We start from the raw sequence: 57,671 nt of genomic DNA on the forward strand, positions 1-57,671 counted from the left end.
GGGCAATACCGACGTGATGCGTCAGGCGCTGGAATGCTGTCATCGCGGCTGGGGTGAATCGATCATCATCGGCGTGGCCGAGGCCGGCAAGGAAATCGCCACGCGTCCATTCCAGCTCGTCACCGGTCGCGTCTGGAAGGGTTCTGCTTTCGGCGGCGCACGCGGCCGCACCGACGTGCCAAAGATCGTCGACTGGTACATGAACCGCAAGATCCGCATCGATGAGCTGATCACGCACACCATGCCGCTCGAGAAGATCAACGACGCGTTCGACCTGATGCACGAGGGCAAGTCGATCCGCAGCGTCGTGCTTTTCTAAGAGTTCACACGGAGGGCACGGAGAACACGGAGTGGGAAAGCCGGATTCCGCGAGGAAACGGCGTTATGCCCTCGTGAAGCTGTTCCCCTCAGAAACTCCGTGAACTCCGTGTGAACCTCCGATTCTCAGGAGTCTGAAATGCTCAAGACAATTTCCTCATGGCGTAGTTTCGGTGGCACGCTGCGGGTGTTCGATCACGATTCGACAGTGTGTCGCACCAGCATGCGATTCTCCGTCTATTCGCCTCCCCAACCCGGCAAGGCGCCGGTGCTCTGGTATCTGTCGGGACTCACGTGCACGTGGGAAAACGTGATGAGCAAGTCCGGGTTGCAGCGTGCAGCCGCAGAGCTGGGAATGGTCGTCATCGCGCCGGATACGTCGCCGCGCGGCGAAGGGGTGGCTGACGACCCGGAATACGACCTGGGCCAGGGCGCGGGGTTCTACCTGACGGCCACGCAGGCGCCGTGGTCCACGCACTTCCGCATGGATCAATACATCGTCCAGGAATTGCAGCAGCTCGTGGCGCGCAACTTCCCCAATGCCGACATGACGCGCCAGGGAATCACCGGGCATTCGATGGGCGGGCACGGCGCGCTGACGCTCCACCTGAAGCATCCGCAGCTGTACCGTTCCGTCTCGGCGTTTTCGCCGATCGTCGCGCCGACGCAGGTGCCATGGGGACAGAAGGCTTTCACGGCATATCTCGGCGACGACCGCGACACCTGGAGCGACTACGATGCCTGTGAACTGGTGAAGAGCCGGCCTTCGCAGGCGCACGTGCTCATCGATCAGGGCGGTGCCGATTCATTTCTCGAGCGCGAACTGCAGCCCGAGCGATTCGTTGCCGCCGCGAAGTCGGCCGGCCAGCAGGTCACGCTGCGCATGCAGGAAGGTTACGATCATTCGTACTATTTCATCGCGACGTTCATCGACGATCACCTGCGGTGGCATGCGCAGGCGCTAAGGTAGCAGTCTGCAGAGATTCGGAAAGAGTTTCCACGGGGAGCACGCGGGCGAGAAGGCTTCTGGTTCATTCCTTACCCCGTGTTCCCGTGTACCCCGTGGAGATCTTTTCTTCTGTCTCAGCTGGATGGCTCGCTGGGCGACACGACTTCCCCCGCGCACTCCCCGAACCCGATCCGCGCACGTCCCGGCGCTTCGGCATAGGCGGTCATCACCAGCCGATCGCCTTCCTGAAGGAACGTTCGTTGTTCGCCGCCCGGCAGTTCGATGGGCGTGCGACCGCCGCTCGAGATTTCCATCAAGCAGCCCAGGCTTGTGGCGTCCGGTCCGGATAACGTGCCCGTTCCCAGCAGATCTCCCGGGCGCAGGTTGCAGCCATTGCAGGTGTGATGCGCGACGAGTTGCGCGACGGTCCAGTACATCACGCTCATCGGGCCGCGACTCAGGCGCTGCGGTGCGATTCCTGCGGCGCGCATTTGAGCCGTCTGCAGATGAACCTCCATCGTGACCGCGTAGGCGCCAGTCGCCTGATTGGTCGCATCCAGCAGATAGGGCAGTGGCGCCGGATCGCCGTCCGGGCGCGGCGGCTGCGCGATGCGATACGGCGCGAGCGCCTCGCTCGTGACGATCCATGGCGAAACGGTCGTCAGGAAATTCTTGGCGAGAAACGGCCCGAGCGGCTGGTATTCCCAGGCCTGCACATCGCGGGCGGACCAGTCGTTGAGCAGGCAGAGGCCGGCGACGTAGTCCTCGGCGCGCGCGATGGCGATCGGTTCACCGCGCGGATTCTCGCCGCCGATCCAGATGCCGAGTTCGAGTTCGTAGTCGAGACGTTGCGTGGGCTGATAGCTCGGCGCCGCGTCGGCCGCCGCTTTGATCTGAGCCGTGGGTCGAATCACCCGTGTTCCCGACGCCACGATGGAGGAGCTGCGACCGTGGTAGCCGATCGGCACATATTTATAGTTGGGGAGCAGCGGGTTGTCGGGGCGAAACAGCCGTCCGATATTCGTCGCGTGATGAATGCCCGTGTAGAAGTCCGTGTAGTCGCCGACGTTGGCCGGGACATGCAACTCGCAGTCACTGGCGGGTGACAAGGCGGATGACACCTCGCTGGCGTATTGCCGATCCGTCAGCAGTTTGAAGATCGCCCGGCGCAGCGCACGCCGTGGCGCGGCGCCGAGTGCGAGCAAGGCGTTCAACGTGCCTGACTCGCACGACTGTGCGGCCCGTCGGGCATCTCCTTCGAGCAGCGGCGCGGTGCGGTCGAGCGCAAGAATGCGGTCGCCGATGGCGATACCCGCGCGGCGACGCGAATCGCGCGCCAGCGAAAACAGTCCGAGCGGCAGGTTCTGCACCGGGAAGTCCAGGTGATTCGCGGCGCTCTCCACCCAGCTCACTGCGCCGGGGTCATGGGTCTCGTCGAGTGCGGGATTCATATGCGGAAACCACGGAATGGATATGTGCACGACACTAACACCCCGGTGCCCGACACCCCAATTCCAGCAGGCGGCTCATCGCAGGATGCCCGGCTCGTCCATGTATCCATTGCGGCTAGATCGTTCCCGCGGCGGGTGGTGTAATCGCGACCCCCGTGGCTACCCGTTGCGGGAAGGCGCGTCGTGGCAAACGCCCGACAGAATGACAGCAAGCGACGGCAGCGCCGTCCAAGGCAGAGGTTGACGATGACCAGCATGACCGATCGGGCGGGATTGTCCGTCGCAGCGCAGCTCGCGACATTCATTGAAGAGAAAGCACTGCCGGGAACCGGTGTCGCGAAGGACGGCTTCTGGTCGGGCCTCGCCGGCGTTCTCGCGAAGTTTGCGCCGGAGAATCGCGCGCTACTCGCCGAGCGCGACCGTTTACAGGCGACGATCGATCGCTGGCATGTCGAGCGTCGCGGCCAGCCGCTCGACGCGCAGGCGTATCAGTCGTTCCTGCGCGAGATCGGTTACCTCGTCGCCGAACCTGCGCCGTTCAGGATCGAGAGCCGCAACGTGGATGCCGAAGTGGCCACCATGGCGGGTCCGCAGCTGGTCGTGCCCTCGCTCAACGATCGTTTCGTTCTCAACGCAGCGAATGCCCGCTGGGGCAGTCTCTACGATGCGCTCTATGGCACCGATGCGCTGCCTGGCAAAGCCAGGGCCGGCGGTTACGACGCCGAGCGCGGCGCGCAGGTGATTGCGCGCGCTAAAGCCTTTCTCGATTCAGCGCTGCCGCTCGCCAGCGGCTCGCATGCCGACGTCAATGCTTACAGCATCGTCGGCGGCACACTGTCGCCGGCGCTGCAGGATCCTGCCTTGCTGGTTGGCTATGTCGGCGATGCCGCCAATCCTTCCGGCGTGCTGTTCCGTCATCACGGTCTGGGTATCGAACTCGTCATCGACAGAACGCATCCGATCGGTCGCGACGATGCGGCAGGCGTTGCCGATGTCGTGATGGAAGCGGCGCTGACGACCATCGTCGACCTCGAAGATTCCGTGGCGGCGGTCGATGCCGAAGACAAGGTGGCGGCCTATTCGAACTGGCTGGGCCTGATGCGCGGCGATCTCGAAGCGACGTTCGACAAGGGCGGCCGCGCGATGACGCGCAAGCTCGACAGCGATCGCGTGTGGCGCTCGCCGCGCGATGGTGCGGAGTTCACGCTGCCCGGCCGCTCGCTGCTGTTCGTTCGCAACGTGGGACATCTCATGACGACGCCGGCCGTGCGTCTGCCGGATGGGTCCGAAGCGCCCGAAGGCATCATCGATGCGATGGTGACGTCATTGATCGGCATGCACGATCTGCAAGGTCTCGGTACGCATCGCAACAGCCGCGCCGGTTCGATCTACATCGTCAAGCCGAAGATGCATGGCCCGCAGGAAGCCGCGTTCGCCAATCGCCTGTTCGACGCGGTCGAAGACGCGCTGGGTCTGGGACGCCACACGATCAAGCTGGGGTTGATGGACGAGGAACGCCGCACGTCCGCCAATCTCGCCGCGTCGATCGAGGCGGTGAAAGGTCGCATCGTGTTCATCAACACCGGATTCCTGGATCGCACGGGCGACGAGATGCATACCTCGATGCAGGCGGGGCCGATGATCCGTAAGGGCGCGATGAAGGCGTCAATCTGGATCAAGGCGTACGAGGATCGCAACGTGAACATCGGCCTGGCATGCGGCTTTGCCGGCGTCGGTCAGATCGGCAAGGGGATGTGGGCCGCGCCCGATCGCATGGCCGACATGCTCGAGCAGAAAATTGGTCATCCAAAGGCAGGCGCCACGACCGCATGGGTTCCAAGTCCCACCGCAGCCACACTGCATGCGCTGCACTACCACCAGGTCGATGTGTTCGCGCAGCACGCGCAGATCGTGAAGCGTGCGACACCTGCGCTGGATCTGCTGCTGACCATTCCGTTGCACAGTGGTGCCACATGGTCCGAGGCTGAAATCGCCGAGGAGCTCGACAACAACGCCCAGGGAATTCTGGGCTATGTCGTGCGCTGGGTCGATCAGGGCATCGGCTGTTCCAAGGTTCCCGACATCCACGACGTCGGTCTGATGGAGGATCGCGCGACGCTGCGCATCTCCTCGCAGCACATTGCCAATTGGCTGCTGCACGAGATCTGCACGCCGCAGCAGGTGGATGCGGCGCTCACACGCATGGTCGCCAAGGTCGATGCGCAGAATGCGGGCGACAAGCTCTATCGTCCGATGGCGGCGAACCAGGCCAATAGCCTGGCATTTCAGGCTGCGCGCGCCCTGATCTTCGAAGGCGTCGCGCAGCCGAACGGTTACACCGAGCCGCTCCTTCACCGTTTCCGCGCGAGAGTCAAAGGTCTGAATTGACAGTCGGGAGCCTTCCGGCGCCCGGTTGCTCGACCGGGCGCGTTCGCATGCGTCGCTTGCAGCGCATGTCGTGCTTACGTTCCGCCAACAATCAAGAATCGACCGCGCAACGCGCGAGTCGTGAAGAAGGAGTCTCTGTCGATGAGCAATGAAGCGTGGATGAGCAAAATCCAGAACGACCCGCAGTTGATCGAAATGGTGCTGCCAGCCAGTCACGATGCCGGCGTCTATGGTGACAGCCTCACGCGCGTAGCATGTCCGAAGCGCTATGCGCGCACGCAGGGCTCCAACATCTACAACCAGGCCATGTCGGGATCACGCGTGTTCGACGTACGTGTCTTCCTGAAGCGCATCAAGGACGAGGCCGGCAACAGCGTCCTCGAGCCGACGATGGGGCATTTCGCTGCCGAGAAGTTCAAGTGGCCGAAGGTGGGCAAATCCACAGGTGCCTTCGGCGGATACGGCGGTTCGTTCATGACCGCGGTCAGGGACGCGGTGGCCTACGTCAAGACGTACGAGAGCGAGTTCCTGATCCTGCGCATCTCCCACACGTACTGCCCGGAAAATGTCCGCGCCGCGCTGAGCCAGTTCATGGCGACGGGCGACAATGCAAGCTACGTTTACAACCAGAACGGCAATATCGCCACCTGCTCGCTCGACGAACTGCGCGGCAAGGTCGTCATGGTCTTCGCCTCCGAGTTTCATCACGGCTTCAGCGCGCGCGATGGCTACCTGCCGATGTACAGGTATGAGACCGGCACACCCACCGTGAGCGGCCTGTGCTTCTGCGGCACCTATAAATCGAAGAAAGACATGAAGGATGTGCTACAGGTGGCGCAGACTGCGGCCGACGAGCACAGTGGCCATCCCAAGGATCACCTGCACTGGGTGTACTGGCAGCAGACCGGCGGCAATGTTTCCAGCAATACGCAGGGCAAGGGCGGCGCGCACGCCAGGCTCGGCGACTTCATTCAGGAGATCCAGATCAAGATGCGCAATGGCGGGCAGTGGAGCCTGCCGAACGTGATCGGTCATGACTTCGTCAATGAAGTGACCTGCAGGCAGATCATCGAGCTGAACCCTTCCTACCGCCGTTGATGCCGAATGCGGGGCAGGCGGTAGTGCCGTGGCCCCGCAGTCGCAGGCGAATAGCCGATGAATCGACTGCGACCGGCGTCATACCGTTGGTCGGCAGTGAAGTCCTGTCGATGCGGTAAATCAGGCGCCGCTGCAGTGGCGCCTGTCTGCTGACACCCGATATTTGGTGGCAATCTGCGCCGCAACAGCGCGATCACTGCGTGCGTTGTTTATTCATATTGCCGCCATGGCCGTAGCGTACGACTATCGGCCGCCTGTTCCGGCGTTCGCGTCGATTTCGGTAGAGGCAGGCGAATCATGACCACAGCGACCCCATTGACCCCCGATCTGTTGCAGAGCATGGATGCCTGGTGGCGGGCGGCAAACTATCTTTCGGTCGGGCAGATTTATCTGTACGACAATCCGCTACTGCAGGAGCCGCTGCGCAAGGAGCACGTCAAACCGCGCCTGGTCGGTCACTGGGGCACGACGCCGGGCCTCAACTTCCTCTACGTGCATCTGAATCGCGTCATCAAGCAACGCGATCTGGACATGATCTACATCATCGGTCCGGGTCATGGCGGACCCGCCATCGTGGCGAACACCTGGCTCGAGGGGACCTATAGCGAGGTCTATCCCGAGGTGTCGCAGGACCTCGCGGGAATGCAGCGGCTGTTCAAACAGTTCTCGTTTCCCGGCGGCATTCCCAGTCACGTCGCGCCGGAGACGCCCGGCTCGATTCACGAAGGTGGCGAACTCGGCTATGCGCTGAGCCATGCGTTCGGCGCCGCCTTCGACAATCCGGATCTCATCGTTGCCGCGGTGGTTGGCGACGGTGAAGCGGAGACCGGTCCGCTGGCGACGAGCTGGCACTCCAACAAATTCCTCAATCCCGCAACCGATGGCGCCGTGCTGCCGATCCTGCACCTGAATGGCTACAAGATCGCGAATCCGACCGTGCTCGCGCGCATCACGCACGAGGAACTCGACCAGTTGCTGCGCGGCTACGGCTACGCGCCGATCTATGTCGAAGGTCACGAGCCGCAGGCGATGCACGAGCGTATGGCGGCAGCACTCGATCAGGCGCTCGATGCCATCGGCCGGATCCAGCACGCAGCGCGCGGGGAGGGGAGTCAGGAACGTCCGCGCTGGCCCATGATCGTGCTGCGCTCGCCGAAGGGCTGGACCTGCCCGAAGGAAATCGATGGCAAACGCGCCGAGGATTCGTGGCGTGCACACCAGGTGCCGATGGGCGAGATGCATGAGAAGCCGGAGCACATTCAGATCCTCGAGCAATGGATGCGCAGCTACCGGCCGGAGGAACTGTTCGACGCCGAAGGACACTTCAGGGCGTCACTGGCGGCTCTTGCGCCGGCCGGCAAGCGCCGCATGAGCGCGAATCCGCATGCGAACGGCGGCGAACTGTTGCGTGCCCTGCGCCTGCCGGAATTCCGCTCCTACGCGGTCGATACGCCGCAGCCGGGCGCTGTCGATGCAGAAGCCACGCGCGTGATGGGCAAGTTCCTGCGCGATGTCATGAAGATGAATCTGCAGGCGAAGAACTTCCGCCTGTTCAGTCCCGACGAGAACAACTCGAATCGCTGGCAGGACGTGCTCGAAGTCACCGAGCGCGCGTGGATGGCCGAGAAGCTTCCCCACGACGACCACCTCGCCAACGATGGCCGCGTCATGGAGATGCTGAGCGAGCATCAATGTCAGGGGTGGCTGGAGGGGTACCTCCTGACGGGTCGACACGGTTTCTTCTCGTGCTACGAGGCCTTCATCCACATCATCGATTCGATGTTCAACCAGCACGCCAAGTGGCTCAAGGTGTGCAACGAGATTCCCTGGCGCCGCCCCATCGCCTCGCTCAACTACCTGCTGTCCTCGCACGTCTGGCGTCAGGATCACAACGGCTTTTCGCACCAGGATCCCGGGTTCATCGATCACGTCGTGAACAAGAAGGCGTCCATCGTGCGCGTCTACCTGCCGCCGGATGCGAATTGCCTGCTGTCGGTCACGGATCACTGCCTGCGCAGTCGCAACTACGTGAACGTGATCGTCGCGGGCAAGCAGCCCGCGCCGGTCTGGCTGACGATGGACGAGGCCGTGCGCCATTGCGCCGCCGGTATCGGCATCTGGGAATGGGCGAGCAACGATCGTGGCGGCGAGCCCGATGTCGTCATGGCGTGCTGCGGCGATGTCCCGACACTGGAAACCCTCGCCGCCGTCGATCTGCTGCGCCAGTACCTGCCTGCCATCAAGGTGCGCGTGATCAATGTCGTGAACCTGATGAAGCTGCAATCACCGCGCGAACATCCGCATGGCCTGAGCGATGCGGACTTCGACGATCTGTTCACGCGCGACAGGCCGGTGATTTTCGCGTTCCATGGCTATCCGTGGCTGATTCACCGCCTGACGTATCGGCGCACCAATCACGACAACCTCCACGTGCGTGGCTACAAGGAGGAGGGGACGACCACCACGCCGTTCGACATGTGCGTGCTCAACGATATCGATCGCTTCCACCTGGTGCAGGACGTGATCAACCGGCTGCCGCAGCTTGGCTCGCGTGCGGCGTATGCCAAGCAGGCGATCCGCGATGCGCTCATGGAACATCGCGAGTACATCGACAAGCATGGCGAGGATCACCCGCGCGTGCTTGGCTGGCGCTGGGGCCAGAAGAGCGCCGACACGGGAACTGCCCACAGTTCGACAGAGGGCGACAATGTCTGATGGAACAAGTCGATGGTTGAAAGTGGATAGCGCAAGACGTGGACAGGATTGCGCTATCCAGCTCTCAACTTCACTACAACAGTGAGGAAGTTGATAGCGAAAGAAGTGGATAGCATTCCGCTATCCAGCTATCAACCTCACTACATCCACTATCAACTTTCTTCAGAACGTCCGGCGCTTGCCGATCGCGTGGCTCAGTGCGTTATCGAGTTTCTTCAATGCCCCGTCGATGGCGAGTTGGATCGAGGATGCTTCATGCGACACCGCAACGGGTTGCAGGTGATCGAGTCGTGCTTCGAGTTTGCAGCGCTTGTCGGAATCGCCGTGCTTGGCGCCGTTGAGGTCGGCGAGATGCATGTCTACGCGCGTGATCTGATGTTTGTATTGGGTCAGTGAGTCTTCGACGGTCTGCGCCAGTCTGTCGGACGTGTCCTGGGCGATTCGCAGATGATTGTCATGATTTACGTGAATTTGCATCTCGACTCCAATTGCCGCGCCATGCGGCACTCGTTGATACGACTCTGCACAAGCGTGACTTGTTCCTCCGTCCGCGCAGCGGGATGCGATGGTCGATGTTCGCATGCGGCGCTTGATAGATCGAGTTGGGGAAGGTGCGCCGAATTCAAGGACGTCTGCTGTCATCGAATCCGCGATTGAGTTGGCGGCGTACATGCGCAAACGACCCGACCCGCTGCCTTTTGCGTCGCACCAAGCCTGCCACGCTGTGAGTACCTACCTGGATTCGGACCGATCGCTGGCGAGTCCGAGCCGGCGGATCAATGCGGGCAGTGTCAGCCCCTGTCCAACCAGAGTGACCAGGATCACACAGAACGTTATCAGGATGATGATGTTGCGTCCCGGAAAGGGCTTACCGTTGTCAAGCACATGGGGTAGTGAGATGGCCGCCGCCAGTGCGACGACCCCACGCATGCCGCTCCAGCCGATGACCAGCGTACCGCGCCAGGAGGGTGGCGTCTCGCGTTTGCGCAGAATGCGTGTATGGATTCCATAGACGAGCCAGGCACCGGGAAACACCCAGGCAACTCGCAGCGCGATCAGCGCCAGGCTGAAGAGCACACCCGCGACCAGCATGTCGCCGCGATCGGCAGGCGTGATGGAACGAAGTATCCAGGGCAGTTGCAGGCCGATCAGGACGAAGGCGAACCCGTTGAGAATGAACGTGAGCGTGTCCCACACGGCGGCTCGTGTCGCTTTGGCATCGGGAAAGAAACGCACGCCGTCGCGTTGGCGCAGATGCAGACCGCAGACAACGGTCGCCAGCACACCGGACGCCTGGATATTCTCGGCGGCGAGGTAGGTGAGATAGGGGGCTGCAATGCTCAGTGAGGTGGCGATCGACGGATCTTCGATCCGGCGCAGGAACAAATGCAGGACATGCCCCAGCAGCAGCCCCACGACGATAGCCGCCGCGATGAGATAGATCAGCGTCGCAGCACCTTCCGCGATCCCCGGGGTGCGGCCGGACACGATCAGGCCGACGGCAATATCCAGGGCCAGCAGCCCGGTCGCATCATTGACGAGGCTCTCGCCCTCGAGGATATCGACGATGGTTTTCGGCAAGCCGAGCTTCCGCGCAATGGCGGTCGCGGCGATCGCATCGGTGGTTGCCACGACTGCGCCAAGCACCAGTCCCATTCTCCAGTCGAATCCCGGCAGCATCAGGTGACCGACCGCGGCCGCACCGACGACGGTCATGGCGACGAGACCGATCGCGAGCAGGCTGATACTGAGCAGGTGTGCCCTGAAATTTTTCCACTGCGTTGCGTAGGCCGATGCAAACAGTAGGGGCGGCAGCACCACCAGGAACACGAGATCGGGATCGAGGACGACGGCAGGGGCGAGCGGGAAGAAACCCAGCAGCAGGCCACCGATTACCAGCAGCATGGGATAGGGGATGTCCAGGCGTCGCGCCAGCGCTGCCAGCGCAATGACCAGAACCAGCAACAGGAGTGCGACCAGTTCGAGGCTGAGAATCGAATGATCCAGCATGGTCGCCGCAGTCTCTCATGCGAAACGGCGACGCGGGAGCAGCGGGATCGAACGAAAGGATGAAGAACCTGTCATCCGCCTCCGTACGGTTATGCCGCCAGCTGTTCTGGCGCCTCTTCAGACGAGTCAGGACTCTCGACTTCATGCAATGACGCAGACGAGGTTGCGTTGACTGATCCACGTCCGCCAATGCTGAAGAATGCGACCGCTGCCAGCAGTTGCCGGGTCTGGTGATCCATCGACTTGGAGGCTGCGGCCGACTCTTCGACCAGCGCGGCATCGCTGTGTGACTTCGTCGATCTGCGCGATGGCGCGATTGACCTGATCGATACCGGAAGACTGTTCTTCACTGGCCGCGGAAATCTCTGCGACGATGTCGGTCACCTTCTTCACGCTGTCCATGATCTCGGCGATGGCGCGGCCCGATTCGTCGACGAGTGCAGTGCCCGCCTTGACCTTGTCCACCGATTCGCTGATCAACACCTTGATCTCGCGCGCGGCGCTGGCGCTGCGTTGTGCCAGGTTGCGGACTTCCGCGGCGACCACTGCAAATCCGCGACCCTGTTCGCCGGCGCGGGCCGCTTCCACCGCCGCGTTCAGCGCGAGCAGGTTGGTCTGGAAGGCGATCTCGTCGATCACGCCGATGATGTCGGAGATCTTGCGGCTGGAAGCATTGATTTCGTTCATGGCGCCGACGGCGCGTTCCACGACCGATCCGCCCTTGTCTGCCTGGCTGCGCGCGCCGGCGGCGAGGCGGTGGGCTTCGCGTGCATTATCCGCATTCTGCTTCACCGTCGCGGCCATCTCTTCCATGCTCGATGCCGTCTCTTCCAGGGCCGCCGCCTGTTCCTGCGTACGCTGGCTCAGGTCATCGTTACCCTGCGAAAGTTCACGTGCCGTCGTACCGACCTGTTCGGAACTGTCGTACACGGATTCGACGATCTCACTGAGCTCATGATCCATGCCCTGCAGCGTGCCCATGAGTTCACCCAGTTCGTCGCGGTTGGTGATGTTGATATCGCGTCCGAGTTCGCCGCGGGCGATCCGGTTGATCGTAGCCGCGAGCCGGCCGATGCCGCGTGCAATCGAACGAACCATCAGGAAGGAGCAGTGTGTGGCGGGTGAGAATGACGCTGTCCAGCGATTCATTCACCACGGACATGCCGTGACGACTGATGATTCCCAGGACCGCCATCAACATCACCATGAGTGCGACCAGGCCTAGCAGCCTGGACTTGATCGTCAGTTGCATAGACAGCGCTCCGCCGATGCGAGGCTTCGACTCTTTGCACGACTATCGGCCGGTCAGTCAAAAACTTGCTCAGAAGGCAGATAATCAGGGTGTCCCCTGGCGCGGCGGTGTTCAGTTGCGGTGCTGCGGATGATGAGTAGACAAGTCATCGGCGGCCATACCGGCCATTCCCATGGATCGCGTCTCATTCGCCATGTGCTGTCTCCTTGCTGCGTTCGCAGCCAGCGCGGAGAGTTCGGCGGAATGTGATGCATGCACGACTGCCGCGGCAGTGCAGCTTGATGCGATCTACATGGGTGAGGTGTGGCGCCAGCGCTCGGGCGGTATCGCGCGGGGGATCGCTTCGCAATCCCGGCAGGGATCCCGCGCTGAACTCGGGGTGGACGATGGGCTGCGCTTCGAACTCACGGGCCGGTCGGAGTGTCAGGCGCAATTGCCAGTTGATGGCAGCCCTCGCCACTCATTCGGCGGCTGTCGATCCCGCCACGATCCGTATCGTTGCGTCCCCGGCGCGGACCACTTGTCCCGCGCGGATCTTGCAGCGTTTGCGCGATTCAGGCTGACCGTCCACCTGCACGTGGCCGTCAGCAACCATTGCTTTCGCCTCGCCGCCGCTGCTGGCGATACCAGTGGTTTTCAGCAGCGCATCGAGTGGGATGAACTCACCTTTCAATTCGAAATTCATGTCGCGCATTTCTTGAGGCTCTATGGTCGTGGTGCATCGCGCTCCGCTTCAGGAGACGACGAATGACAGAATGATTGCCGACGGATGCGTCGACGAGTGATGAATGGATTGCGTGGCCGCAGGCAGCGCTGTGACGCCGGCAATCGGTTCGAGGCTACCGGAACCCGGCGCCATCCGGCATGCGTACTTTAGATTCGTATAGTTGGAGTATCGGGAGGTCCGGCGTGACACGCAAGTGGCGGGGCATCACTGCAATGCAAGGCCCCGTCATTGCTGCCGGGGCCTTGCGTCGATGCGAACCTTTGATGGATCCGTCGCTCCCGCGAAGGCGGGAGTCCATCTTGCTTGCCGATCAGGCGCCGTCCGGAATCTCCGCTTCGACCAGCTGTGCCAGCAGGGTCAGCGACTCCTGCCAGCCGAGGTAGCAGGCCTCCACCGGGATTACGGCGGGAATTCCTTCCTGCGTCACATTCAACTCGACACCGACAGACACAGGTGTGATCACTACGGTCGTGATCATTTCGCCCGGCAGGTTCTGGTCGTCGAAGCGATCCGTGTGACGAATCCGCTGATTGGGTACGAGCTCCAGGTATTTGCCGCCGAAGGAGTGCGAGCTGCCGGTAGAGAAGTTGGTGAACGACATCTTGTAGACGCCGCCGACCTTTGCGTCCAACTCATGCACCTTGCCGGTGAAGCCGTGCGGCGGCAGCCACTTCACCATGGCGTCGGCATCGAGGAAGGCGCGGTACACACGCTCGGGCGTAGCACGCAGCACGCGATGAAGCCGGACGGTACTTGTTGTCATTACTGTCATCTCCCAACGTTGAAGTCACGGGCCAAGGACGGCGCAGCAACGGCCAATCCGACATGCGATGGATACGACGGTATTTTATGCCGAGGGCAGGACGCCCGCCGCAAGTTGTGAGAATCGCGTGGTGAGGAGCGCGATAAAGTGAAGCCCCGTCGCGAAGGCGGGGCTTCGTGCCAGATCAGGTTCTCGTCTGAACGGATTCAGCTCGAGAGTGATCTGCGCCGGAAGCATTCCATTACAGTCGCTAATGCAGGCCCGTAGTACAGCCTGACTTCTGCAGACCCGTGATACAGGTCTGACTTCGTCATCGAGCCGTAATTTCGCTGCTTCCGTCAGTACGACGCAGCGCAGACCGCCGTGGTTCCCGCCGGCCTCATGGATTTTTCGTGGGAATTCTCCGTCGGATTCGCCGTATGGATTCTGCTGAATGTGCGCCATCGCAGGGTTCATTACAGCGTGGTTTTCGCCGCGCCAGGCTTCTTCAGGTCCGTTTCGGCGGCTGCTTGCGGGTCGGTTCTTCCACCGGTGCCTTGCGCCCCGGATCGTCGGGTGGCATGGGGACGCCGTCGTCGGGATCGGGGGGAGATTCCGGTGACTGAGGGTCACGTTCTTGAGTCCAGTGCATCATGCATGCCCAACATCCCGGCGGCGCGACGGGTTCCGGTGCCAGACAGGTGCCAGGCGCTAGGTGCTAGGCTCTAGTTGGAAACAGCTGAGAGAAGTGACTCTTCGTCCCTCTCCGTCTAGCGCCTGGCCCCTAGTCCCTAGTCCCTCCCTTTTCCAGTCCGGCAGCAACCTTCCTGACTTCCTCCGGCGACCGTTCGCCCGACAGGGCGCTTCCCGGAATCAGGTGCTTGCCCATGGCGAGCCCGCCGATCAGGACGGGCTCGTAGCCGATCTCGCGTATGAGTTGCGAGGCAATGTCGATCGCTTGTGCATCATCGCCGGCGATGGGCATGCCTATGCGTCCTGGCGCCTCGTGTGCGGCGCCCATGCGCGCGGCCCCCACCGCATTGAAGGCACGCACGATGCGCGTGCCGGGGAGCAATTCGGCGGAGGCGAGTCCCGCGCCTTTCTCACGCGCCCAGGTTGCGATCTCGCCGTCGCGACCCGGATAGGGATTGCAGGCATCGATGACTACCTTGCCCTGCATCGCCGCGGCCAGGCTCTTGCCCAGTTCGGGCAGCGCTCGATAGGGAACCGACATGACGATCACGTCCGCGAACATCGCAGCCTGCTGTGGCGTGCCGGCGCTGGCGTTGGCTCCGATTCGCGCGGCGAGCGCCTTGTCCTCGTCGAGATGTCGCGACGAGAACATCACCGGATGACCCGCTTTCGCCCATACGCTCCCCAGTGCGCTACCCACGTTGCCGGAACCGATGATGCCGATCCTGATCGGCTCCTTGCCGGGGTCAGCCGCGTGAGCCACAAGGGAAAGGTTGCTGGCCAGCAGCACTGCAGAGGCTGCTGCTGTCATGAATCGTCGGCGGCTTACCCGAGGCGCAGTCATGGCAGTCTCCGCGAACGGCAGGGGACCTGATTGTCGATGTGCCGGCGCATTCTTTCAATGCGAATCAAGGCGCCGCCACGCCGTCGGGTACACCAGTCAGACGCGTTCTACGAGCGCCGCATAGCAGCCTGGCTTGGCGAAATGCAGATGGACGTACGCCACCGCATCGCTGACGAGCATGGCATCCAGGCCGGCTTCGAGTTCCCGGCCGTCCACGATCTCTGCTGCACGCAACATTCCGTGCTCGTCGTAGCCGCGCAGCGAAAGCAGGCGCTTGCGCAGTTGCTCCGGCACCTCATCGATCGCATCGAACTGCGTTTCTCCTTCGCGCACATAGAGCGCGAAGTTGGACCGGAACGGCGAATCGGTGCGGTGATGCTGATGGTTCACGAGGATCACTGCGTCGCCCGGTCGGGCATCCGTCAGGCTGATACGGCAGGGATAGCCGCCATCCGTTGCGACCATGCGACGCGCGCCGTGGCGTTCGAGTTCGTCGTCGCTCATCGAGAATAAATGATTGAACTGCGCTGCTGGCAATCCGCGTAGGCGAAATCTGCGCATGAGGCCTCCTGCATTGCGGACACAGAATGCCGCTCCGTAACGTTCGCGGCTTCTCATTTCTTGCTGGCGAATCGCAAGACGGCTCGATGGAAATCACCGTAGTGCACACTCGAACGCCGGAAGGATGCTGATCCAGGCGCCGATGGACAGGAGTTCGCACAATGGATCGGAGGAACCAATCGCCGGATGCGACATTGAGTCGATGCGACCCTGAATCCATGGCCACCGTGGTCCCGATCCTGCGAGGTGAGCTTCCATGACGCGAACAGAAACCGACAGAGACGATCCTTCCGACGGCAAATCGGATGCGTCACCCTCGGCGCCGGGAACAGGGACGAAGAGCACGACCGTGCAGCGCGATCCCGATACTGATCCGGTGCGCAATGCCGGCAAGCTGCCACAGGCGAGTCCCGTGCCGGATGTCCTCCGGGCACTGAAGGATGCGAACAAGTAGTCCGGTGACGGCGCCTCAAGGCCCGACTCGTCGCGCCGACTCATCCCATGAACGCGAGGCAGAGCACGACGCCGCTACCGATGCCGATCCGTCAGCTTTTGTCCGTCACGGGGAGCGAGGCTGGAAGAATGCACCGTCGGGAATGAACTTCAGGATAGCCTCGTCCTCCTGACGGATCAGGTCCTTCGAGACTTCACCGGCGAGAAGGGCGCGCGCGTGCGTCGATAAGGATTGCCGCAGCAACCCGAGCATTCTCGGCGGTGCGATCAGCAGCAATTTGTCGAAGTCATTCTTGTTGCGGTCCGCATCGATGCGCTGGGCCACCGCTTTTGCGAACAACTCGACGTCATGGCGTTCCGTGCTTTTCTCGCCCGTGACGCCATGCGAATGGCCGTGCATCACGCCGGTCACCCCATTGTGACGGCGGCCGGGCCGATCGGTTTCGAGGTCGCTGTCTTTGAGGCCTGCTGCCCCATTCTGGATTGAACCGCGCCCGGTCAGAGGGCCCGTGAGTGTGGAGGTATCGAAGAAATTTGCTTCACGTTCATCTGACACGACAATGCGCAGGTTCATGATGTCACCTCGCTGTGCGCTGGGACGGATGCGATAGGGATGCAACGCCACACCTCACTGCGTTCCATCTCGCGTTCTGCATTGCGTCATTCCGTACCTGGAATGCTCTGTTGGAATGCATTGAGTACGAGGGTGTCAGCTTCCTCGCCTACGTCAATGCGCGATTTACGCGCTCAATTGTGATGCGGTGATGCGCCTCAGCCGGCGGCGGTCACCTCGGATTCGGAGCCGACGTGCCGCTGCGGATCGCAATTCAGGATCAGCGTATGACGCTCTGCAGGGGCCGCATCGTCGGCCGATTTATGGAAGGCGTAGGTCAGCAGCCATCGCCCGGATTGCCGCGAGCATTCGATGACGGCAAAGCCGTCGCCCGGCGCATCGATGCTCAGTGAGGCCGTGCACTGGTGTGTCGGGTCACTCGCCGGAAAGAGAAACGTATCGTGTTCGATCAGTTCTTCGCGAAAGCCGTTGGCAAAGACATACGGCGAGTAGAGGCCCGAGCTGTGAATCGAGTGAACGACCACTTCGCTGCCGGGGATTGCTGCACCGGTCGCGTCGATCTTACTGAGCGTGGCGCTGGCATGGCAGGAATGATGTTCGTCGCCGGACAGGAAGATCACGTTCTGAATTGGCCCGTCGACGATGTGTTGCAGCAGCGCATGCATCGATGCAGGAAATCCGTCCCAGGCATCCGACAGCAATGCCGATGCGCCGTGGTGCGGACCTGCGTGAGGGTCGTCGCACAGCGTGGTGAGTCGACGGGGAATCAGGATGGACGGCGAGACGATGAACTTGGGTGTGCAGCCTCGCTCCTTCTGGTTTTTATCCAGCCAGCGTGTGACCGCGGCCAGCTGCCGCTCATCAATGAGTGCGTCGCGATCCACAGAGGTCGCGGTCCGCGGCAAGCGCTCCGTGCGCGTGTCGACGAAGAAGAACGGGAACTTCCGCACGCAGAGTTCATACCACATGGGGTCGGACTGCGGTGACGGCTGCCATGGGGGTCCGGCGGTGCGCTGGAACTTCAGATAGGCGATCTTGGCGTTCTCGATGTCGTCCTGGCGCAGGCCGCGATGCCAGTTGTCGCGGATCTCGTGGTCGTCGAACATCGTCAGCACCGGTATGCGTCGCCACACCGAACGGACCGCGCGCGTACGCAGGAATTCCTCGTAGGGACGCTGGTAACGATCATCGCCCCTGGTCGCATCCATCAGGCCCGCGGTGGCATCCGTGTAGACCTGATCACCCGTCAGCACCATGAACTGCGGCGGCGCCGGTTCATTGAGCAGCGACTCGATCCTGCGATAGGAGCGCGAGGCGAGCGATGGATCCAGTGGGCCGGCGGGATACTGGCAACTGGCGAGAATGAACTTTACGTGCTCATCCGCGACGTTCGGCTGCTGTCGGATCAGCAGGACGGACGCCACGTCCACGGCGGGAGTGAAGCGCAGATAGTGTGCCGTCGCGTCGTACAGCCATTGCTGGATCTGCGGATCGGTACTCAGCGGCGCCGGCATGCCGAGTGCCGGCGGTTCGTCGTAAGCCAGGACGAGCAATAGCGGCTCGTCGAAATCGCGCAGCGTTTGCGGGATAGTCACCGTGTACATCGCCGTGCCATCGACCATGGCGGCCTGCATGCCCGCTCGCCGGTCGTGGATGGCATTGAGCACTGGCGTCTGCCAGTCGATGCTGGTGTGACTCGGGATCTGATAGCGCGTGCGATCGTCACTCAGTTCGACCGCGACGACGCCGATGCCATAGGGACGACCCAGTTTCTGATCGGCAGCGACCACGCACGACGTCGCTGCGGTGTGCAGACCGAGCACGGGTCCTGTCCACGGCGCCTGCACGGTGACCCGATCAGGCTCCCCGGGAGGGAACAGAAGTTCGCTGACGGCCGGTGGCGCCGTCGGTGATTGGTAGGCCTTGGGTGCATCCAGAAAGCGACGGATCTGCGGGAATACTTTGCCCGGCGCGTCCTGGCCAATGATGCAATCCTGATGGCCGAAGCCTTCCGCCGTGAACGACTGATAGGCGGGATTCACCGAGCGCATCAGCACATGCATGCGCGTCAGCGTCGCAATGTCCGCGAGGCGATTGTGATCGCCGTGAATGCTCAGGGTCGGCAGGCCGCGCCAGCGGTCGAGCTGTTCGCGACGGATGAATTCGTTGCGTCCGCCGCGCGTCGTGATCATGCCGGTGCGCGCGAAATGAATGGTCTGAAACGTCGTCTGCAGATTGATGTCGCCGAACATGTCGTCGATGTGTTCGAGCACGTCGGCAGCGACGTTTTTCAGTTTGAACACCTGGCCGAACCACGCATCCAGGCGATGCCGCGTACCGACATACGGCGTGCGCTTGCAGGGAGTGAGCGGATTCTCGATACGGAATTCGTCCGGCGGGTACTGCACCGTCGACAGCACACGATCCAGCAGCTGGCTGCGAGTCCCTCGCCCGGTCGCATTGCGAAATTGATGTTGCCGATGGCCTGCTCGACGAAGCTCACGACATAGGCGCGGAAGATATTCTCGGGCGAGAAGGTCATCGTCGGACCGATCTGCGACAGCACGACACTGTCGACACAGTCGCGCACCAGTTTGCCCACATGACGATCCAGCAGGGCCATGCTGAACATGGCGGCGCCCATGCACTGAGTGACTACGTCGGTCCTCTGTCCAGTCGTGCGTGCGATGTAGTCGAGGGCGATGGGAATGTCGGCCCGCGCGACGTCCTCGAACTTCCACGCGTAGCGGCGGCCCGGCATGCCGCTGCTCGTGCGCAGATCCAGCACCCACACATCGCGACCCGATTCCCACAGGTACTTCGCGAGACCGGGCTTGAGTGTGGGATGCGTGAACGACGTGCCGTTGGCGCTGAAGCCGTGGATCATTACGACCGGCTTGTGCGTGCCAGTGCGATGGCCGTAGCGGGTCAGCCGGATGTGCACGGCGCAATGATCGTCGGCGAAGCCGACGGGCAGTTCCACGATCGACGGTTCAGGCAGTCCCGGAATCCTGCCGGGCAGGCGCTGCGGAACTCGCGTAGGCGGGCGATCCGGTTTACGAAAGCTCCAGAAGTGCGTGAGGATCAACGCGCGGGTGATGGTCAGGACGAAGGAAGCGGTTTCGAACAGCGCCGTGGCGTGGTCGCGCTGCGATACCAGTTGCATCAGGTGCAGGCCCTGCCGGGCATAGAAACTGGTATCGAGTATCAGGACCGGTTGTGTCGACCGCGCGCTGCCGGGGAAAGCGCTCAGGCGAACCTGCGAGAGCTGTTGCCACAGATTCGCTTCACGCTGGTAGGCGAGGACTTTCTGGCCGACGATGCGCTCACCAACGAGCCTGTCGGCGTAGGCGCAGCGGCTCCTCGCTTCGGCGAGCGGCAATTGCCCACCGAGCGGTTGTCCGATGCGCAGGTCGTAGTCGAACAATCGGACGGTTCCCGCATGGCTTGCAGCGTCCCAGAATGTACGCATCTCGCGCCATGGGTTACTGGGTGGTGCGACGCCCCTGGCGAAATCGGCGGTTCGCAGGCGTTTGCGTTCCGCACGCTCCGTAATGTAGCGCTGCCATGCATCGCGCAACCCACGGTTGCAGAGGTATGCATACAGCGCGCTCAGACGGCGGGCGAGCGGCTGCGAAGAACGACGGTGCAGGAATTCCAGCCGCCCCGACACTGGTGCGATGAACTCTGCGGCCTCGTCGAACACGCCTTCGGTCGCGCCGGCGCGACTCAGTTCCCGCCAGCGTTGCGGCTCGAAGAGCCTGATGCGGCTCTTCGACGGATCGACGGCGAAGCTGCGTTTGGCATCGGTGGCGAGGGCGCGCAACTGCGCCGGTTCGAAGTGAAGCGTCAGTTCAACGTGAAAGTGACGCGGCTCGCCATCGAGATTCAGCTCGATGTTTTCTGCCAGGCGTTCGAGTACCGCGATCTCGGCCGGTTTGTCCGCAGCAAGCGGGGGTTGGCGAAAAACGGGCAGGGCACCGCGCACGCCGCGGGTTTCCTCCGCGTCAGTCAGTGACCAGATGCGGCACAGGTGCTTCACCGCGCGCAGCGTCACTGCAGCGATGGTCAGCGAAGGATTGATGCCCAGCGCGCAGGGAATGATCGAGCCGTCGAGCACGACCAGATCATCGTGCCGATCGTTGTCCGCGGTGAGATCGAACACGCGTCCGATGCCATCCACGACGCCGAGCGCCCACTCATCGGCCATGGGACAGCCGCCGAGCGGATGCACTGTCAGTGCGGGACCGAGCGGCACATCGATGATGGGGCGCAGCGAGTCCGGGAGCAGGCGCCAGATGGGATTCGGTAACACCACGCCGCCCTGGCCGGAATCGCTGACGAGTTGCTGCAGGGTCGCCATTTGCCGGTTGAACACCTGGCCCGCCGCACCTTCGCGCAAGGCAGGCCAGCGGACGCGGATGGCGCCTTCGCCTGCGGTGCTGCCCGGAACCAGCTCCATCGATCCGCCCGCGCCGTCATCGGCAATCATGCCGATGATTTGCGTACGTTCGATGGCGTGTGGATTCACTGCGCAGGGATCGACGTTGTCAGCCGGAGGATTGTGGGAGGTGTGGTCCGGTTCGCCCAGTGCATGAAACGTATGCGCGAACGTGAAGCACTCGGCGAACAGCCGTCGTAGCGCACCAGGAATCGCGAACTCCTGGAGGACGACACCGCGTTCCCGACGCAGATCGATCACGCCAGTGACCGAAGGGCCCACCTTGCGTTCCGCGAACGCTTGCGTCTCGACCGCGACGGCGTTGACACGCTGGGTCTGATCGTAGACGGCGGCCAGCAGATCGCCATTGCCGGAGAAGCGGGTGCCCAGGCTCGGTGAGAAGCGCAGCTGCTCGCTGCGCGAGCGCATCAGAATTTCGGTCGAGCCGTATGTGCCGGCGGCGAGGACTATGCGTCTCGCCGTGAGCGGGAATGGCTCGCCCTGTTGTTCGCGCAGATCCTGATCCGTCGGCACGACGTGGAGAACCCAGCCCGCGCGATCCGTGCGGCGCGCGATACGCAACACTGTGGCGCCGGTGAAGAGCTGCGCACCGCGTTGCGCAGCCAGCGCCAGACAGTTCTGATCGAGAGAATTCTTGGCCCGGTGATTGCAACCCGTGGCGCAATCGCCGCAGCGATTGCATTCCTCGAGCGCGACGCCCGCGTGGTTGGTGCTGCCGTCGATGGCGATCGAGAGCGGCGCTGCACTGGCGCCCGCCATGTGCAGTCGCTTCAGGGCATGAAGTTTCTGCGGAGCAAGCGCGGCACGATCGTCGTAAGAGCGGAACGCCGCGCCATTGGCGCTGAGGAGGGTTTCCGCTTCATCGTAGTACGGCCGCAGGGCGTCGGCGACTCGCAGCTCCTGCGGCCAGCGGGATGATTGCAGTACGTCGTCGGTCGGTCGGAGCATCACGCCCGCATTGATGAGCGAACCGCCGCCGAGGCCGTTGCCGATGAGCGCCGACACATCATTGCCGATGCGCAGATCGAGCAGCGCATCCATGCGCCCGCGCGCTTTGATGCTTTCCGGGGTGTTGAAACGGACGTGGCCAGGCAGCTCGCCTTCGCTGGTGGGGAACATGCCGGCGAGATACTCCCGGCCGCGCTCGAGGACGCAGACCCTGAGAGGGCGTTCGCCCAGGCGGGCGCCGGCGAGCTTCAATGCGGCGAGTGCGCCGCCATAACCACTGCCGACGATGACGACGTCGAAGTCGGGATCGTCCTTCGGGGTGCTGCGCGATCCCAGTTCCTGCAGCAGCGTCTCCAGGCCACGGGAAATCCAGCGGGCCGAGCGCTCAGCCGTGCGCGATGCCTGATCCCTCCTGAGCGTTTCTTTGTCCATCGCGCGTGCCGCCCCTGGTTGCCGAGATCTTCGAGATTTCACGCATCAACAATTGCGGCGCCACCGGCTTGTGCAGAACCGGGATGCCGGTGTCCAGAGCCTCCTTGAGCCGGTGCGGCGCCGTCTCGCCGGTCAGCAGCAAGGCGGGAAGATCCGGGCGCAACTCGCGCAGCGTGCGAATCGCGTGAATGCCGTTGTCCTCGCCGCGCAGGCGGAAGTCGGCGATCAGCACATCGATCCGGACACGCCGCAGCACCGCCAGCGCCTCAGTCGTGCCGGAAGCGAGTTCGACGTCGCAGCCATGTTCTTCCAGCAGTGCGCGCATGCCGCGCCGTACGCTTTCTTCATCGTCGAGCAGCAGCACGCGCAGTTCGTGTGCGTAGTCCATCCGGCGTCCGAGCTGCGCGACATGCACCTCCGAGGTCGGTTGCGCCGTGTGCAGCCACACGGTGAACGTCGTGCCGCGACCCGGCTCGGAGTCGAGCGACAAGGTCAGTCCGAGCAGATCGGCCAGGCGTCTCACGATCGACAGACCGAGACCCAGACCGCGGGCGCGGTCACGGCCGGGGTTGTCGAGCTGGTAGAACTCCTCGAAGACCCGCTCGTGCTCCGCCGCCGCAATGCCGCAGCCCGTATCCGCGATGGTGACGACGCAGCGTTCGTCGTCCGCGTCGGTGGTCGCCATCAGGGCAATGCTGCCGGCGTCGGTGTACTTGACCGCGTTCTCGACCAGGTTGCGTATCAGCCGCTCCAGCAGCTTTCTGTCGGTCAACACGAAAATATCGCTCTCGCAGCGCGAAAACAGTTGCAGCCCCTTGTTCCTGGCGGCAACTGTGAACGTCGATTCGATGCGCTCCAGCAGCGGCCGCAGCGCAAAGACGCCGGGCTCCGGCTGCACGACGCCGGCGTCGAGCTTCGACACGTCCAGCAGTGCGTCGAGTTCAGCCGTCAGGTCCTGCAACGCGGCGTTGAGATCGTTGGCGATGCCGCGACTGCGCTCGTCGAGCGGACGCAATGCGAGCGCTGCGGCAAACAGCGACAGCGTCTGCATCGGTTGTCGCAGATCATGACTGGCGGAGGCGAGAAAGCGCGTCTTGGCTCGATTTGCGGATTCCGCAACGTCGAGTGCGGCGCGCAGCTCCTTGTTGAGCGCCGTGCGTTCGAGACGTATCTCGTACGACTCGCGCAGCACCCGATATGTCTCGCGCGCGAGCCCATGGAGCACGAAGCCGAACAAAGCGATCAGCAGTGCCATGAGTCCCCGCACCCAACTGACACCGCTGAGCGTCGGATTCACGGCCCACAGGATCGACAGCGGCAGCAATGTCGGGATGACGTAGGCAAGGAATATCGGCGGATAGCCCGCGCCGGTCGCCACCGCTCCGGCGCTCATGCCCACCAGCATCATCGAGAGCACGGCCTGCTCGAACGGCGACATGCCCTGAAAGAAGAACAGCGACAGGCCATGTGTCGTACCGCTCAATGCCACCAGCACCACGGCGAGGCGCAGTCGCGATGAGGGCGCCAGCGCTCTGAGGATGCCGGGATCCTGCAGCACCAGCCGCGCCACCATCACGACGGTGGCAAAGGCGAGCCAGGTCAGCACCCATGGCAGTGCTGTCGTGCGTGCGGCCATGCCCGCGATGAGCAGCACCGACAACAACAGCGGTACGAGCATGCGCCGCGGCTGTCGCGCCAGCAGATGCACGAGCTGTTCCTCGAAGGAGTGGGGTCGCTCGGGCGTCTGCTGCGAGAACAGCATGGCGGGCGATCAGGTGGGTTGTTCGAATTGGTCGACCAGTCGCAACTCGTGCGCCTTGGCCATGGCCTGCAGGCGGGACGTCACACCCATCGCCTGGTAGATCGACCACAGATGCGCCTTGACCGTGCCTTCCGCGATCCTGAGGTCCCGCGCGATGACCTTGTTCGACTTGCCCTGCAACAGTCCCTGCAGCACTGCGATCTGGCGGCCGCTGAGACTGGGCGTGCCATTGCGCGGCAGGCTCGTCGTCGTCATCGCCGCGTTGCCGGGTAGTACGTCGGGTCGCAGTGCGCTGGGCGGCAGATACACGCCGCGGGCGAGCACCACCTGCAGCGCGTGAATCATCAATGACTGTTCGGTGTCTTTGGGGATGTATCCGGCGGCGCCCATATCGATGGCGCGCCAGACATAGTCGGAATCGTCATTGCCGGACACGATGACGATCGGCACGGCAGGCAGGGAGGAGCGCATGCGTACCAGGGCATCGAGATCCTTCATGCCGGGCAGCTTCAGGTCGAGCATCACCAGATCGATGTTCAGGCGGCCGCCGAGTTCCATGGCTTCCTCGATGCTGCGCGCGCCCGTCGTTGCCACGGCCGGGTTGAGTTCGCCGAGCAACGCCTGCACGCCCTTGATGAACAGCGGATGGTCGTCGACGATAAGTATGTGCATACGCGGCAAGCTACCTGTGGACGCCGATCATAGGCAGTCGTGCGCCGTCTTCCTGTAAACGAAAGTTTGGCCGGATAGCCAGTCGGAGGACGCAATCCCGGAACTTACGCTTGGACTTTCCGGGAGTGCCGCTGAGTATTTCCTGCGCCCAAAGTACGCCCGATGAATTCCGTGTCAATCGGGACGCGAGCGGGAGGGCGAATGGATACAGTAGTGGCGGACGTGCATCCAGGCAGGGTATCCAGGGGCGTTGCTTCCTCCACGGTGGTGATCGAACAGGTGCTGATCGAGCACTATCCGGGCCTCATCGGGCTGGTCGCCAGGCGTTGCCGGAGCAGGGCGGATGCCGCCGACCTGTTGCACGACGCGATCCGGATCTCCATCGAGCATCACGCGGACGGGCGCATCGCCGATGTATACCGGTTACCCGGTTATGTCTTTCGTACCGCGCTCAACCTGCTGCGCAATCACAACCGTGCGATCCGCAACCGCCCCGAGTGCCGGGCGAGCGAAAGCGAAGTCGAGTCGCTGTCCTGCCAGGACGGCCTGGCTGAACTCGATGGCGACGTGATCGTCCGGCAGGTGCGCGACGCCCTGACCGAACTGCGGACCGACCGCGATCGCCAGCTCCTGCAACGCTTCTACATCGAAGACGAACCCAAGGAGGAGATCTGCCGCGATCTGGGCATCTCTGCCGCGCACTTCGACAAGATCATCTTTCGTGCGCGGCGGCGCATGAAGGAGATCCTGACCGCGCATGCAGGCGAGGGGGAGGCAGCGTACGAAGTGTGAGTGCGCAGGACTTACCGCGGGCCGGCTGCATGGATCGATCGGCGCAGCGTATTTCTTCTATCCGCGGATCAAGCCGCAATCGCCTGTTGCAGGCCGAGCGAATCACTCCCGGTCGACGGCGTCGTAGAGAACCTCGTTCCCCAACGCTCGAGCTAGTCAACCCGCGGGTTGGATAACAGAGGTGACGGCCGACTGCTGCTCGCGGCCGTCACCGTTACTGCATTTCGTCTCAGAACGCATGCCCCGCACTGCGCACCGGCCGGATGATCATCTCGCTGACGTCCACATCGGCAGGCTGCGAAATGGCGTAAAGCACCGCGCGTGCGATGGCGTCCGGAGTCAGGGCAATGCTGCGCAGCTGCTTCACGGCGCTGGCGGTGCTGTCGACCGTGATGTCCGATCCCAGCTCAGACTCCGTCACTCCGGGAGAGATCAGCGTCACGCGGAGAGTGTCCATCTCCTGACGCAGTCCTTCCGTAATCACCCGCACCGCATACTTGCTGGCGCAATACACGCCGAACTGCGCGCCCACCGCATGAGCAGCGGTCGAGGCAGTGTTGATGATGTGACCGCTGCCTTGCGCTTCCATGACGGGCAGAACGGCGGCGATGCCATTCAGCACGCCCTTGATGTTGACGTCGATGATCCTGTCCCATTCCTGCGTCTTCAGCGCGTTCATGGGAGACACCGGCATGACGCCTGCGTTGTTGAAAATGACGTCGACGCGCCCGAATTTTTCCTGCGCGAATGCGACGAATGCTTTCACGTCGTCGCGGTTGACGACATCGAGGCTTCGGTACTCGGCGATGCCGCCGCGCTCGCGGATCTCGGCGGCGATTTTCTGCAGACGATCAGTGCGGCGTGCACCGAGAATAACCCTGGCGCCATTCTGGGCGAGCAACCGCGCCGTGGCTTCGCCGATGCCGCTACTGGCGCCAGTGATGAGAACGACGCGGTCGGCGACGGAGCCGGCGGTGGAGGGGGTGCTGGTGTTCGACATGATGCTTCTCCCATGAATCCGAAGGGGTGTTGGGTCGGGGGAGCAGTCTGTTGCCAGCGGCCTCGATCCTGGATACGCAGAGCTACGCAGTGATTGCCTATTCCTCCAGAAGATCGTGGCGGGGCGTTGAGTCCCGGTCCGGGTCGGGTGTATGTTCGCTACGAAATGACCGATGAAATCAACACGATAGAGGATGACCGGCGGCGGCAGCTCGCTGCACTCATCGATAAATACTCCAGCGCCGACGGTATCCATGCCACCCAGGTGGACGGGCTGTCCTGCATCCGGCTGTCCGCGCCCAACATGAGATTGCCCGCGGTTTATCAGCCGTCGATCTGTGTGATCGCGCAGGGAAGCAAGCAGGTGCTGCTCGACGAGGAGATCTACCACTATGCGCCACCACAGTTCCTCGCCGTGTCGGTGGACCTGCCCTTGCTGGGGCAGGTCGTCGAAGCCAGCGTGGAGCGGCCGTACCTGTGCCTGCAGATCCATATCGATCCACGTCAGATCGGCGAACTGATTGCGCACTCGGGCGATGCCGCCTGGACGCGTGGTGATACTGCGCGAGGTTTGTTTGTCGGCACGCTGGACGGTGCGACGCAGGAAGCGGTGCTGAGGCTCGCGCGGCTGCTGGAAACACCGAAAGATATTCCGATGCTGGCGCCGATGATGCTGCGTGAAATTCACTATCGCCTGCTGAGGGGCGATTACGGATCTGCGATAGCGCAGATGGCCATCGCAGGCAGCACCACGCACAAGATCGGCCAGGTCATCCGCAGGATCAGGACCAACCTCGCTGCGCCCATGCGTGTCGAGGAACTGGCCGCCATGGCGAACATGAGCCCCTCATCCTTCCACCAGCATTTCAAAGCCGTCACCGCGATGAGTCCGCTGCAGTATCACAAGCGTCTGCGCCTGACCGAGGCGCGGCACATCCTGTTGTCGGAGGATGTGGATGCAGCCAGCACGGCGTACCGGGTGGGCTATGAAAGCGTGTCGCAGTTCAGTCGCGAATACGCACGCATGTTCGGTGCGCCGCCGATACGCGACATCGCGGGAATCCGCAGCGCGTTGTGAGCGGTCCTTTACGGCTCTGCATTGCTACTGTGCTTCAGTGCGGGATGAGTGCGAAATCGATCGCTGCGCAGACCGCCGCCACCTGTGCGGCATTGCATTGTTGCGGAGTTGCACGCGGACTGTCCGGATAGACCTCGGTCGTCGTCGTGTAACGTGCGCCGGTAATGCCGGCGCACAGACCGAGTTGCGTCAGGGGATAGCGGATGATGCCCGGCGCCACCATGTCCGATCCGATGAGCTGGCCGTTCGCATCAGCGGGCGCGATGTGCGTGATCCTCGCGACTGCATCGATGATCGCCTGCTGGAATTGCGGCTGCGGATTCTCGGAATCATCCACGAGGTAGAAGCCGTCGGGAATTTCTCCCGGCTCGATCTCTTTACCGTCGCGTGCTGCCAGCGCGGGGCGAAATTCGCTTTCGTCGGTGTCCGTCGTCTCGTGCAGGTCGATATGCACCAGGAATTTCCCGTGCAGCGGAGCAATGAGTCGCAGCAGCGCCGCCGACTCGCCGGCGGGGCTGTTCTCGCGGAACGAGCGGTTGGGGTCGATGGCATGCGCATTCCAGCGATGAATGCGTTCGTACGCCCACGGGCTCACGCACGGTACGACCAGCAAGTTGACTCGATCCGCATAGTCTGCTGCGCGCTGATCGAGGAACTGCAGCGCGCCATGCACACCACTGGTCTCGTAGCCATGCACGCCGCCGGTGACCAGTATCACAGGCCGTTCATCCCGCCAGTTGCGGCTGCGAATCGCGAACAATCGGTAATGGTCGGGCGGATAGTCGAGCTGGCCGTATTCCGCGATGTCGAAGCGCACTGACAGTCGTTCGATCGCGCTGACTACCTCGCTGGCATAGCTGCGGTGCCGAGTCTGCCGGGACAACCACTGTGCGCGTTCGGCTTCGCCCCAGGGAGTCCCAGGGGTGCCGATGGGATAGGAGGAGGATGCTGAGGTCATGGAGATGCCTTCGATTCCGGAGGCCTGCACTGTAACAACGTGCAACGGACGGATCGAGCAGGTTTGGGTGAGGAGATCGGACGCAGTACGATGAGTACATGCGGATCATCGTCGCTCATCACAATCCTGCATCATGCGAACGCTGGCGCAATGCGCTGGCGCACGAGCTGCCGGATGCCGAAGTGTTCATCTGGAACGATGCAGAAACCCGGAAGGCCGACTACGCCATTGCGTGGGCTGCGCCATCCCAGGAATTCTTCGCACGACAGCCGCGCCTCAAGGCGTTCTTCTCCACCGGCGCCGGTGTCGAGAAATTGCTCGCCAGCTCCAACCTGCCCGTCGCGCTTCCTGTGATCCGGCTGGAGGACGCCGGCATGGGTGCGCAGATGGCGACGTATTGCGTCGGGACGGCATTGAACTGGATCCGCCAGCGGGATGAGTATGCGAAGCAGCAGCAGGCGAAGCGATGGCAACCATTGCCCGGCGAGGACATGGCGGATTGGCCGGTCGGTATCTTCGGTCTGGGTGTCCTGGGCCGCCAGGTGGCCGAGGCATTTGCGGCGCTGGGCTTCTCCGTGAACGGGTACTCACGTTCGATCCACTCATTTCCGGGAATGCGCTGTTTCGCGGAGTCGGGCGGCGCGGGTGACTTCAGCGCGTTTCTCGCGGCCACGCGGATTCTGGTGATCCTCGCGCCCCTCACGCCGCAGACGCGCGATCGTTTCGATCGCAGCGCGCTTGCGCAGCTCGTACCGAATTCCTATGTCATCAATGTGGCGCGCGGTGAATTGCTGGTGGATGACGCGCTGCTCGCTCTGTTGGACAGCGGGCATCTCGCTGGCGCGGCGCTCGATGTATTCCGCCAGGAGCCGCTGCCACCGGATCATCGCTTCTGGACGCATCCAGCGATTCGAATCACGCCGCACGTCTCGGCGATTACCGTCATTGGACCGTCCGCGCATCAGGTCGCCGCAAAGATCCGCAGCCTCGAGCAGGGTGCTGCCGTCAGTGGTGTCGTGGATCGATCGCGCGGTTACTGATCGTCGTGCCGCCGCTGATTGAACGTAAACACCGGGCGTTCGTTTCCCATCGCACCGACGGCGACGAACGCGCGGCGCATGAGAACTTCCCTTCACCGTCGGACGTGTAACGACCGGTGCCGTCGTTACACTCCCCTGGACATCCGGGAAGTCGGTCCGGGTATCTGCCGGATCAACACGCCGGTCTCGATCGGGCCCGGTCAGGACTTCAGTTTCAATCAATACCTGGTCGTCGATGACGAACCATTGCTGTTCCATACGGGACAGCGACAGCTCTTTTCGCTGGTGAAACAGGCCATCAGTACCGTCATACCCATCGGCAAGCTCAGGCATGTCGGGTTGTCGCATTTCGAGGCAGACGAAACGGGATCGTCGTCGCGTCCTTTCGAGGTCCCGAGGGCGCAGAACCGGACATGAGCCGCATGCTGTCGGGCCATCCGTGGACGCAAGATCCTTCCGCCCATGCCGATCCCATGTACAGGAACTTCACCGACGCAGATCTGGCGGCGATCTTCACTTACCTGCAGAGCATCCCGCCAATCAGTAATCATGTGCCGGATCCGCTGGCGCCGGTTGCGGTCGCAGCGACCGAGCGGGAGTGAGCGGAAAGCCGTCAAGCGATGCAGGTCAGGGGTCCGCCGGTGGTACATGCTTGCGCAGCAGCCGATCCAGGCTGTTTGCAAAGGCCTCGCGATCGCGTGGCCCCAGTGGCGCGGGACCGCCGGTGGCCACGCCACTGCCACGCAATTCATCCATGAAGTTGCGCATCGAGAGGCGTTCGCGAATGTTGTCCCTGGTGTACAGCTCGCCGCGCGGGTTCAACGCATGCGCGCCTTTTTCGATGGCGGCTGCCGCGAGCGGGATGTCGGCGGTGACGACGAGGTCATGCGCTTCCAGCTGTTCCGCGATGTGCCTGTCGGCGACGTCGAATCCGGACGGCACCTGTGTGAAACGAATGTAAGGGGAGGGCGGAATCCGCATGCTTTGATTCGCCACCAGCATTGTCTGCACGCGCATGCGATCAGCTGCACGAAACAGAATCTCCTTGATGACGCCCGGACAGGCATCCGCGTCGACCCAGATCTTCATCGGCTTCTCGAGTAGCTGCAGGCTACGGGATCAGTGCGGAGTGTTCTGTTCATCGCTTGCAGGTCGTGTCGGTGCATGAAGAGAAGATAGGCCCGGAGTCATCCCTGTCAAGCCACGGCGAACGGAGCCGACCTCGATCAGCCGGGAGGTCGACGATCAGTTGCGAGAGCATGTCTGCGGCGCGGTGCTCGATCCGCGTAACCACTGGCAGTCGACGAGACGGGTTACCATGCCCGGATGCATTCCAATATCGATCTCCCCGCTTCGCCCTACACGGTGATTACCTTCGGTGCCGGCGACGGGAGTGTCGTCACGTATCAGGGAACGATGAGCCTGGATGCAGCCGCGCAGCTCATGGCTGCGAGCCTCGAAGACTTCGACTGGTCAACGCTCGAGACGCGAGGCAATGAGCCTGCTCCGGTGAGCGCCAGTGGAGTCGCAGGATATGACGAGATGCTCGATATCGTCTCGCTCGTGGCGGAGATCAATCTCTATCTGTCGCGCGTCCTGTGGAGCATCAAGGTGCCGCCGACCATAGGATTGCCTCGCATGCTGGCGACGCCGAACGAGGCACACGAGTTGCGCTATCTCAGTACCCTCGCGACGCAGCGCGAACTGTCGGACGACGCACTCGCTTTGCACCTGCTCGAGCACGGTCATTTCATGTCGCAATGGGCGCAGGCGCGGCGTCAACTGGTTGCCAGATGACATTGCCGGACCACCTGGCATCGGTGATTTATCACCGCCAGACAGGGGTGACTGGTCACTGTTGATATCCCCGCGCTACTCTTCGCGCCCCTGCAACCCGACTCCGGGAGTCAAGAGAACCATGATTGCTCGCACCCCGATCTCCGCCGGGTCGATGCTGACGGTGGCTTGCCACTGATCCCGATCTCCTCGGGCCTCCGACCGAAGGCCTGAAGCAGCCGATCCATCGCGTCATACCCGGCGCCTTCGCGACTTTCCTGCGGGAAAGCCGCTCGTCTTCATTCGACCGGGGTTTTCATCATGTCTCATTCGTATTCGGTGACCCAACTCGGCTGGTCCGCCCTGTTCTCTCAACAACTCGCGCTCGAGGATCTGCAGGCGGCGCATCCCGCACGAGTCGTTGCAGTTCATCGCAGCCATGTGGATGTTCTCGGCGAGAACGACGCTGCGAACGTCGTCATCCCGCCCCATCTGTTCGTTCCGGAAGGTCAGGTTCCGCTGACCGTCGGTGACTGGGTGTTGATCGAGAATGTCGCACCTCGCGTACTCAAAGTGCTCGAGCGACGTTCACTCATCGCACGGATGGCGGCTGGAATCGAACAGCGTCGACAACTCATTGCGGCCAATGTCGATACGCTGCTGATCGTCACGAGTTGCAACCAGGACTTCAACCTGTCACGGCTGGAGCGCTACCTCGCGGTCGCGCCTGAAGGGCGTGTCGAACCGGTCGTGGTGCTGACCAAGGCAGATCTTTGCGCCAACAGTGGCGAGTTCGTGGCTGCAGCGCGATCGATATCCGGTAGTGCACAGGTCATCGCCCTGGATGCGACGTCAGGCGATGACGTGCCGTGTCTGGAGCCCTGGCTGACGTCGGGTCAGACGCTGGCACTCGCGGGCTCGTCAGGCGTCGGCAAGTCGACACTGACGAACACGCTGCTGGGCGCGGGAGAGCAAGTGACGCAGTCGATTCGCGAAGACGACGGTCGCGGCCGACACACGACCACATCGCGCCAGCTGTTTCGACTGCCCGGCGCTGCGTGGGTGATCGATACGCCGGGCATGCGCGAGCTGAAAGTCGGTTCGATCGACGCAGGGCTGCGTGCAACCTACCTGGATATCGAACAGCTCGCGGAGCAATGCCGCTTTCGCGATTGCGATCATCTGAACGCAGCCGGATGCGCGATCCTGGCAGCCGTCGATGCGGGCACGCTGGATCGACGTCGGCTCGATAATTATCGCAAGCTGCAGCGCGAGTCGGAACGTGCCTCGCGTACGCTGCGCGAGCAACGCGAACTGGAGCGCCGCTGGGGACGCCTGCATCGAAATGCGCAGCGTGTGCGGCGAAAGGATCGGGGGAGGTCATGAGGCCGCGTCATGCCGCGATCCGGGCCGGGATGTCGTTGGGGTCGACCTGTGCTTGCGGACACAGATCGACGGGACCCTGGCCGCGCACGCCCCGTCAGGCCCTGATTCGCGCCGGACCGGCAAAGCCCGGCTCAGTATAGGGAAACCCCTGCTACGGCCAGGGTTTACTATGCGGGCCGATTTAGGGCTGGAGCGATGCAGGCTGATGAATGATTTTTCAGGATTGGAGCTGAGTGAACCGTTGCGCCGGTCGCTCGACGAGGTGGGTTACGCGGAGATGACGCCCGTGCAGGCGGCGAGCCTGCCGCCGATCCTGGCGGGCCGGGATGTGGTTGCCCAGGCGCGAACCGGCAGCGGCAAAACGGCCGCTTTTGCGTTGGGACTGCTGTCGACGCTCGATGCGACCGTGGTGCAGCTGCAGGGGCTGGTGTTGTGCCCCACGCGCGAACTGGCGGATCAGGTGAGCCGGGAGATCCGCCGCCTCGCGCGCTGGATTCCGAACGTCAAAGTACTCACCTTGTGTGGCGGTGTGCCGCTGCGTCCGCACCTTGCGTCGCTCGCGCACGAGCCGCACATCGTCGTGGGCACGCCGGGCCGCGTGCTGGAGCTGATCGAGAAGGAGGCGCTGCCATTGCGGGCGGTGAAGACGCTCGTCCTCGATGAAGCAGACCGCATGCTGGACATGGGCTTCGCGGAGGCGATCAGCGCCATCATCGAGCATGCTCCGCGGCAGCGTCAGACGCTGATGTTCTCGGCCACGATCCCGGATTCCATTCGCACGATCAGCCGCCGCTTCCAGACCAATCCCGCCGACGTGACTGTCGACAGCGATGCCGATGAGAACCCGATCGAACAGATTTTTTTCGAGGTCGACCCGGACAGGAAGGTCGATGCGCTCGCCCAGCTGCTGCTGGAGTATCAGCCGGAGTCCGCGGTGGTGTTCTGCAATACCCGCCAGGACGTACGCATGGTCGCTGGCGAACTGGATGCGCGCGGGTTCTCGGTGCTGGCGTTGCACGGTGAGCTGGACCAACGCGATCGGGAAGAGATGCTGGTTCGGTTCGCGAACAAGAGCAGCAATATCCTGCTGGCGTCGGATGTGGCGGCGCGTGGCCTCGATATCCGCGAGCTGCCGATGGTCGTCAACTTCGATATCGCCTCGGACGCGGATACGCATCTGCATCGTATCGGACGAACCGGGCGGGCGGGTCACAGCGGCATGGCCATCAGCCTGTGCTCTCCGTCGGAAATCAAACGGGTCAATGCGATCGAGGATCGACAGGGGCAGCGGCTGCGCTGGAAAAAACTGCCGGCGCCGCAGGCGTCTCGTCAGCCATTGGTTCCGGCGTTCGTCACGCTCGCCGTGGACGCGGGTCGACAGGACAAACTGCGCCCCGGTGATCTGCTCGGTGGATTGACGGGAGAGGCAGGACTGCCGGGTACTGCCGTTGGCAAGATCGATGTGTTTCCGACGCGAACCTACGTTGCCATCGCGCGTGAATGGCATGAGAAGGCGATCCAGCGACTGCGTGCAGGAAAGATCAAAGGCCGTACCTTTCGGATTCGTCTTATCAGTCGATAGGGAGCACGGAGATTCCGGCGACGATTGGGAGTACGGAGTCTCTGTGAACTGCCGCCGTGGTGTCGTCGCGTGCATCACGTCATAGTCACCGCGCGCGCCTGCTCGAGCCGGAGCCAGCTGCTCACTTAGAGATCAACGAACTGATTATTCGATTAATTCCAATTGATCGAATCGCGGCGGCCGCCTACAACAGGCTGGTGACAATGGCGGAGGGCGCGACGTGATAGAGCCAGTGGAAGTGGAACGTGTCGAACGCGAGAAGGCGGAGGTCGTTCTCCTGCGCAGTGTGAAGCGTGGCGCGGAGCATCCGCTGGAGTTGTGCTGCTCGCATCGCAGCGAGGCTGATCAGCTCGCATTCGCGGTGCGCTCCATCGATTTGCTGCCCCGTAGGTTGGATTTCGCTCTTTCCGCAACGCAGGAGGGGCTCGTCGTACGCGGCGAAACAGAATCGGCGCTCGACAGTCCGGTGGAGATACTACGGTCAGTCTATGGCGATGCGGTTCGCATCGGCACGCCGACGATTCGATATCGACGTGGCCCGGTTGTGCAGGAGCCGCACATGGGCGTACGCGTCATGTGCTCGACCGAACATTTCTACAGCGTCAGGGACGATATGGAGTCGCGCGATGCCGTCATTCTGGATGCGCTGGTCGCCACGCATCACGGTGTCCTGCGCGTGACCGTGCCACTGGCCAGGCTGATGGGCTACTCGCAGTATGTGGCGCGACTCACCTCAGGCAGTGCGCGTGACGTCATCTGGTTCAGTCACTACGCCCCGGTGGTGCAACCGCCGCCGCGTCCTGCAGCCTGACGGTCTTTTCTCTTTTCACGAAGAGAGCCTCTTCGCCATGCGATGGCGTCTCCCCAAGCGGAATACTCGTGAAGACCGTTCGCACGCGCGCCTCAGGGCTTGGCGAACATTGCCCGCGCGCTGCCGGTCATAGCGACGACGGCCGGGTGCTTGATCTTGCGCTCCACCGAGATCGCGTAAAACTCTGCTTTGACATTCTGGGCCATGCCGATGCGTACCAGCCCATACTGACGGCGGAAGTGTTCCTCGAGCACGCGCGGTACCGGTGCGAATCCGTGGCCGGCGCGCGCGAATTCGCAGAGCATGGCGTAGTCCTCGAACTCAGCGATCACCAACGGCCGGACGTGCTGTCGCTCGAACCATTGATCCAGTGACCGGCGGATGGCCGTATCGTCGGTGGGCAACAGCACCGGCACCCCGTCCAGCGATTTCGGAAAACCGCGTCGCAACGTGCGCGCCAGCGCCTGCGTCGCCATCCAGCAGGCGCCGGAACTGCCGAGCGGATGGCTGTAGGCGCGTATGTTCAGGCTGGGTGTGACCGGTGCATCGGACAGTACGACATCGAGTTCGTGAATGGCGAGTTGCGCCATCAGTCGCTCCAGCGTGCCTTCGCGGCACACCATGCGTACCGGCTGCTTCAGTTGCATCACCGGTTCGAGAATGCGATAGGCGATTTCCTTGGGCACGACGTCATCGATGCCCACCATCAGGCGCAGCGGCCGTGCAGAAGGGCGGTGCTCCAGCGCCTCCATGAGATCCTGCCCGAGGCTGAAGATCTCATCGGCATAGCTGTACACCATGCGGCCCACCTCGGTGGGTACGAGGGTGCGGCCCGACTTGGTCAGCAGCTTCTCGCCCAGTCGTGCTTCGAGCGTGCGCAGCTGCGAACTGATGGTCGGCGCGGACAGTGCGAGTTCCTCGCAGGCGCGCGTGAGACTGCCGGTGCGAACCACGGACCAGAAGTAGAGCAGATGCTGGTAATTCAGCCGCCGGATAATGGTCATCATGAGGCATTCCCCTGTGCTTGGTGCTGCACTGTTTCGAGATACTCGAAGCAAACTGTCGAATAATTCTAATTGATCGAAGTGGTGCGCGTGGGCACGATGTGAACAGGCAATTGCGTGCCATAGCACGCCTTTCATAAGTCAATCAGGAGCCGAGATGCGGGAACGTCCGATAGTCATTACCAACACCGATGCAGGCGTGTTGCGGTCGTTGCTGGCCGCGGGGCGTGCGAAGATGCGCGACCAGGATCATCTCGACAAGCTCGAGCTGGAACTGGAGCGTGCCTTCCTCATCGACGCGCAGGATGTGCCACCGACGGTGGTCACCATGCATCGGCGCATCAGCGTTCTGGACCTGAGCACCGGCACACGGCAGGAACTGATGCTCGTGGGTCCGTCGGAAGCAGACGTGACGGCGCGGAAAATTTCCGTACTTGCGCCACTCGGTACGGCGCTGCTCGGCTACAGCGAAGGCGATGAGCTCGAATGGCAGATGCCGGGCGGGCTGCGTCGTCTGCGGATCGAAAAAGTCATGGAGACGGACGCCGTCGACGCTGCTGTGGCGCACTGAATCCGTGAGCAAGCTGCTCTGCGCCACGGATCTGCTGCCGAAGAGCGATGCAGCAGTGGATCGCGCCGGCATGCTGGCGGAGCAGCTGAATGCAGAACTCTCGATGGTGCATGTCGTACCGGCGGTGACCGAGCAGAATCTGGAGCAGTCGCTGCGCGCCGCCATCCTGGGAATGAAGAGACGTACGGGCGCGCGGCAATGGCGCTTCGGGCCGGCGCCGAACGTGGCTGTCCGCGCAGGGAATCCACGACGGCTGCTCCTGGATACGATCAGTGAGTTGCAGCCCGATCTGGTGATCGTCGGCCCGCACAGCAAACGCGCCGTTCGCGATGTGCTGGAAGGCACGCTCACCGAGCGATTGTTGAGCGCACGGCAGTGTCCGCTGTTGCTGGTACGCAATCCCGTGGTCCAGCCCTACCGTGATGTACTGCTGGCGCTGGACCTGTCCGATGTTTTCGATGCCGCCGTGAAGGCGGGTGAAGTACTGACGGCAGGGTCGATGGAGCATGCGACGATCCTGCATGCGCACGAATCGCCGTACCAGGGCATGCTGAGCTACGCAGGCGTCGACATGGACAAGGCCGATGCATGCATGCAGGACGCCCGTCGCGAAGCGGCTGCAAAGGTGCGCGATCGATTGAGTCAACAAGTCAGCGATCCGTCGCGTTATGAAGTGGTGATCGCCGACGCTCATCCGATACCTGCGATCCTGCGCACCGCGAAAGCCTTCCGACCGGATCTGCTCGTGCTCGGTACGAACGGCCGGGGACGCATTCGCCGGGCGCTGCTCGGCAGTGTCGCAAGTCGATTGCTGCATGCTGTCGATTGCGACGTACTGATCGTCCCCGCGGTCGCAGATACGGCGGACACGGATGTAGCGGTCGATATCTCCAAGCGATCAGCCAGTGCGGGTGTCGGCCGCCGCAGTGATCGACGCTCCGCCGCATCCTGAATCGCCTGCCCGTGCAAAGAAAGAAGGTTTCCACGGAACTCCCGCGAGACGGGGAAGGAAGTCCCGCGGTGACCGAAAGGGAATCCCACGGGGGAAAGTCGAACCCACAAGAAGAATCTCGAGCCGCTTATCCAGGCGCCATTGGCCTCAGCCGCGTTTGTCCTCGGTCTTCGTATCGAAATCGCTCGCGTCGTGACGTTCATGCAGTTGCTCTGCCGGATCGCCAAAGAGGCGGTTGACCATGCGTCCGCGCTTCACTGCCGCTCGCTCGCCGATGGCATCAGCCCAGCGTCTGACATGCTTGTACTCGTGCACGCTCAGAAACGTACCGGAGTCACCGTAGATCTGGCCTTGGACGAGCGGGCCATACCAGGGCCAGGTGGCGATGTCGGCGATCGTGTACTCATCGCCCGCCAGGTATGGTGTCAACGCCAGTCGGCGATCGAGCACGTCGAGCTGCCGCTTTACTTCCATGGCGTAGCGATCGATGGCGTACTCGATCTTGAAGGGTGCATAGGCATAGAAGTGTCCGAAGCCGCCGCCGAGGAACGGTGCGCTGCCGACCTGCCAGAACAGCCAGGAGAAGCACTCGGCGCGCCGCGCGGTGTCCGTCGGCAGGAACGCTGCGAATTTCTCGGCAAGATGCAGCAGGATGGCGCCGGATTCGAACACCCGGATGGGCTGCGAGCCGCTGCGATCCATCAGGGCGGGAATCTTCGAGTTGGGATTCACCGCGACGAAACCGCTGCCGAACTGGTCGCCATCATTGATGCGGATCGGCCAGGCATCGTATTCGGCGCCGCTGTGTCCGAGCGCCAGCAGCTCTTCCAGCATCACGGTGACTTTGACGCCATTGGGCGTCGCCAGCGAGTAGAGCTGCAGAGGATGGCGGCCGACGGGCAATTCCTTGTCGTGTGTCGGTCCGGCAATGGGTCGATTGATCTTGGCGAACTGCCCGCCGTTTTCCTTCTCCCATTTCCAGACGGGCGGCGGGGTATAGGTCGATGAATCTGACATTTGCAGTGTCCTGTCGCGGAGTTCGGTGTAGCAATTAACTCACGACTGGGCGCCGTAGGTCCTGCTTCCTGATGGTTTCAGGGTTTGACGGACAGACCGGCGAGTGAACCTGCGGTCGGTGGCGCATCAGTGGCCGTCTTGCGACGATCAGGCCGGTGATCCGATCACTGCGAAGTAGCGCTCGAGTGAACGATTCACGGCGTCGCGCGCTCCGCCGAGAATGTTGCGTCCCCAGGTGTAGCCAAACAGATCGTCGAACGCATATCGCTCCAGCAGCGTCCGGATGTGCAATACGGCCTGGGGAGGCATGGGAATGTAGTTCGGATAGCTGTACATGAAGGTGACGTGCTTGCGGTCGAGTACGACCTGCAGTGCATCGCCGGCGAACAGTTGTCCGCGTGGACGCAAGGCGTCCTGCCAGTGCAGCGCAGTACTGCCCGGGAAGTGGCCGCCGCAACGAAGCAGCGTGACGCCGTCGGATAACTGCAGTTTGTCGCCATTCCAGAAGCAGATCAGTGGGGAGCTGCGACCGATCCAGTGCCGATCGGATTCATGAAGGTAGACAGGCACTCCACCCAGCGCAGTGCTCCACTCGACCATCGACGAATAGAAATGCGGGTGCGAGATTGCGATCAGATCGATGCCGCCGCGGGCCTGGATCGCATCGACGGCTGCCGCAGTGACCAGCGGCGTGCATTCCCAGAGAATGCGATGGCTGGCGGTAGGCAGAACCATGGCGCGCTGGTCGATGGCGAATGAGGGCGACATGCCCACGCAGAACAATCCGCCGTCGTCCTCCAGGCGATTGCTGTATTCGTGCGCCAGGGCCCCCATGGTGGTCCATTGCTGGCCATCCCAGCCGACGTATTGCCGGTCGTCGCAGCAGATCGGACAGCGCTCCGGCGTCGGCTGTGTGGTTTCGTACTGGGTTCCGCACGTTACGCAGATCGGGTGGAACATGGCGCGGCTCCATGACTGACTGGGTCACCGGCGTCCAGCATGCGATCATCGATGGACCCTAAAAAGGTCCAAACGGGGCGATTTTTATGGAGCCAGGATTCGAACTGCCGATCGAGGTGCCGCCGCGGCGTTCGCGCAATCGCATGCGGGCGCTGCATCAGCAACTGCGTACAGCCATTCTGGAAGGCCGGTTGAAGCCCGGCGTGAAACTGCCGCCGACGCGGGCATTCGCCGCGACGTACGGCGTCTCGCGTAATACGGCTATCGCAACTTACGATCTGCTGCAGAGCGAGGGCTACGTGTCGACGCGCCGCGGTGGAACGTTTGTCACTGCGATGTTGCCGCGGCGGATGCCCGCGGAGCGTCGCGGGAAAGACGGGCGCCTGAGCGAGTACTGGCGCAATACCTCGCCCACCATTGTCACGGTGGAACGCCCGCGACTGGATTTCACTCTCGGTGTTCCCGACCTGCCGCTGTTTCCGCTCGATGTCTGGAAACGATTATCTGCGCGAGCTGTGCGTTCGTTCTTCCGCCAGCCCGTGGCCGGTTCCGATTCGCCGTACGGCCGGCCCGCGCTACGCGATGCCATCGCGCAGCATGTGTCATCGACTCGCGCGGTGGCCTCGTCAGTGGAGGATATCGTCGTCACTGCCGGCGCCAAGCAGGCCTTCAGTTTGTTGGCGCGCATTCTGGTGACGCCGAAGCGCACGGTCGTTGCGGTCGAAGATCCGGGCTACCGGCCGGTACGCATTGCGTTCGAAGCGGCGGGCGCCAGGATCGTCCACGTGCCGGTCGACCAGGAAGGGCTGATCGTCGAACGCCTGCCGGCGAATGCGCGTGTCATCTGCGTCACGCCGTCGCATCAGTATCCACTCGGAGTCGTCATGTCAGCGTCGCGCCGGGCGCAGCTGCTCGACTTCGCGCGCACGCGTGGCGCCGTGGTGATGGAGGACGACTACGATTCGGAGTTTCGTTACGGCGATCGGCCCCTCGATGCATTGCAGACGCTGGACCGCAGCGACTCGGTGTTCTATGTCGGGACATTCTCGAAAAGCCTGTTTCCCGGCCTGCGTATCGGATTCGTGGTCGCACCGGCCTGGGCGCGGACCGCGCTCGCAGCAGCCAGGCAATATGCCGACGGCTACTCGCCAGCGCTGTCGCAGGAGACACTCACTGCGTTCATCAAGGAGGGGCATCTGGTGCGGCACGTCAGAAAGATGCGTCGTATCTATGCGGCCCGGCGTGAACTGCTGCTGGAACGGCTGGCTCTGGACCTCGGCTGGTTGCAGCCATTTCCTTCTGCCGCGGGCTTGCATCTGGCCTGCGGCGTGGATCGCGGTATCGATGTCGATGCGTTCATCGCGAAAGCGCGCGAGCGTGAGGTCGGGCTGGGCTCACTGCGCAGGTACGCGGTGAGCGGACGCGCTCAGAAGGGAGTCATGTTCGGCTTCGGGGCTTTGAGCGAGCAGGGCATCGACGAAGCGCTGGGACGGTTGCGGCGGCTCTAGTCCGGGCGCGGTTCTACGGTTGCGGGGATGCGGTCGAAGGCGCAGTCGACGTGACGCGCCAGATGACGTTGCCGACGTCGTCTGCAACGAGCAGCGCGCCCTTGTGGTCGATGGCCACGCCGACCGGACGCCCGAGCGCATCACCCGCGGAATCGAGGAAGCCCGTCAGTACATCCTGCGGTGCGCCGTTCGGTTTGCCGCCGCTGAACGGCACGAAGATCACCTTGTAGCCGCTCGGCGGATTGCGGTTCCAGGAACCGTGCAGACCGACGAAGGCGCCATCTCGATAGTTCGCGCCGAGAGCATCGCTGCGCACGAACGTCAATCCAAGCGCCGCGACGTGCGCTCCAACGGCATAGTCGGGCGGGATGGCTTTTGCCACCAGATCGGGACGCGGCGGCTCGACGCGCTCATCGACGTTCTGCCCGTAGTAACTGTAAGGCCAACCGTAGAAGCCACCGTCTTTGACCGAGGTGATGTAGTCGGGCACGAGGTCGTTGCCGATCTCGTCGCGCTCGTTGACCGCGGTCCACAGTTCGCCGCTGTGCGGATGCCAGGCGAGGCCATTGGGATTGCGCAGACCCGATGCAAACAGACGCGTCGCGCCGGTGGCAGGATCGACTTCGAGGATCGCCGCCCGGTGTTCTTCGACTTCCATGCCGCGTTCGGCGGCATTGCTGTTCGATCCGGAAGTCACGTACAGCCTGCTGCCATCGCTGCTGGCGATGACGTTCTTGGTCCAGTGATGATTGATTTCGCCGCCGGGAAGATCGGCCACTCTGGTGCCGGTGTCCTGGATGCGTGTTGCTCCAGGCTCATAAGCAAAGCGCAGCAACGCGTCGGTGTTGGCGACGTACAGCGTGTTGCCGACCAATGCCATGCCGAACGGAGAATGCAGATTTTCCAGAACTACCTCGCGCACTTCAGCCGTGCCGTCGCCGTCCGCATCGCGCAGCAGCGTGATGCGATCTGCGCTGGGCACGGTCGCGCCGGCGCGCGTCATCACCTTGTTCATGACCCAGCCGCGGATGCCGCTGCGATTCTCGCGACCGGCCGGCGCATTGGTTTCGGCGACGAGGACATCGCCGTTCGGCAATACATACAGCCAACGCGGATGATCGAGATCGGCGGCAAACCGGGTGACCGCCAATCCCGCTGCGGCCTGCGGCGTCTGACCCGCTGGCCATCCACGCGCCGGGGCGATCCTGATGACAGGAATCAGCGCGGCGTCTGGTTTCGGCAATGTGGGACTCGATCCGACTCCAGCGGTGTCCGGCAGGCTGGACTTGCCGCCACAGCCCTGGAGGAATGCGAGGCCGAGTGTGAGAGCCGCAAGCGCGACCGGGCGGTTCATCATGCAATGCCACCTGCTGAACGCTCGTGGTGCGAATGGATCAAATGAAGGAATGCGAGTACACGGGGAATGTTCCGGCGCATGGATGCTCGGTCCGTCGCGGCGGCACGGTGCAGCCCAGCTCAGCCCAACTCAGCGAGGCCCTCAGCCAGATGGGTGCAGCGTCGCGGCCGTGGGTTCACGCTCACCCGGTCGATGCGATCGAACCCGCCCGCGAACGTAACCACGGCTCCGCCCAGGGCCATGAGGGCAATTTGTTCGTCGATGCGTTTGCCGCGCGTGTGGAAGTCCTGGCTCGGGGTGCGTACTCGATATCGCTCCAGCCCATGCCGACACCGAGCCGGAAGCGTTCAGTGAACGGATTTTCCACTAACGATGATTGATTGTGATTCGGTTCGCATTGCCGGATTCATGCGATTATGTATTTTCCGTCCTGCCCCGATCCGATTCCTCTTTCGGTCAATCTGCGTCCATGTTCTTCAAGTTGTTCAGCAAGTCCCCTGTGCCCCGCCCACGGGTCGAAGAAAGTTCAGTCCTCGCCGACGACCTGGCGCGCCGCGTCAGTGCGATCGAGTTCAAGCCCAGCAAGGGCTTCCTGAAGGACCGGCCGCAGCCGAAGCGCTCGCCGATCCGCACGTTCCGTTCAGTCTGAAAGACCCGTCGTTTCGCGATCCGGGATCTCGCGTGGGTCAAATCCCTGAAAGGCGGGGTGCTGCGCCGCTGATGTGATGCCGTCGCGTCCTGGCAGCACGAGGCGCGATATGTGACCCATGCCCGCCTGCGTGTCGTTTCCCGGAAGTCCACGTCTCCAGGGCAGCCAGGCGATCTACATATATGTCCATATAGGCCGGTTCGCGCGGCGCCGGCCGCATCGATCGATTGTCCTTTTCTGATCGCTGTACGCGGTGATCGAGAGTTGTTCTTCTGTTCTTGTTGTATCGTCGCGGCAATGATTCGTGCTGACCGTCGTTGAAAAGACAAGCACCGCGATCCGCCGTCCGTGGCGGCATACGGCAGATATACGAGCAGGCCAGGGGCAGGGGGCATGTCGATGCGGCTAGCAATGGTGGGTGTGATCGTGTGGTCGATAGGCAGCGGGCTGCCTGCGGCGGCGGAGAATGCTCCCACCGACCCGGAGCCGGTCACCAGTGGCATCGTCGAAGAAGTTCTGGTCGAGGCGCCGGAACCGCGCTATGCCGCACCGACCTTGCGGGATCGCATCGGCCGGGTCTGGGTGCCGGTGATGATCAACGGTCGGGGGCCTTTCCGCCTGGTGCTCGACACGGGTGCCACGACCTCGGCCATCCTGGCTCCGGTTGCCGAGGAACTCGGATTACCTACCGATGCGACAGGCCGCAGTCGTCTGCAGGGTGTGACGGGCACCGCGATCGTGCCGCACGTCATCGCGGACCGTATGGAAGTGGGCGACCTGCTGATCAGCCACGCGAAGCTCGTGATCGTGCCCGACGTGTTCGGCGGCGCTCAGGGTGTGCTGGGCACCGAGGGGCTCGGCGACAAACGCATCCTGATGGATTTCCGGCGCGATCTCGTCGAGATCGCCTACGCGCGGGGCAAGCCGCGACCGGACGACATGACGGTCGTGAAGTTCAATGTCATGCGGGGGCGACTCGCCATTCTCGACCTGATGGTGGGTGGCGTGCGTACCCGCGCGGTCATCGACACCGGAGCGCAACAGACCATCGGCAACAATCGTCTGCGCGAGGCGCTGTTGCTGCGGCGACGCCAGGTGGAGGATGCCGATGTCATCGGAGTCACGTTGGATGTCGCACAAGGTGAACGCATCCGGGTTCCGCCGATCTCGATGGGGGGGGTGCAGGTGCATAACCTGCACATCACTTTTGGCGACGTCCAGATCTTTGAACATTGGAAGCTGACGCGCGAGCCTGCGCTGCTGATCGGCATGGATGTCATCGGCACCTTGCAGGCGTTCGTCATCGACTACCCGCGTCGTGAGCTGTATCTGCGGCCGCGTCGCTGAGAGTGAACGCAGTCACACGCGACAGTGAATGGACTTCATCGCACTGTCGTCCGGATTGTAGTCAGGGTCATCGGCGCCGAAGGTTTCATCCAGGACCGTCGCATTCTTCATGGCGTCAACGGTCCATAATTTTCCGAACCCCAGACCGCCTGACTTGCTCGAGCCGCGGACCTGTACGGCTCGAAGAACTTCGGAGCCTCGCGCAGAGACGCCGTGGCAGTAGGGCGCCACGATCCGCCGCAGTCCGTGATACTCGAACTGCAGCAGGTTCCTGTTCCGGATGGCGTCGCAGATGAGGGGGTTCATGCGTGCTGGCAATACTCCAGCAAGAGATTTCTGATCCCCCTCCCTGTAAACGAGGGAGGGGGATCAGACCTCAATGCTTCACGCTGTAGACGAAGCTCGCCTTCGGCGAGCGCAGCCAGCGCTCGGCGATGACTCCCTTGAGGTCGGCGAATCCATCTTTCGCATCGACGAAGTCCGCCTTCAGCTTCTCTGCACCGGCCTTGTCGCCGCTGCCCTTGATCTTCAGCACCGTGGTCTCGAACGATTCGATCGCGGCGGGCAGGGTCTCGAAATTGATTTCCATACAGCCCTGGTCGGTGCCGTTGGCCGCCGGCTCGTCGGGTTTCCACACGAGCGCACCGGATTTCATGAACGCACCCACCTGCATCGCCGCGAGCTGGCTGTAGTTGCGCGGTGTCCCATCGGCTGTGTACATGCCGCGGGAAATGTGGCCGAACGCCCAGGCGATGTTGCGCAACTGGATGCGGCGGACCTCATCGGCAGTGAACACGCCTTTGGCAGCGAGCCAGTCAGTGAGGTACAGCGAGGAGGTCTGCGCTTTCAGTTCTTCGAGCGTGGAGGCCATCGTGCCGCCGAACAGCGCGTCGTCTTCCTTGCCGTTCACCTTGTACTCATGTGAGGGCCCCAGGTTGTGGGCCGCTTCGTGGAGCAACGAGCCGATGAGTTGTTCGCGAGGTGATGTGTTCGCGGTGGCATTGGTCGCCTTGCAGAACACGGATGACATGAGTCGGGTCTGTGTCGCCTGGCTGTCGGCATCGGTATAGAGATTCGTCATCGCCACGGTGCGTCCGCCTTTCTCGGCGGTGGGGCCCCAGTTCGGCAGTGACTGGCCGATGGTTGCGCCGGTCGCAGAGCGTTGGTCGCCGGCATTGATCACCACGTCGATGAAGTCCGGGATCTTGAACTTCACGTCCCGCGCCTTGTAGGGCTTGCCGGCCATCGCCGCGAGTGCGTTCTCCATGTCGTTCTTCATCGGATCGAGTTTGCGTTGCCACTCGAGCGATTCCGGATTGATGCGCGCCACCTGCAAGGCGAAGCCTGCCTTCCAGGCGCAGGGTTCGTAGTAGACCTCGTCCGGCGCAATGCGAACGAACCACTTGCTGTTCTCCGCGCCCATCGCGACCCAGGCGGCATTGGCCGGTTCCCAGTCGTTGCTGCGGAAAGACTGCGCGGCGGCCAGCAGGTAGTGCTTGAGTGCGGCTTCATCGTCGCCGAATCCTGAGGCGGCGGCTTTGAGTTCCGTGGCGATGGCCTCCATCTCCAGGCGATACGCTTCGTTGTAGGGAACGGCGCGGTACGTCCCCGGTTTGTCGCCTGCGACAACGACGCTGAAATGATCCATCAGCGCGGCAGCATTCGGCTGCTTTTCCAGCACGGCGCAGAAGCCGGGGTCGCTTTGAATGTCCGCCGGATACAGCCCGACAATCCGTGCCGGTTTCGGCGCGATCGCGGAGCAGCCGGGATCGCTCTCGGTTTTCGGTGCTTCACAGAACGGCGACTGGTTGCGGTGGAACATCGCGAGGCTCGCGCGATCGGTTTCAGGGATCTGTGCTTCCAGGCCGAATACGCCCTTCTGTCGCGCGTAGATCCGTTCCACCAGCTCGCCGACTTTCAGCATGTGATCGAGAAAATTCTTCTCGGCAGCTGCGGCCTGGGAGAAGTCGTTGGCGACGAGCGTCGGCTGCCCCTGAGCCAGCTCTTCGCGAACCAGTTTCTGTCGAGTCTGTTCCGCGGCATCGGCGGGCACTGCATCGGCCTTCTGCATCTGTTCGTAGGCCCTGGAGAATTCCGCCGTGAAGCGTCCGGACGTATCGATCCATGAAGTCCACGTGTCCTGCGGATAGCCCGTCAGGACTGCCAGTTCGTCGGGATCGAGCGCACCATTGCCGTTGACATCTTCACGCCAGAAAAGAGGCAGGAACAACTCGGCGGCGCGGCGATTGAAAGCCACGCGCTCGATGGCGGAATAGGCCGGCGCTCGTGCCGCTGCGCCGGTGTCGTTATGGCGGCTGCAACCGGTCAGTGCGGCCAGCAACGCGGCACTGCATACGAGGATCGGACGCGAGAACGAGAAACGATTCGGCATGGGTGACTCCTGCGTGCAAGGCGGGAAGTTCTACTGGGAATGGCGCCATCAGGCAAGCGCGGTGCGACGGATGCCTGTCACGGCAGGTCGGCTCCTTGCCGCGTGCGGAAGGGGTTACCTCCCCGCGATGGGCATCGTGGTCTATCTGCCCGGTATACATCCATGCGGTACCGCGCATCGACGCCGGCCTGCGGCCTTGCGCAATTGCAAAGTCAACTGTCGGAGAGTATCCATGGCTGGCAAGTGCGCCGGCTCGTCGGGCCAAGAGCGCATGTCAATCAACGAAGCCGGGGGAAACCATGAACAGGAATCGAGTCGGGCTCGAAGTCGTTCGATACAGCGATGGCGTTCGCGTATGGGTCGTTTCGTTGCTTGCTGCCGTGATGCTGGCCGCCACACCGGCCAATCCTGCATTGGCCGGATTGGATCATGATCGCGACAGGGGCGGGCCGGGGCATGGCCACGGCCACGGCCACCATGGCAAGGATCTGGAGCTGCGTGTGCTGTCGGGTTCGCCGCGCTACGTGTCGGGTGACGATGCGCGGATCGAAGTGCGCGGAGCGCGCGGGCTGCTGAACAAGACGCAGTTCTACCTCAACGGCCGCGCCATCAATCCGTCGTTGCAGGCGAGCGGCGATCGTCTCGAAGGGGTGATCACGGGTCTGCGCAACGGCGAGAACACGCTCGAGGTCTATGCCAGAGGCCGCTACGAGCGCGATGCCATCAAGCTGATCAATTACCCGATCAGCGGACCGATGTTCTCCGGTCCGCAGCAGCATCCCTTCGTCTGCTCCACGACGCAGAGCGCCGTCGGTCGTCAGCCCATCATCGAGAGCGCGACGCCGCCAGGCACCCGGGTCTTCGACAGCGCCGGCAACGTGATCGGCTACAGCGAGAACTGCGCCATCGAAACATTCGTCACGTATCTGTACCGCACGACCGGCAATGCATGGGCCACGCTGCCGTCGAACGGTGTGCGTCCCGCCGACATGACGACGGTCACGCTGGCCGACGGGCACGTGGTGGATTTCATCGTCCGGCGCGAAGTCGGTTCGATCAATCGCTTCCTCTACAGTTTCGCGATGCTCGCGCCTGCCGGTGAGAATCCGGCGAAGCCGGATCTGAGCCGCTGGAATCGCAAGCTGCTCTACTGGTTCCAGGGCGGCGTGGCCATCGGCCACGCGCAGGGCACGGTGCATAGCGGTTCGCTGAATCCCGATATCCTGCGACTCGGCTATGCCATCGTGCATTCGAGCGGCAACAACACGGGCACGCACTACAACCTGCAAGTCGCCGGCGAGACCGCGATGATGACGAAGGAGCGCTTCATCGAACGCTATGGCGTGCCGAGCTACACCGTCGGTCTCGGCGGTTCGGGGGGCGCGATCCAGCAATACATCCTCGGCCAGAACAATCCCGGTGTGCTCGATGCGCTGCTGCCGGTGCAGTCGTATCCCGACATGGTCACGCAGACGATCCATGTCGGTGACTGCGAACTGCTCGAGTACTACATGGATGCCACCGATCGCGCCAATCCGAAGTGGCGCACGACCAGGAACCGCAGCTGGCTGGTCGGCATGAATGCGGAGGAAGGTTTCGCGGCCGTCAACGATCCGCTCGCTCCATTGAAGACTGCGCTCGGTTATGGGACTGCGGTCGGTTCGACCGAATGCATTCCGGCGTGGCGCGGCCTGTCGCCGCTGGCGATGAATCCCTGGTACGGACAGGCGCCGAATCAGCAGAACTACGAGCCGCAGTCGGCCATCGCGGCGATCCGCTGGACGCACTGGGACGATCTGCGAAATATCTACGGCGTCGACGCCAGCGGCGCTGCGCGACCGACCTGGGACAACGTCGGTGTTCAGTACGGCCTGCGCGCGCTGCAGGATGGCAACATCACGATGGAAGAGTTCGTGCACCTCAACTGGAACATCGGTGGCTGGAAGCAGCCCAGCGAGATGGTGCAGGAAGGCTTTCCGTTCTTCGGCACGACGGCTGCGGAGATCAACAAGGCGCTGACGGTGCCCGGCTATTTCGATCCGTGGAGTCGACGCAACATGAACGGTGTGCCGGGCGTGACCGAACCTGCGCCGCGGACGCAGGGCGATCCGCAGGCGATGCGCGCAGCGTATACATCGGGCATGGTCTTCAGCGGCAAGCTCACGCTGCCGACGATCGATCATCGGCAGTACATGGAGCGTGAACTCGACATGCACAACGTGCATCAGAGCTTCGCGGTGCGTCAGCGCGTGCTGGACAGGATGGGCAACTCGGACATGCTCGTCATCTGGTTCACTGACACACTGCCCGGCGTGCCGAAGGCGAGTCAGTCGATGGAGGCGCTCGCCCTGATGGACCAGTGGGTGCGCAATATCCAGAACAATCCCAAAAAAGGCATTCGCGGCAATCGTCCCGCGCGTGCGGTGGACAGCTGCTTCGACGTGAACGGCCAGTTGATCTACGCGGGCAAGGATGCTTGGAACGGCATCCTGGACGACAAGCCGGCCGGTCCTTGCACGCAGCGTTTCCCGATTTATTCGACATCGCGCATCGTTGCAGGCGCACCGATCGAAGGCGGCATCTATCGCTGCGCGCTCAAGTCCGTGGATCAAGCCGCAGCTGACGGCGCGTACCTGCCGGCTTCACCGACCGCCGAGCAACTGGAGCGGTTGAAGAAGGTTTTTCCGCAGGGCGTCTGCGACTACTCGCGCCCGGATCGCGCCAGGCCGCCGAAACACTGACACGGGGTCGGTACCGCCGCTTGCCCAGGCCGTTGCTCTGGTCGTTGCTCAGGTCGTTGCTCAGGGATGAGCTGACGGCGTGCGCGGCGGGGATCGCTCCCCGCCGTGCTAGCCTTGGCCCAGGCATGGCTGATCGAGTATGGGCTGACGGTGATTTTTTCCGAGTGGTTGAAGAAGCGCCGGCTGGCACTTGCGGAGACTCGCCTGGCGGGTGAGAACGCATCGCCGATGCGCCTCGGTGCGGGCGCATTGACGGTGGGTGTCGCCTACGTCCTGCTCATCAGCTGGCTCGATCCCGCGCTGCCCTGGCCGGCCACATTCAACAGCGTTCAACCCTGGTGGCTGGCGCTGCTGAATGTCATCCCCGTGCTGATGCTCACCGCGATTCTGGTCGTGATCACCCGGCGGCTCGTGCTGTCCACGTGGCTCACGCTGGTGGCACTCGCGGTTCTCTATGCGATCAATCACCTGAAAGTTCGCGAACTGGCGACACCGCTGCTGCCAGACGACTTCCATTTCCTGCGGGCGCTGGGCGTCAACTATTCGTTTTTCAGTCATTACCTGACGGGCGTGCGTACGCAACTGCTGATCGCCGCCGGGGTCTTCGTGGTCACGTTGATGCTGTCGCGCGAGCCGGTCATTGCGTCGCTGCGAGGCTTGCGTCGTGCTGTCGCGGCGGCGATTGCCATTGCGCTGGTGATCACGCTGTTCCAGGGCCGCATGCCCTGGACCCATATCTACGATCCGGGTCGACTGCAGTTCGAGCCGTGGGCGCCCTCGGACAGCGCAGCGCGGACGGGCGTGATCACCAACATGCTGTTGTTCTACTGGGAACTGCGCGGGAGCGGCCAGCAGCAGCCGGATCTGTCGAACGCGATCCGTCTGGCACGCGACGCCGGACTGACGCCGCCAGAGGCCGCCGAGGTACTGGCCGCCGCGGACGAACTTCCCGACATCATCATCGTACAGAGCGAGTCCCTGCTTGATCCGGCACGACTGCCCGGCACTGCGGGTGCGGTGCTGAGCCGCATGCATGCCAGCGCGGCACGCGGCTGGTCGGGCGATCTGTACGTGCCGACCTTCGGCGGCGGCACCATTCGCACTGAGTTCGAAGTGCTGACCGGCCTGCCGCTCGCCGCCTTTCCGCACGTGCGCTATCCCTACCTGCAACTGACGCGGCGCGAGTTTCCCGGACTGGTCAGGCTGCTGGGCGAGCAGGGCTATCGCACGCTCGCAATCCATCCCAACGGCGGCGCATTCTGGAATCGCAACCATGCATTCCGCGTGATGGGGTTCGATCGCTTCATGGACAGCAGCGAGTTCGAAGACGCGCACCGCTATGGCTGGTACGTGAGCGATGCGGCCCTGACGGACAAGATCATCGCCGAGATGACCGACGATGGCGCGCCGCAATTGATCATGGGCATCAGCATCCAGAATCACGGTCCTTATGCGCCACACGGTGAGTTGCAGGCCGATGCGGCCACCGCTGCCGACGCTGCGCTGAGCGAAGAGGCGCGCGAGATGTTCGCCACCTATGTCTCGTTGCTGCGCGCGACGGACGAGCAGATCGGCCGACTGGTGGACTTCGTCGAGTCGCGTTCCCGGCGCACGCTGCTGCTGGTCTACAGCGATCATCTGCCGCCGCTCAACGCCGTCTACGAGTCAGTGGGATTTCAGGACGGCCGACCGGCACGCGAACAGCCGGTGCCATGGATGCTGTTCGACAACCGCTCGAACGATTCGCTTTCGCGAGATATCGCCTCCTGGTCGCTGCCTGGAATGCTGTTGTCGCGTGCAGGTATTCCGCGTGATCGGTACTTCCATGCACTCGAAGAGGCGACGAACGAGGAGCGCCTGTCCCATTCTGGCTTCGAAGCCGGCGATCTCGTGCGGGCCCTGGCGCAGCTGCATTACTGGGATCGGCTGGACGAGGTGTTCGAAGAGATCGACGAGCCGTCGGCTGACTGACGCGTTGGCGCAGAGGATGCGTGCGTCGATCCCATGGGTCTGTGGCGCTTCGGCCGGCTCCTGCACATCGAAATCAGAATTCGCCGGCGACGGTCTGTTCCGCTGCTTCGGTCCACAGTCCGTCCCAGTCTTCGGCCGCGAAGCGGTTGGTGGACGGGAAACCCGGCGGGCGTTGCTGCTCGAAGCGGCTGTCGTATTCGATCCGGGTGGCGTAGCGCGGCTCGGACGCCGACACGCTGCCGGCCGCCAGACTGCCGTAGATCCGTAACGTCGCCGGGCGCGGATGATCGATATCGCGCACCAGGAAGCGACGGCGGGCAAACAAAGCGGCCTGAATGTCGATGTCGCCCGGCCCGGTCACGTGCGCGCCGGCGACTTCGATGGTCCGGTCGCTGACGAGGCCCAGGTAGTCGTCCGAGTCCGCAGAGTCGCGTGGGTCGTGCGCGTACTTGAGGCTGCCCTCCACGACGATTCGTTGCGGCGAGTACACGAGAACCTTGCCGGACACGATTCCCTGTACGTACAGCGTCGCGGTCCGGGAGGCAATGAAGTACACCGGCTGTGCGGAAGGCTCGTTGCGATAGCCGCTGTCGTTCGCATTGCGGCCCTGCCAGGCATAACTGCCGTCGGCAAAGAAGCGGATGCGGGTGTCGCTCCCGAATTCGTGTATCCGCACGTCGGCCTCGCGCGGTGCCCATTCAAAGGGCTGCAGCTGTTCCGGCAGCGCGATGCGCCCGACCTTGGTTTCGATGCCGCCGCGAAAGATATCCGCTTCGCGCCGCTTGGCGCCCGCCTGCGTGGTGAAGCCGCTCGCTGCCGTGGTGACCTTGCCGAGAAACACGGGCGTCGCGCTACGGTCGTAGAGCAGGTTGAACTGCGAGTTGACATGGAAACGTCCGACGATTTCATCGTCGTGCAGATGCACCATCGGGTCCCAGCGGTCGATCATCTGCGTGTAGTGAGAGAAGGCCAGGCGCTTGAGTCGTATGTGTGTCCTGAACTGCCTGCCATGATCTTCGGCGCTCACTTCGGCGACCACGCGATCGAACTCGAGGCCGGTGCTGGCCGGTTGTCGCACCAGTGCGGCGCGATACTGCTTGCCGGCCTCCTGCCACGTCACCTGCGCCGTAGGCGCCTGCGCGAGCTCTTCGGCAAGGCGGGCGAGATTCGCAAGCAGCGCTGCTTGCTCGGGGGACGGTGAAACGAATGTGGCCAGCGACTCGGTGATCGCCGTGTCACTCGCCGTGGTCGACGCAGGAATCTCCGGTGCGCTGATTGCAGCCGCAGCGGCGAGTTCGGTCGACTCGATCGACTCCGTCGGCTCGCGGATCGGCAGGGACTGCTCGACGTCATCCTCACGCGAGGGTTCGGGGTCGGGGGCGGGAGCAGGGGGAAGGGCCTGGGGCGGAGTGTGAACGCCATCCCTGCGATCGGCGCGCGGGGTGTCGAGCATCACCAGCGAGGTGAGCGAGGTCTCTGCCTCGTGAAAGCCGTCGAACCGGCCGCTGGAAAACGCAAGGAGCAGCAACAGGCCAAGGTGCAGCAGGGCGGAAACGATACCCGCCGCCACACGGGGAGAGACTCGCAACTCGAAGCGCATCAGGTGCGTCATCGGGGATCCCCAGCAGTCCGGCAAGCGTAGTCCCGTCGCGAAGGAAAAGGTACTCGTTTCCCTCCGGTTCTTCTGTGGGTCCTTCGGTCGTAGCCGGGCATCCGGAGAATGCAGATGTTCGACTGTGTCCGGGAGGGAATCCAACGGGACGCCGGGCCCGCAGAGTGGCGAGGATTGCGGAATCCGCCGACGGTCCCGCAACAGGCGCCCCGACGGCAATAGCCGGCTTGTGTTCGGCTTGCGGCCGCGGACAATGGCAACCGGCGATTCCTTTGCGGCGGTGGGGGAACGGACATGGCGATTCATTCATGGCTCGTTGCTGGTGCAACGATCGCGCTTTCGGTCACTGTTCAGGCGCTGGCCGAAGAGCAGGCCACCTCCGGGAATCAGCCTGCAGCGGCGGCACAGGCGGCCCCGCAGGGACCGACAGTGCCGACTGTCTGGAAGGCGCAGGAGGTCGATTTTCTCTATCGCAGTTCCGTCGCTGTGTTTTCCTGCGATGCCCTGCGCCGGCGTGTCGCCATCATCCTGCAGGCGATCGGCGCCCGGGATGACATCCAGGTGCGAGCCGACGATTGCAACAACGGGTTGATGCCTGCGGATATGTCCCCGAACATGGGGACACGGGCCGATCCGACGAAGACCATGACCGATCCCATGGATCCCTGGCGGTCGACCCCCTCCGTTCGTTTGGGGAATCGACCCGCCAACCTGGAACAACTGACGCGCGTTCGCATCCGCCTGATGTGGCCAACGCAGGTGACGCCGAAAATCATCGAGGAGTTGCAGCGCGACCAGTCGCGCCGTGAGCTGATTTCACGGGTGACCCGCAATCCGGCGGCGAAGAACGATCATCCGGTGTTGTTTCAGGCGCAGCGGCAGACGGTGACGCTGTCACATCGGTCCATCGGCCTGGATCCCGTCGAGTGCGAGTTGCTCGATCAACTGTCGACCGGCGTTTTCAGGGAGCTTGGCGTGAAGGTGGTGAGTCGCAATATGTCCTGCGATCGAGGCAGCATCTCACGGATTCCGCCGCAGATGACCGTGGAGTCCCTGATGCCAGTGCTGGTCGGCGCCACGGAACTGCCGCACATTGCCGAGGAAGATGAAGCAAAGCCCGGCGAAACAGCAGCAGCTGAAGTTCCACCGGCCGGCGACGCACCACCGCCGCAGTGAAACGGGCGAAGGGACTTACTCAGGCAGATCAACGCCTGGGACAAGGGCCGCAGAACACATTTACACGGAGAGCACGCAGTACACGGAGTAAGGGGCGAGACAGATCGTTTTCTTTCCTCCGTGCTCCCCATGCTCTTCGTGTGAAGTCTCGGCTAATGTGTCCCGCCATTGGCTGAGCCAAAGCCGCTTCAGGTCACCGACTCGACGCCCGCGACGGACGTGCGATGAATCCTGCGCCCCGACTCGACGTCGTGCGGGATGAGCCCAAGTCGAGCGCTCCACTCTCGTGCGTGCGTCCGTTGAATGTCAGCACGAAAGGAATCCATCAGATCTTTCCTTGGGTCGGCGACTGACATCTCACGTCGCGCGCCGGCCGGCGCACGTGTCGCAGGGCAGCAGCTGAGGGGAAATATCCGCTGAGTGGGTGCGGCCACCTGGGAACTTTGGCGGTCGATCGCGCTTTGCATGACGACTGCTGGCTACATTTCGACTGTCGATCACCATGCACTCTGAGGCAACGGATCACGAGACGGCGCGGGACCTGACCGGCTCGTTCATCGACGCCAGTGGCGTCGCGCACTTCAGAGCCTGGTCGCCCGACGCCGGGAAGATCGACGTGGTGGGTGCGGATGGTCTGCAGCTTCTCCTGTCGTTGCGCCGTGGCAGCGACGGCTATTTCGTCGGTAGTACCGACCAGCTGGCCGCCGGGACCTTATATATGTATCGCGTGGACGAGCAGGGTCCCTGGCCCGATCCCTGGTCGCGATTCCAGCCGCAGGGGCCGCATGGTCCCTCGCAGTTGGTGACGCAGGAGGGTTTTCGATGGACGGACGATGACTGGCCGGGCATCTCGCTCGCCAGACAGGTGTTGTACGAACTGCATGTAGGCACCTTCACTTCGCAGGGAACCTTCGATGCAGCAAGGGAACGGCTGCGCTGGCTCAAGGACATCGGAATCACGCTGATCGAGTTGATGCCGGTCGCGGAGTTTGCGGGCCGCTGGAACTGGGGCTATGACGGTGTGCAGCTCTATGCTCCGTTCCATGGCTACGGCGATCGCGACGCCCTGAAACGATTCGTCGATGCAGCGCACGCTTGCGGACTCGGCGTGATTCTCGATGTGGTCTACAACCATCTCGGGCCGGACGGCAATTATCTGCGCTGCTTCAGTCAGCACTTCTTCAGCACGAAACACGGGACGGAGTGGGGCGAGGCGTTCAACTTCGATGGACCGCATGCAGCAGGCGCGAGGCAGCTGGTCAGTGCCAATCCGGCGTACTGGGTGCGGGAGTTTCATCTGGACGGCTTCCGGCTCGACGCCACTCACTCCATCCTCGACGACAGCGACGAGCACGTCGTCACCGCGCTGACCCGTTTTGCGCGCGAGGCCGCCATGCCCAGGCGCATCGTCGTGATCGCAGAGAACGAACCCCAGCAGGCCGAGCACCTGAAGAGTGCCGCCGACGGTGGCCAGGGCCTGGACGCCCTGTGGAACGATGATTTTCATCACGTCGCACGCGTCGCGCTGACCGGTAGCCGGGATGGCTACTTCCATGACTACACCGGGCGTGCGCAGGAATTCGTGTCCGCGGTTCGTCACGGCTTCCTGTATCAAGGACAGTACTTCCACTGGCAGAAGCAACGGCGCGGGTCGCCGCTGCGACGCATGCCCGCGGCTGCGTGCGTGCATTTCCTGCAGAACCACGACCAGGTCGGCAACACGTATCGTGGCGCGCGTCTGCATTCGAGGGTGCATGCCGGCCGCTATCGCGCCTTGACAGGTGTGCTGCTGCTCGGCCCGCAGACGCCCCTGCTGTTCATGGGCCAGGAATTCTCATCGTCGCGACCATTCGATTTCTTCGTGGATCATTCCGGAGCGTTGGCGCAGGCGATCAGCGACGGGCGGCGTCAGTTCATGAAGCAGTTCCGGGCGTACGACACCGCGGCTGTGCAGGACGGCATGAACGATCCCGTTGCGGAGACGACTTTCATGAATGCCAGGCTGGACTGGCGCGAAGCCGACATGCACGTCGAAGCCGTGGCACTGCACAGGGACCTGCTGCGGATTCGTCGCGATGATCCGGTGATCGCGGCGCAGGACTCACACAGCATCGATGGTGCGGTGCTGTCGGAGCATGCATTCGTCCTGCGCTGGTTCGACGATGTCCATGGCGACCGGCTCCTGGTCGTCAATCTCGATCTGGATCTGCTGCTGGATCCGAATCCCGAACCGCTGCTGGCGCCGCAGCGCGACAGCGGATGGCAGGTCGTGTGGGCCAGTGAATCGCCCCGTTACGGAGGCGCCGGTGCGATCGACCCAGTGAACGCCGTGCAGCAGTGGCGTATCCAGGCAAACTCGGCCACGTTGCTGCGTCATGCCGGCTGATCCCGATCAGGACTTCGTCGTTCGCTGGGACGGACCGGCCGATCCCGTCGAACTCCTGCAGCGCGAATGGCTGGTCACCAATGGCCTGGGCGGCTATGCCTCGGCTTCGCTGAGCGGCGCGGCCACCCGCAAGTACCACGGTTTGTTCGTGCCGAATCTCAGCTCGCCGAAAGGACGCCACGTGCTGATCTCGCGATGCGATGAATTACTGGTCGTGGGCGATCAGCAGTTTCTGCTCGGCGGCGTGGAGTTCGCCAATGGCGAACTGGTTGGCGATGCCCATCGCTGGCTGCGCGAATTCCGCTTCGATCGCGGCATCGCCTGCTGGGTCTACGCGCTGGGCGGCGTGGTACTGCAGAAATCCATCGTGATGCCGCATCTTCAGAACACGGTGTGCGTCCGGTACGAGTTGCTGCAGGGAAAAGCAGCGATGCTGCGGATCCGGCCGTTCGTGTCGTTCCGACGGCATGACGAGGTGCCATCGCATGAACCTCAAGGGCTGTTCACGTTGTCCGTGCAACAGGGGCGGCACGAGGTGCGCGTAGCGGACAATCC

Annotated in this window: 48 protein-coding genes (2 of these 48 running past the window's edge); 26 read left to right on the forward strand and 22 right to left on the reverse strand. The window is 63.0% G+C overall.

Translation table 11 applies throughout. From position 1 onward, the window contains the following. Positions 1 to 319, forward strand: partial view of an S-(hydroxymethyl)glutathione dehydrogenase/class III alcohol dehydrogenase gene (locus tag VIZ63_RS01600; protein ID WP_331607727.1) — the 3' end only. The gene continues 794 nt to the left of window position 1, outside the view; 319 of the gene's 1,113 nt are visible here — the last part of the coding sequence; its start codon lies beyond the left edge, outside the window; its stop codon occupies positions 317 to 319. Positions 320 to 457: 138 nt separating this feature from the next. Next, the gene (gene fghA / locus VIZ63_RS01605) at positions 458 to 1,288 is read left to right on the forward strand and encodes an S-formylglutathione hydrolase (RefSeq protein ID WP_331607728.1); all 831 of its coding nucleotides are present in this window, start codon (positions 458 to 460) and stop codon (positions 1,286 to 1,288) included. 113 nt (positions 1,289 to 1,401) lie between these two features. On the opposite strand, the gene fahA is transcribed toward fghA, so the two are convergent. Further along, complete coding sequence (gene fahA / locus VIZ63_RS01610) at positions 1,402 to 2,718, reverse strand: fumarylacetoacetase (RefSeq protein WP_331607729.1); 1,317 nt, start codon at positions 2,716 to 2,718, stop codon at positions 1,402 to 1,404. 246 nt (positions 2,719 to 2,964) lie between these two features. On the opposite strand from fahA, the gene VIZ63_RS01615 reads away from it, so the two are divergent. The 3 genes from VIZ63_RS01615 to VIZ63_RS01625 all read left to right on the forward strand — a co-directional run bounded on the left by VIZ63_RS01615 (position 2,965) and on the right by VIZ63_RS01625 (position 8,919). Then, entirely contained in the window at positions 2,965 to 5,106 is a 2,142-nt protein-coding gene (locus VIZ63_RS01615; RefSeq protein ID WP_331607730.1) for a malate synthase G, read from the forward strand. Between the two features lie 141 nt (positions 5,107 to 5,247). Next, positions 5,248 to 6,204: a hypothetical protein gene (locus tag VIZ63_RS01620; protein ID WP_331607731.1), complete on the forward strand. Its 957-nt coding sequence runs from the start codon at positions 5,248 to 5,250 to the stop codon at positions 6,202 to 6,204. Positions 6,205 to 6,501: 297 nt separating this feature from the next. Further along, the gene (locus VIZ63_RS01625; RefSeq protein ID WP_331607732.1) at positions 6,502 to 8,919 is read left to right on the forward strand and encodes a phosphoketolase family protein; all 2,418 of its coding nucleotides are present in this window, start codon (positions 6,502 to 6,504) and stop codon (positions 8,917 to 8,919) included. A gap of 162 nt (positions 8,920 to 9,081) precedes the next feature. Here VIZ63_RS01625 and VIZ63_RS01630 read toward each other — a convergent pair whose 3' ends face one another. From VIZ63_RS01630 to VIZ63_RS01640, 3 genes are all read right to left on the reverse strand, one after another. Next, positions 9,082 to 9,396 (reverse strand): HPF/RaiA family ribosome-associated protein, encoded by a 315-nt coding sequence (locus tag VIZ63_RS01630; RefSeq protein ID WP_331607733.1) that lies wholly within the window; start codon positions 9,394 to 9,396, stop codon positions 9,082 to 9,084. A gap of 255 nt (positions 9,397 to 9,651) precedes the next feature. Further along, complete coding sequence (locus VIZ63_RS01635; RefSeq protein ID WP_331607734.1) at positions 9,652 to 10,929, reverse strand: Na+/H+ antiporter; 1,278 nt, start codon at positions 10,927 to 10,929, stop codon at positions 9,652 to 9,654. A gap of 141 nt (positions 10,930 to 11,070) precedes the next feature. Beyond that, positions 11,071 to 12,027 carry a methyl-accepting chemotaxis protein gene (locus VIZ63_RS01640; RefSeq protein WP_331607735.1) on the reverse strand — a complete coding sequence of 319 codons (957 nt, stop codon included), beginning with the start codon at positions 12,025 to 12,027 and terminating at the stop codon, positions 11,071 to 11,073. Between the two features lie 425 nt (positions 12,028 to 12,452). On the opposite strand from VIZ63_RS01640, the gene VIZ63_RS25740 reads away from it, so the two are divergent. Then, positions 12,453 to 12,932, forward strand: coding sequence for a hypothetical protein (locus VIZ63_RS25740; protein ID WP_422662208.1), 480 nt, complete (start codon positions 12,453 to 12,455; stop codon positions 12,930 to 12,932). 286 nt (positions 12,933 to 13,218) lie between these two features. Here the strand turns inward: VIZ63_RS25740 and VIZ63_RS01650 are convergent, their stop codons facing one another. From VIZ63_RS01650 to VIZ63_RS01660, 3 genes are all read right to left on the reverse strand, one after another. After that, positions 13,219 to 13,671, reverse strand: coding sequence for an SRPBCC family protein (locus VIZ63_RS01650; protein ID WP_331607737.1), 453 nt, complete (start codon positions 13,669 to 13,671; stop codon positions 13,219 to 13,221). Positions 13,672 to 14,434: 763 nt separating this feature from the next. Continuing rightward, positions 14,435 to 15,154 carry an NADPH-dependent F420 reductase gene (locus tag VIZ63_RS01655; RefSeq protein WP_331607738.1) on the reverse strand — a complete coding sequence of 240 codons (720 nt, stop codon included), beginning with the start codon at positions 15,152 to 15,154 and terminating at the stop codon, positions 14,435 to 14,437. 129 nt (positions 15,155 to 15,283) lie between these two features. Beyond that, positions 15,284 to 15,748, reverse strand: a complete 465-nt coding sequence (locus tag VIZ63_RS01660; RefSeq protein ID WP_331607739.1) for a DUF1203 domain-containing protein — start codon at positions 15,746 to 15,748, stop codon at positions 15,284 to 15,286. 256 nt (positions 15,749 to 16,004) lie between these two features. Between VIZ63_RS01660 and VIZ63_RS01665 the strand changes: the two genes are divergently transcribed. Continuing rightward, complete coding sequence (locus VIZ63_RS01665; protein ID WP_331607740.1) at positions 16,005 to 16,202, forward strand: hypothetical protein; 198 nt, start codon at positions 16,005 to 16,007, stop codon at positions 16,200 to 16,202. Between the two features lie 105 nt (positions 16,203 to 16,307). On the opposite strand, the gene VIZ63_RS01670 is transcribed toward VIZ63_RS01665, so the two are convergent. The 5 genes from VIZ63_RS01670 to VIZ63_RS01690 form a co-directional block, all read right to left on the reverse strand. Then, positions 16,308 to 16,775, reverse strand: coding sequence for a host attachment protein (locus VIZ63_RS01670; protein WP_331607741.1), 468 nt, complete (start codon positions 16,773 to 16,775; stop codon positions 16,308 to 16,310). A 197-nt stretch (positions 16,776 to 16,972) separates the two neighbouring features. Continuing rightward, on the reverse strand, positions 16,973 to 19,027 hold the full coding sequence (locus tag VIZ63_RS01675; RefSeq protein WP_331607786.1) for an alkaline phosphatase D family protein: 2,055 nt from the start codon (positions 19,025 to 19,027) through the stop codon (positions 16,973 to 16,975). A gap of 38 nt (positions 19,028 to 19,065) precedes the next feature. Next, positions 19,066 to 22,617, reverse strand: coding sequence for a GMC family oxidoreductase N-terminal domain-containing protein (locus tag VIZ63_RS01680; protein WP_331607742.1), 3,552 nt, complete (start codon positions 22,615 to 22,617; stop codon positions 19,066 to 19,068). Beyond that, positions 22,571 to 24,379: a hybrid sensor histidine kinase/response regulator gene (locus VIZ63_RS01685; protein ID WP_331607743.1), complete on the reverse strand. Its 1,809-nt coding sequence runs from the start codon at positions 24,377 to 24,379 to the stop codon at positions 22,571 to 22,573. The genes VIZ63_RS01680 and VIZ63_RS01685 overlap by 47 nt, the downstream gene beginning before the upstream one ends. 9 nt (positions 24,380 to 24,388) lie before the next feature. Further along, positions 24,389 to 25,051 carry a response regulator transcription factor gene (locus VIZ63_RS01690; protein ID WP_331607744.1) on the reverse strand — a complete coding sequence of 221 codons (663 nt, stop codon included), beginning with the start codon at positions 25,049 to 25,051 and terminating at the stop codon, positions 24,389 to 24,391. A 279-nt stretch (positions 25,052 to 25,330) separates the two neighbouring features. Between VIZ63_RS01690 and VIZ63_RS01695 the strand changes: the two genes are divergently transcribed. Continuing rightward, complete coding sequence (locus VIZ63_RS01695; protein WP_331607745.1) at positions 25,331 to 25,843, forward strand: sigma-70 family RNA polymerase sigma factor; 513 nt, start codon at positions 25,331 to 25,333, stop codon at positions 25,841 to 25,843. Between the two features lie 229 nt (positions 25,844 to 26,072). Here VIZ63_RS01695 and VIZ63_RS01700 read toward each other — a convergent pair whose 3' ends face one another. Continuing rightward, entirely contained in the window at positions 26,073 to 26,843 is a 771-nt protein-coding gene (locus VIZ63_RS01700; protein ID WP_331607746.1) for an SDR family oxidoreductase, read from the reverse strand. A 93-nt stretch (positions 26,844 to 26,936) separates the two neighbouring features. Between VIZ63_RS01700 and VIZ63_RS01705 the strand changes: the two genes are divergently transcribed. Further along, positions 26,937 to 27,920 carry an AraC family transcriptional regulator gene (locus tag VIZ63_RS01705; protein WP_331607747.1) on the forward strand — a complete coding sequence of 328 codons (984 nt, stop codon included), beginning with the start codon at positions 26,937 to 26,939 and terminating at the stop codon, positions 27,918 to 27,920. 34 nt (positions 27,921 to 27,954) lie between these two features. Here the strand turns inward: VIZ63_RS01705 and VIZ63_RS01710 are convergent, their stop codons facing one another. Further along, on the reverse strand, positions 27,955 to 28,878 hold the full coding sequence (locus VIZ63_RS01710; RefSeq protein WP_331607748.1) for a M14 family metallocarboxypeptidase: 924 nt from the start codon (positions 28,876 to 28,878) through the stop codon (positions 27,955 to 27,957). 98 nt (positions 28,879 to 28,976) lie between these two features. Here VIZ63_RS01710 and VIZ63_RS01715 point away from each other — a divergent pair, with 98 nt between their 5' ends. From VIZ63_RS01715 to VIZ63_RS01725, 3 genes are all read left to right on the forward strand, one after another. Continuing rightward, the gene (locus VIZ63_RS01715; RefSeq protein ID WP_331607749.1) at positions 28,977 to 29,918 is read left to right on the forward strand and encodes a glyoxylate/hydroxypyruvate reductase A; all 942 of its coding nucleotides are present in this window, start codon (positions 28,977 to 28,979) and stop codon (positions 29,916 to 29,918) included. Positions 29,919 to 29,996: 78 nt separating this feature from the next. Next, entirely contained in the window at positions 29,997 to 30,335 is a 339-nt protein-coding gene (locus tag VIZ63_RS01720) for a hypothetical protein (protein WP_331607750.1), read from the forward strand. After that, positions 30,332 to 30,520, forward strand: a complete 189-nt coding sequence (locus VIZ63_RS01725) for a hypothetical protein (RefSeq protein ID WP_331607751.1) — start codon at positions 30,332 to 30,334, stop codon at positions 30,518 to 30,520. The genes VIZ63_RS01720 and VIZ63_RS01725 overlap by 4 nt, the downstream gene beginning before the upstream one ends. 25 nt (positions 30,521 to 30,545) lie before the next feature. Here VIZ63_RS01725 and VIZ63_RS01730 read toward each other — a convergent pair whose 3' ends face one another. Continuing rightward, positions 30,546 to 31,007 (reverse strand): YaiI/YqxD family protein, encoded by a 462-nt coding sequence (locus VIZ63_RS01730; RefSeq protein WP_331607752.1) that lies wholly within the window; start codon positions 31,005 to 31,007, stop codon positions 30,546 to 30,548. Positions 31,008 to 31,244: 237 nt separating this feature from the next. On the opposite strand from VIZ63_RS01730, the gene VIZ63_RS01735 reads away from it, so the two are divergent. The 4 genes from VIZ63_RS01735 to VIZ63_RS01750 all read left to right on the forward strand — a co-directional run bounded on the left by VIZ63_RS01735 (position 31,245) and on the right by VIZ63_RS01750 (position 35,473). Further along, positions 31,245 to 31,715 carry a hypothetical protein gene (locus tag VIZ63_RS01735; RefSeq protein WP_331607753.1) on the forward strand — a complete coding sequence of 157 codons (471 nt, stop codon included), beginning with the start codon at positions 31,245 to 31,247 and terminating at the stop codon, positions 31,713 to 31,715. Positions 31,716 to 32,015: 300 nt separating this feature from the next. Then, positions 32,016 to 33,080 carry a ribosome small subunit-dependent GTPase A gene (rsgA, locus tag VIZ63_RS01740; protein WP_331607754.1) on the forward strand — a complete coding sequence of 355 codons (1,065 nt, stop codon included), beginning with the start codon at positions 32,016 to 32,018 and terminating at the stop codon, positions 33,078 to 33,080. Between the two features lie 205 nt (positions 33,081 to 33,285). Then, on the forward strand, positions 33,286 to 34,662 hold the full coding sequence (dbpA, locus tag VIZ63_RS01745) for an ATP-dependent RNA helicase DbpA (RefSeq protein WP_331607755.1): 1,377 nt from the start codon (positions 33,286 to 33,288) through the stop codon (positions 34,660 to 34,662). Between the two features lie 220 nt (positions 34,663 to 34,882). After that, positions 34,883 to 35,473, forward strand: a complete 591-nt coding sequence (locus tag VIZ63_RS01750) for a hypothetical protein (RefSeq protein WP_331607756.1) — start codon at positions 34,883 to 34,885, stop codon at positions 35,471 to 35,473. Positions 35,474 to 35,565: 92 nt separating this feature from the next. Here the strand turns inward: VIZ63_RS01750 and nhaR are convergent, their stop codons facing one another. Further along, entirely contained in the window at positions 35,566 to 36,480 is a 915-nt protein-coding gene (nhaR, locus tag VIZ63_RS01755) for a transcriptional activator NhaR (RefSeq protein ID WP_331607757.1), read from the reverse strand. 154 nt (positions 36,481 to 36,634) lie between these two features. On the opposite strand from nhaR, the gene VIZ63_RS01760 reads away from it, so the two are divergent. Together VIZ63_RS01760 and VIZ63_RS01765 are read left to right on the forward strand one after the other, a co-directional pair. Next, entirely contained in the window at positions 36,635 to 37,048 is a 414-nt protein-coding gene (locus VIZ63_RS01760; RefSeq protein ID WP_331607758.1) for a GreA/GreB family elongation factor, read from the forward strand. A gap of 4 nt (positions 37,049 to 37,052) precedes the next feature. Then, positions 37,053 to 38,000 carry a universal stress protein gene (locus VIZ63_RS01765; protein WP_331607759.1) on the forward strand — a complete coding sequence of 316 codons (948 nt, stop codon included), beginning with the start codon at positions 37,053 to 37,055 and terminating at the stop codon, positions 37,998 to 38,000. 147 nt (positions 38,001 to 38,147) lie between these two features. Here the strand turns inward: VIZ63_RS01765 and yghU are convergent, their stop codons facing one another. Beyond that, entirely contained in the window at positions 38,148 to 39,017 is an 870-nt protein-coding gene (yghU, locus tag VIZ63_RS01770; RefSeq protein ID WP_331607760.1) for a glutathione-dependent disulfide-bond oxidoreductase, read from the reverse strand. Between the two features lie 147 nt (positions 39,018 to 39,164). Further along, positions 39,165 to 39,977, reverse strand: coding sequence for a hypothetical protein (locus VIZ63_RS01775; RefSeq protein ID WP_331607761.1), 813 nt, complete (start codon positions 39,975 to 39,977; stop codon positions 39,165 to 39,167). Between the two features lie 86 nt (positions 39,978 to 40,063). Between VIZ63_RS01775 and VIZ63_RS01780 the strand changes: the two genes are divergently transcribed. Beyond that, positions 40,064 to 41,485 (forward strand): PLP-dependent aminotransferase family protein, encoded by a 1,422-nt coding sequence (locus tag VIZ63_RS01780; protein ID WP_331607762.1) that lies wholly within the window; start codon positions 40,064 to 40,066, stop codon positions 41,483 to 41,485. A gap of 13 nt (positions 41,486 to 41,498) precedes the next feature. Here the strand turns inward: VIZ63_RS01780 and VIZ63_RS01785 are convergent, their stop codons facing one another. Further along, a complete protein-coding gene (locus VIZ63_RS01785; protein WP_349261099.1) occupies positions 41,499 to 42,839 on the reverse strand; it encodes a sorbosone dehydrogenase family protein in 1,341 nt (446 codons plus the stop codon). A gap of 472 nt (positions 42,840 to 43,311) precedes the next feature. Between VIZ63_RS01785 and VIZ63_RS01790 the strand changes: the two genes are divergently transcribed. After that, complete coding sequence (locus tag VIZ63_RS01790) at positions 43,312 to 43,491, forward strand: hypothetical protein (protein WP_331607764.1); 180 nt, start codon at positions 43,312 to 43,314, stop codon at positions 43,489 to 43,491. A 393-nt stretch (positions 43,492 to 43,884) separates the two neighbouring features. Beyond that, complete coding sequence (locus tag VIZ63_RS01795) at positions 43,885 to 44,838, forward strand: aspartyl protease family protein (protein WP_331607765.1); 954 nt, start codon at positions 43,885 to 43,887, stop codon at positions 44,836 to 44,838. Between the two features lie 12 nt (positions 44,839 to 44,850). Here VIZ63_RS01795 and VIZ63_RS01800 read toward each other — a convergent pair whose 3' ends face one another. After that, positions 44,851 to 45,144, reverse strand: coding sequence for a hypothetical protein (locus tag VIZ63_RS01800; protein ID WP_331607766.1), 294 nt, complete (start codon positions 45,142 to 45,144; stop codon positions 44,851 to 44,853). A gap of 70 nt (positions 45,145 to 45,214) precedes the next feature. Further along, positions 45,215 to 47,230 (reverse strand): hypothetical protein, encoded by a 2,016-nt coding sequence (locus VIZ63_RS01805; protein WP_331607767.1) that lies wholly within the window; start codon positions 47,228 to 47,230, stop codon positions 45,215 to 45,217. Between the two features lie 299 nt (positions 47,231 to 47,529). Here VIZ63_RS01805 and VIZ63_RS01810 point away from each other — a divergent pair, with 299 nt between their 5' ends. Continuing rightward, positions 47,530 to 49,971 (forward strand): DUF6351 family protein, encoded by a 2,442-nt coding sequence (locus VIZ63_RS01810; RefSeq protein WP_331607768.1) that lies wholly within the window; start codon positions 47,530 to 47,532, stop codon positions 49,969 to 49,971. A 105-nt stretch (positions 49,972 to 50,076) separates the two neighbouring features. Continuing rightward, on the forward strand, positions 50,077 to 51,942 hold the full coding sequence (locus VIZ63_RS01815; protein WP_331607769.1) for an LTA synthase family protein: 1,866 nt from the start codon (positions 50,077 to 50,079) through the stop codon (positions 51,940 to 51,942). A 73-nt stretch (positions 51,943 to 52,015) separates the two neighbouring features. Here VIZ63_RS01815 and VIZ63_RS01820 read toward each other — a convergent pair whose 3' ends face one another. After that, entirely contained in the window at positions 52,016 to 53,554 is a 1,539-nt protein-coding gene (locus VIZ63_RS01820) for a hypothetical protein (RefSeq protein WP_331607770.1), read from the reverse strand. A 294-nt stretch (positions 53,555 to 53,848) separates the two neighbouring features. Between VIZ63_RS01820 and VIZ63_RS01825 the strand changes: the two genes are divergently transcribed. From VIZ63_RS01825 to VIZ63_RS01835, 3 genes are all read left to right on the forward strand, one after another. Then, entirely contained in the window at positions 53,849 to 54,730 is an 882-nt protein-coding gene (locus VIZ63_RS01825; RefSeq protein ID WP_331607771.1) for a hypothetical protein, read from the forward strand. Positions 54,731 to 55,232: 502 nt separating this feature from the next. Further along, entirely contained in the window at positions 55,233 to 57,116 is a 1,884-nt protein-coding gene (treZ, locus tag VIZ63_RS01830) for a malto-oligosyltrehalose trehalohydrolase (RefSeq protein WP_331607772.1), read from the forward strand. Then, positions 57,106 to 57,671 carry the 5' portion of an amylo-alpha-1,6-glucosidase gene (locus tag VIZ63_RS01835; RefSeq protein WP_331607773.1) on the forward strand. 1,483 nt of this gene lie beyond the right edge of the window, so the window shows 566 of its 2,049 coding nt (coding positions 1–566); the start codon lies at positions 57,106 to 57,108; its stop codon lies beyond the right edge, outside the window. Before treZ ends, VIZ63_RS01835 begins: the two co-directional genes overlap by 11 nt.

This window comes from Povalibacter sp., assembly GCF_036520495.1.
Taxonomy (GTDB): domain Bacteria; phylum Pseudomonadota; class Gammaproteobacteria; order Steroidobacterales; family Steroidobacteraceae; genus Steroidobacter.

What these genes read in the sequence shown, in the direction of transcription:
- VIZ63_RS01775 (WP_331607761.1), bottom strand. Translation starts at nt 39,977, where the DNA reads ATGTTCCACCCGATCTGCGTAACGTGCGGAACCCAGTACGAAACCACA.
- VIZ63_RS01655 (WP_331607738.1), bottom strand. Translation starts at nt 15,154, where the DNA reads ATGACAGCAGCAGCCTCTGCAGTGCTGCTGGCCAGCAACCTTTCCCTT.
- yghU (WP_331607760.1), bottom strand. Translation starts at nt 39,017, where the DNA reads ATGTCAGATTCATCGACCTATACCCCGCCGCCCGTCTGGAAATGGGAG.
- VIZ63_RS01690 (WP_331607744.1), bottom strand. Translation starts at nt 25,051, where the DNA reads ATGCACATACTTATCGTCGACGACCATCCGCTGTTCATCAAGGGCGTG.
- VIZ63_RS01700 (WP_331607746.1), bottom strand. Translation starts at nt 26,843, where the DNA reads ATGTCGAACACCAGCACCCCCTCCACCGCCGGCTCCGTCGCCGACCGC.
- VIZ63_RS01780 (WP_331607762.1), top strand. Translation starts at nt 40,064, where the DNA reads ATGGAGCCAGGATTCGAACTGCCGATCGAGGTGCCGCCGCGGCGTTCG.
- VIZ63_RS01635 (WP_331607734.1), bottom strand. Translation starts at nt 10,929, where the DNA reads ATGCTGGATCATTCGATTCTCAGCCTCGAACTGGTCGCACTCCTGTTG.
- VIZ63_RS01625 (WP_331607732.1), top strand. Translation starts at nt 6,502, where the DNA reads ATGACCACAGCGACCCCATTGACCCCCGATCTGTTGCAGAGCATGGAT.
- VIZ63_RS01710 (WP_331607748.1), bottom strand. Translation starts at nt 28,878, where the DNA reads ATGACCTCAGCATCCTCCTCCTATCCCATCGGCACCCCTGGGACTCCC.
- VIZ63_RS01620 (WP_331607731.1), top strand. Translation starts at nt 5,248, where the DNA reads ATGAGCAATGAAGCGTGGATGAGCAAAATCCAGAACGACCCGCAGTTG.
- treZ (WP_331607772.1), top strand. Translation starts at nt 55,233, where the DNA reads ATGCACTCTGAGGCAACGGATCACGAGACGGCGCGGGACCTGACCGGC.
- VIZ63_RS01630 (WP_331607733.1), bottom strand. Translation starts at nt 9,396, where the DNA reads ATGCAAATTCACGTAAATCATGACAATCATCTGCGAATCGCCCAGGAC.
- VIZ63_RS01795 (WP_331607765.1), top strand. Translation starts at nt 43,885, where the DNA reads ATGTCGATGCGGCTAGCAATGGTGGGTGTGATCGTGTGGTCGATAGGC.
- VIZ63_RS01615 (WP_331607730.1), top strand. Translation starts at nt 2,965, where the DNA reads ATGACCAGCATGACCGATCGGGCGGGATTGTCCGTCGCAGCGCAGCTC.
- VIZ63_RS01790 (WP_331607764.1), top strand. Translation starts at nt 43,312, where the DNA reads ATGTTCTTCAAGTTGTTCAGCAAGTCCCCTGTGCCCCGCCCACGGGTC.
- VIZ63_RS01725 (WP_331607751.1), top strand. Translation starts at nt 30,332, where the DNA reads ATGAGCCGCATGCTGTCGGGCCATCCGTGGACGCAAGATCCTTCCGCC.
- VIZ63_RS01730 (WP_331607752.1), bottom strand. Translation starts at nt 31,007, where the DNA reads ATGAAGATCTGGGTCGACGCGGATGCCTGTCCGGGCGTCATCAAGGAG.
- VIZ63_RS01685 (WP_331607743.1), bottom strand. Translation starts at nt 24,379, where the DNA reads ATGCTGTTCTCGCAGCAGACGCCCGAGCGACCCCACTCCTTCGAGGAA.
- VIZ63_RS01675 (WP_331607786.1), bottom strand. Translation starts at nt 19,027, where the DNA reads ATGTTCGGCGACATCAATCTGCAGACGACGTTTCAGACCATTCATTTC.
- dbpA (WP_331607755.1), top strand. Translation starts at nt 33,286, where the DNA reads ATGAATGATTTTTCAGGATTGGAGCTGAGTGAACCGTTGCGCCGGTCG.
- VIZ63_RS01820 (WP_331607770.1), bottom strand. Translation starts at nt 53,554, where the DNA reads ATGACGCACCTGATGCGCTTCGAGTTGCGAGTCTCTCCCCGTGTGGCG.
- VIZ63_RS01715 (WP_331607749.1), top strand. Translation starts at nt 28,977, where the DNA reads ATGCGGATCATCGTCGCTCATCACAATCCTGCATCATGCGAACGCTGG.
- VIZ63_RS01650 (WP_331607737.1), bottom strand. Translation starts at nt 13,671, where the DNA reads ATGACAACAAGTACCGTCCGGCTTCATCGCGTGCTGCGTGCTACGCCC.
- fghA (WP_331607728.1), top strand. Translation starts at nt 458, where the DNA reads ATGCTCAAGACAATTTCCTCATGGCGTAGTTTCGGTGGCACGCTGCGG.
- VIZ63_RS01660 (WP_331607739.1), bottom strand. Translation starts at nt 15,748, where the DNA reads ATGCGCAGATTTCGCCTACGCGGATTGCCAGCAGCGCAGTTCAATCAT.
- VIZ63_RS01735 (WP_331607753.1), top strand. Translation starts at nt 31,245, where the DNA reads ATGCATTCCAATATCGATCTCCCCGCTTCGCCCTACACGGTGATTACC.
- VIZ63_RS01680 (WP_331607742.1), bottom strand. Translation starts at nt 22,617, where the DNA reads ATGGACAAAGAAACGCTCAGGAGGGATCAGGCATCGCGCACGGCTGAG.
- nhaR (WP_331607757.1), bottom strand. Translation starts at nt 36,480, where the DNA reads ATGATGACCATTATCCGGCGGCTGAATTACCAGCATCTGCTCTACTTC.
- VIZ63_RS01800 (WP_331607766.1), bottom strand. Translation starts at nt 45,144, where the DNA reads ATGAACCCCCTCATCTGCGACGCCATCCGGAACAGGAACCTGCTGCAG.
- VIZ63_RS01825 (WP_331607771.1), top strand. Translation starts at nt 53,849, where the DNA reads ATGGCGATTCATTCATGGCTCGTTGCTGGTGCAACGATCGCGCTTTCG.
- VIZ63_RS01760 (WP_331607758.1), top strand. Translation starts at nt 36,635, where the DNA reads ATGCGGGAACGTCCGATAGTCATTACCAACACCGATGCAGGCGTGTTG.
- VIZ63_RS01805 (WP_331607767.1), bottom strand. Translation starts at nt 47,230, where the DNA reads ATGCCGAATCGTTTCTCGTTCTCGCGTCCGATCCTCGTATGCAGTGCC.
- VIZ63_RS01665 (WP_331607740.1), top strand. Translation starts at nt 16,005, where the DNA reads ATGACGCGAACAGAAACCGACAGAGACGATCCTTCCGACGGCAAATCG.
- VIZ63_RS01810 (WP_331607768.1), top strand. Translation starts at nt 47,530, where the DNA reads ATGAACAGGAATCGAGTCGGGCTCGAAGTCGTTCGATACAGCGATGGC.
- VIZ63_RS01670 (WP_331607741.1), bottom strand. Translation starts at nt 16,775, where the DNA reads ATGAACCTGCGCATTGTCGTGTCAGATGAACGTGAAGCAAATTTCTTC.
- VIZ63_RS01640 (WP_331607735.1), bottom strand. Translation starts at nt 12,027, where the DNA reads ATGGTTCGTTCGATTGCACGCGGCATCGGCCGGCTCGCGGCTACGATC.
- VIZ63_RS01785 (WP_349261099.1), bottom strand. Translation starts at nt 42,839, where the DNA reads ATGAACCGCCCGGTCGCGCTTGCGGCTCTCACACTCGGCCTCGCATTC.
- rsgA (WP_331607754.1), top strand. Translation starts at nt 32,016, where the DNA reads ATGTCTCATTCGTATTCGGTGACCCAACTCGGCTGGTCCGCCCTGTTC.
- fahA (WP_331607729.1), bottom strand. Translation starts at nt 2,718, where the DNA reads ATGAATCCCGCACTCGACGAGACCCATGACCCCGGCGCAGTGAGCTGG.
- VIZ63_RS01720 (WP_331607750.1), top strand. Translation starts at nt 29,997, where the DNA reads ATGAGAACTTCCCTTCACCGTCGGACGTGTAACGACCGGTGCCGTCGT.